Genomic DNA, 50,962 nt, shown 5'->3' on the forward strand with positions numbered 1-50,962 from the left:
CGTCATCCAACTCGTTCAAGCCCGCAATGGCGGCGAAGAATTGCCGGCCGAATTTGTGTTCACGCCGGACGAGATCGAAGCCCTCAAGGCCATCAACAAAACCCTGAAAGGCCGGACCGAGCTCCAGAAGAACCACCATCGCCCCAACACTGTCGCCTGGGCGGCTTGGATCATCGCAAAGCTCGGCGGATGGACCGGCTACGCCTCGCATCGCCCACCTGGACCAATCACCTTCCACATGGGAATGGCTCGCTTCCAAATCCTCGTATACGGCCCGGCAAACGTGTAGATGCCCTAGCGCGTTCGCGGGGACGACAGCGACGCCAGATTGCCTAATCGTAATGCAGGCTGCCGGACTGGCGCGATTGCGTGGGCTGCGTTTCCACGCCATATAGGATTGCACGTGGTTCAACCTATAGAGGCGTTGATGCTCGACGGACTTCGCCAGTTCATTGCCGATATTGTGTCGCCCGACGCGCAAGCGGGTCGTGCGTTCGATGACAATGATTATCGTCTTGCCGCCACTGCGCTGCTCGTCCACGTCGTCTCGATCGACGGCGAGCCGAGCGCGAACCAGAGGCGCAAACTGCACAGCCTGATCGAAACTCGCTTTGGGCTCGATCGCGGCACCGCGGACCAATTGATCGCTTCTGCGACACGGATCGAAGGCGAGGCGGTCGATCTCTATCATTTCACCAGCGTCATCATGCGGCAGGTCAATGAGGATGGGCGCCTGCGCATCGTCGAGATGATGTGGGAGCTGGTCTATGCCGACGGCCAGGTCAGTGAGTTCGAGGACAACGTGGTGTGGCGCGCGGCGGATCTCCTGGGTGTTTCCTCGCGCGACCGCATCGATCTCAAGCGCCGCGTGGCTGATAAGCAGGCGAGCCTGCCTAGAGGTCCTTGGGGCGTTGCAGACGCGGCAATCTGACACGGCGTTCGCGGGCTGTTCGCTCCGCCGTGTAGATGACGAAACTTTAATGTACATCGCGCAACCGGCCGGTTTGCGCGAGAGGTCCCAAAATAGGGCATTCCGATCGCGAACGCAGCCGAAGCGCATGCGGATATTCCCGCGGATGGCTTGCGCGGGACCACAAGCCTATGCTCTCGTCCGGCCGTTCGTAACAGGCCCTGTGATTTATTAAGAGCATTCGATCGTGACCGAGTGTGTGACGCTGATTACCGGTGCATCCGCGGGTATAGGCACCGAGCTGGCGCGTGTTTTCGCATCCAACGGTCATCGTGTGGCGTTGGTGGCGCGCCGCGCCGATCGCCTCACGGCGCTGGCCAATGAAATCGCCGCCAAGGGCGGCGCGGCGCCGATCGTGATTCCCTGCGACCTCGAGCAATCCGATGCCGGCGACAAGATCGCCGGCGCGCTGGCCGAGGCCGGCGTCGAGGTCAAATATGTCGTCAACAATGCCGGCTTCGGCGTGTTCGGCTATGCGAACAAGCGCGACCGGGTCGACCAGCTCAACATCATCAACGTCAACATCCGGGCGCTGACCGATCTGTCGCTGCGATTTACCGATTCGCTGATCCGCCATCGTGGCGGCATCCTCAATGTCGGCTCGATCGCCGGCTTCCTGCCGGGGCCGGGCATGGCGGTCTATTACGCGTCCAAGGCCTATGTGCTGTCGTTCACGGAGGCGCTGCGCAAGGAGCTTGAGCCGCATGGCGTCCGCGTCACCCTGGTCTGTCCGGGACCGGTGCCGACGGAATTCCAGGCCCGCGCCGGCTTCGCGCCGGGATTTGATTCGGCGATCCTCAACGTCTCGGCGGCGGAGGTCGCGCGGCAGGCCTATCGTGGTTTCATGGCGAACAAGCGCGCGGTGCTGCCCGGCTTGATCAAGGTGGTGCCGCTCCTGCTCCGATTCTTCCCACGCTCATTCATCCTGGCGGCGTCCGGCGGTTTCCAGCTGCGCCGGCGCTGACGCCGATCAAGGCCGCTAGAGCATTTTCGGTTCTGATTGAATCAGAACCAGAAGCTCTGGATTCTTGTTTTGACGCGTTTTCTTCACGCGAACCGGTATCCACTTCGCTCGAAAACGCTCCAATCTGGCCCGCGATTTGCTTTCGAAATTCTCGATGAGTTGGCGTGAACTCACCCGAAATTAAGAATCACTTAGGCATGCTGCAGCCCGCTGCGTGCCGCTTGAGGTCGATGTCGTCACGGTCTGAACAAGCCAATGTCGTGCTGCCCTTCTCCAGTGGAAGGCGCGCTGTCGTCACCCCGGCCGAACCTGCCTCGCTGCTGCCGGTCCTGATCGTCCTGCACCAGGAGACCTCCAAGCCCGGCCGCGTCGGCAACGCCTTGCGTGCGCTCGGCCATCTCCTGGATATCCGCCGCCTGCGGTTTGGCGATGCGCTTCCCGAAACACTGGACGAACATGCCGGCGCCATCATCTTCGGCGGCCCGATGAGTGCCAATGACAGCGATGATTTTGTGCGGCGGGAGATCGACTGGATCGAGATTCCCCTGCGCGAGCAGCGTCCGTTCCTCGGAATCTGCCTAGGGGCCCAGATGCTCGCCAAGCAGCTCGGCGCGACCGTTGCGCCGCATCCGCAGGGCCGCGCCGAGATCGGCTATTATCCGATCCGCCCAACCGAAGCAGGTTTCGCGCTCTGCCCCTTCTGGCCGGATCAGGTCTACCACTGGCATCGCGAGGGATTCGAACTGCCAGATGGCGCCGAGCTGCTCGCCGAGGGCGCCGATTTTCCGGTGCAGGCGTTCCAGTATGGACACGCCTTCGGCCTGCAGTTCCACCCCGACGTCACCTACGCGATGATGCATTGCTGGACCACGCGCGGCTGCGACCGGCTGGATTCGCCCGGCGCGCGCCCGCGCCACCAGCATTTTACCGACCGCGCCGTTTACGATGCGATCGAGCGGGCGTGGTTGAAGCATTTCATCGACGATTGGCTTGCGCGGACGCCGATGGCGACGATGACGGAGGCGGCGGAGTAGAGGGACACGCGGGTGATGGCGTGACTGTCAGAAGTGGGAGTTTGTGGCACTAGAGCCCGTCTTCGCCCGTTGGGCTTCGACGAGGCAGCCTTCGCCACGACAGGGCTTGCCTAGCCGAAGCTGGCGAAGCCAGCGAAGGCTGGTGGAGCCAGGCGGGATCGAACCGCCGACCTCATCATTGCGAACGATGCGCTCTCCCAGCTGAGCTATGGCCCCGTCCAGACCGGTCCGTGCTGAGCAGTTCGGCCGGCAATCGGCGCCATTTACCGTCCGGCCTGAGGTCAAGTCAAGAACAGTAAACGCCCGGTTTTTGGCGCGTCCGGGCGCAAGTTCCCTTGTTTGTGCAGGGGCGAACCGATATCTAGCTCATTGTCCCACCCGCGAGCTCCCTCCACATGCGCGCCGTCCTCGACATCCTCATCATTATCCTTGACCTCTATGTCTGGCTCCTGATCGCCGCCGCGATCCTGTCGTGGCTGGTCGCGTTCAACGTCGTGAACACGCGCAATCAGTTCGTTTCCGCGGTGGCCGAGTTCCTCTACCGGATCACAGAACCGGTGCTGGCGCCCATCCGGAACATCATGCCGAACCTGGGCGGGCTCGATATTTCGCCGATCATCGTGATCCTGCTCATCATGTTCATCGAGCGGGTGATCATGTACTACGTCTACCCCAACGTGATCTGAGCGCCGTTCAGCCGGTGACCGAATGGTGACCGAACCTTGGCGCTATTCCACCGATGGCGTCAGCGTCGCATTGCGCGTGACGCCCCGCGGCGGCCGCGACGATATCGACGGCATGGAGACGCTGTCCGACGGCCGTAGCGTGGTGAAGGTCCGGGTCCGGGCCATCGCCGATGGCGGCGAGGCCAATCGGGCGGTAATGGGCCTGCTTGCCAAGGCGCTTGGCGTGCCCAAGGGACGGGTGAAGATCCTCTCGGGCGCCACATCGCGGCTCAAGCAGGTGGCGATCGATGGCGATCCACAGCGGCTCGGCGAGACCTTGCGCCAGTTGACCGCGAGCAAAGCCAACCGATCTGAAGCGAAGGATTGAGATGACGGCTCACATCATCGACGGAAAAGCCATTGCAGCCGACCTCCGCGCCCGCGTTGCGGCGGAGGTTGCCCGCGTCAAGCGCGAGCACGGACTCGTGCCGGGGCTTGCGGTGGTCCTGGTCGGTAATGATCCCGCGAGCGAAGTCTATGTCCGCAGCAAGCACACGCAGACGCAGGCCGCCGGCATGGCTTCGTTCGAGCACAAGCTGCCGGCCGACGTCGCGCAGGCCGATCTGCTGGCGCTGATCGGCAAGCTCAACCGCGACCCGGCGGTGCACGGCATCCTGGTGCAATTGCCGCTGCCGAAATCCATTCACACCGAGACCGTTATCAATGCCATTGATCCGGCCAAGGATGTCGATGGCCTGCATCCGAACAATGCCGGGCGGCTCGCTGGCGGCTTCGCCGCGCTGTCGCCCTGCACGCCGCTCGGCTGCATCATCCTGACCAAGAGCGTGCATGCCTCGCTCGAAGGCATGAATGCGCTTGTGATCGGCCGCTCCAACCTGGTCGGCCGTCCGCTGGTGCAATTGCTCCTGAACGAGAACGCAACGGTGACGATCGCGCATTCGCGCTCGCGCGACCTGCCGAAGCTCGCCGCCGGCGCCGACCTGCTCTATGCCGCGGTCGGCAGGCCCGAGATGGTGCGCGGCGACTGGATCAAGCCGGGTGCGACTGTGATCGATGTCGGCATCAACCGCATTCCGGTGCCTGGCGGCAAGCCGCGCCTGGTCGGCGACGTCGCCTATCAGGAGGCGCTCAACGTCGCCGGCGCGATCACGCCGGTGCCTGGCGGCGTCGGGCAGATGACGGTGGCGTGCCTCCTGGTGAATACGCTCCGCGCCGCCTGCGCCATCGCGGGCCTGCCGGCGCCGGGGGTTTAGGGGAACCTTGTCATTCCGGGGCGATGCGAAGCATCGAGCCCGGAATCCATTTCTCCGCCGATGCGGCTCGATGGATTCCGGGCTCGCGCTGCGCGCGCCCCGGAATGACGACTGGGCATCACCCCGCGCTGTTCTCGATGAATCGCTGATAGAACCGGATCATGTCGGCATAGCCCTCGATGCTGAGGCGCTCGTTGGTGCCGTGGAAGCGCTTCAGGTCGTCGCTGTTGGCCCGCACCGGGGAGAAGCGGAAGATGTTGTCGGTGATATCGGCATAATGCCGCGAATCGGTGGCGGCGATCATCAGGCCGGGCGCGACGATGACGTCGGGATAGATCTCGCGGATGGTGCGGTTGAGCGTTTGGTAGGACGCGCTGGCTGTGCCGGTCACCGGTGGTGGATCGGTATTGCCTGGAAACGGCCTGATCGCGATGCGATCGTCGCCGACGGTCGAGCGGACATGATCGGTCACGCTGGCCTGGGTGTCACCGGGAAGCAGGCGGAAATTGACGATCGCCTCGGCATGGCCGGGCAGCACATTGTCCTTGTCGCCGGCATTGAAGATGGTGAGCGCGGTGGTGGTGCGGACCATCGCTTCCGTTGGCCCGCTCTTCTCGAACTCGCGCAAGAGCAGCGGCTTGAACAGCCAGAGGTTCGACAGCACCACGCGGTTGAAGCCGTTCATCTCGGGCGCCAGCGTGTCGAACATTTCTGACACCGTGCGGCGGATCTGCATCGGCACGCGGTGATCCTCGAGCCTTGCGAGCGCCGCGCTCATCATGCCGATCGCGGTTTCGCGCGGCGGCATCGAGGAGTGGCCGGGCGTTGCCTGCGCCGAGAGCACGAGCGTGGCATAGCCTTTTTCGGCGACGCCGATCAGCGCAGTCGGCTTGGCAAGCCCTTTCATGATGCCGTCGGTGATCAAGAGGCCTTCGTCGAGCACGAAGTCGAGCTTGATCCCGCGTGAGGTGAGTGTTGCGGCGATCGCCTTGGCGCCGCGCGTGCCCGCAACCTCCTCGTCATGGCCGAAGGCGAAATAGATCGTCCGCTTCGGGTGAAAACCCGCGTTCGCCAGCGCCTCCGCGGCCTCCAGCATCGAATAGAGGTTGCCCTTGTCGTCCCAGGAGCCGCGGCCCCAGACGAATCCGTCGGCGATCACGCCGTCATAGGGCGGCTGCTGCCAGTCCTTGTCGGTACCGGGCGCGACCGGCACCACGTCCTGATGCGCGAGCAGGGCGATCGACTGTGCCCTCGGATCGCTGCCTTCCCAGGTGTAGAGCAGGCTGAAGCCGCCGATGATCTCGCGCTTGGCCGCGGCATGAAATGCCGGGAAGCTTTTCTCGATATGCGCCTGCATGCCGCGCAGCGCCTGGGCATGCTGCTCGGGCTTTTCGAAGCTCGAGATCGTCTTGAAGCGGATCGCCTCGGCAAGCCGCCTGACGGCGGCTTCCGCATCAACGGCTGCGCGCGGGATCGCCGTAACCTGGAGCTGCCGCGAGCCGCGGCTGAAGACATTGAAGGCGACCGCGCCGGCAAGGACGAGAGCCGCTGCGAGCAGGAGCAGCAGGACCTTGCCGATGATCTTGATGAGCCGGCGCAATCGTTCCCCCTCGACACGCCCGCGCCCCGGAAGCGCCGTGCTGCGCGCTTGGGACGCGAATATCTATTTCTTCGCGCGTGCGATCGATTCGGTGATCAGCCTGCGCGCTTCGTCGGCATCGCCCCAGTGCAGCACCTTCACCCATTTGCCTTTCTCGAGATCCTTGTAGTGCTCGAAGAAGTGCTGGATCTGGTCCAGCGTGATCTGGGGAAGGTCGCTAAAGTTCTTCACCTTGTCGTAGCGCTGGGTGAGCTTGGACGAGGGCACCGCGAGAATCTTCTCGTCGCCGCCCGCTTCGTCCTCCATCAGCAGCACACCAACGGGGCGCACGCTCATCACCGCACCTGGCACGATGGCGCGGGTGTTGACGATCAGGACGTCGCAGGGGTCGCCGTCGTCCGAAAGCGTATGCGGGATGAAGCCGTAATTGCCAGGATAGCGCATCGGCGTATAGAGGAAGCGGTCGACCACCAGCGTGCCGGCTTCCTTGTCCATTTCGTATTTGATCGGCTCGCCGCCGACCGGCACTTCGATGATGACGTTGACGTCATGCGGCGGATTCACTCCGATCGATACCGCATCAATACGCATAGAGAACTCCGTTGTTGCCAGGGCAGGCGCGCCGGGGCAGGAACAGTGATTGCTACTGTCATACGCGGGCTGGGCCCGCCCATCCATCTAACTTTCGGAGAGAAATGATGGATTTTTGGGCTATTGGTTGACGCGCGCCCGTAGCGCCGTCCCGAGGACGCTCCCGGCCTCAGTTGGTCCAGGCAAAAGCGACCTTGTCGAGCGATTTCGGCCCGAACCTCTCCGACGAGCGCGCCACCATGCGGCCGCCAAGCGCGCGATAAAACTCCGTGGCCGGATCGTTATCGGACAGCGCCCAGACCACCATGCTCTTCAGCCCGCTCTGCGCGAGGTCGCGGCGGGCGGCGTTGAACAGGCGGCGGCCGAAGCCGAGGCCCTGGAATTCCGGCCGGAGATAGAGCTCGTAGATCTCGCCTTCGAAGTGCAGGCTGCGGGCGCGGTTGCGGCCGTAATTGGCGTAGCCTGCGATCCTGTCGCCGAACACCAGCACGCTGACGCGGCTGCCCTTGCGGATCGCACTGTCCCACCAGTACGGACCCCGCCGGTTGATCAGCTTTTCCAATTCGGCGCCGGGGATGATGCCCTGATAGGCTGAACGCCAGGCTTCGTCATGCGTAGCCGCCACCGCGGCTGCATCAGCAACTTTGGCCGGCCGGACCTCTATCAGGGTTGTGCTCATGATCCAATCAAAGCAAGTCGGCGCGCCGCCTTCAAGCTCTATCGTTAATTATCGGTTAACCTGTGGATTTTTTGCATCAGTTTTCGAACGACCTGTACCGAAAGAGGACAGCGCGATGCTTCAATCGGCCGGTTCGTGATGCTGGAGGCGGCTGGCGTCACGCTGCTGACATATGGTCAGTAGGCGTGCCGTGAAAAACTGCGCCGAGCGTTGATTCGCGAGATAGTCTTTCGGCGACTCCTGTTTGCCCAGCATGGTCGCGTCAGGCTAAGGATGCATTCACCTAAAGTGATTTTCGCACTGCTGGTTGCCGCGCTCGGCTCCGAGGCAGCTCTGGCGCAACCCGTCTTGGGGGCGCGGGGCGACGAGGGCGAGCCGAACCGGCGGCAGCAGTGGTTGGTGCCGTCGCCCGATCCCACGCGACCTGCGCACGCTTTGCTGTTTCGCCCGGGCGCGGGGCCCTTTCCGCTAGCCTTGATCGCGCACGCCACGACTCAGAATGTGCTGCGTCGGGCGCAGATACCGCAGCCCGAATACCGCGCGCTGGCCGGATTTATGGTTGCACGCGGCTTTGCCGTGGTGCCGGAACGGCTGGGCCACGGCGCGACAGGCGGAACATACCTGGAGCATCAGGGCGGCTGCGACGAGGCGGATTATTCACGCTCGGCGCGTGCCACTGCCGGGCAGATCAGGCTCGCGCTCGATTATCTTCGCGACCAGCCCTTCATCCTCAGGGATCACGCCGTCGTCATCGGCCATTCCGCTGGCGGCTGGGGTGCGCTGGCGCTCGCTGCCGAGAAGCCCAACGGCGTTCTGGCGATCATCGCCTTTGCGCCGGGGCGCGGCGGCCGCGCCAATGATTTTCCGAACCAGGTCTGCGCGCCGCATACCTTGATGGCGGCCGAGTTCGGCCGAAGCGCGAAGGTGGCGGCGACATGGCTCGTTGCCGCCAATGACAGTTATTTTCCGCCCGCGCTGTCGCGGCAGCTTGCCGATGCCTTTCGCCAGCCCGGTGGGCGGGTGGATTTTCATGTCCTGCTGGCCTATGGCGGCGAGGGCCACTGGCTGCCCGAAAGCGCGAATGGCGTTAAGCTCGCCACGGCAGAAATCGATCGCGCGCTGAGAGCCCCGCGTGCCGCTGCGGCCAAAAAGCCATGACGCTCTATTTCCTCGTCAAATATCTACATGTGCTTGGCGCCATCGTCATCCTCGGCACCGGCACGGGCATCGCCTTCTTCATGCTGATGGCTCATCGCAGCGGTCATCCCGATTTCATCGCGCGCACGGGGTCAACCGTGGTGATCGCCGATGCGGCATTCACGCTGACGGCGGTGCTGTTGCAGCCGGTGACCGGCGGGCTGTTGATGCAGATGTCGTCGACCTCGCCTACCGAGGGCTGGCTGCTCGCCTCGCTCGCGCTCTATGCAATCGCTGGAGCATTCTGGGTGCCCGTGGTCTTCATGCAGATCGAAATGCGCGACCTTGCGAACGTTGCGGCCGAGAAAGGCGAAAGCCTGCCGCCGCGCTATTTCGCGCTGTTCCGCCGCTGGTTTCTGTTCGGTATTCCTGGCTTCGGCTTAGTGATATCGATCCTCTGGCTGATGATCGCAAAACCGTTTTAGGGTCAGGATGAGTGACTGCAAGATTCTCGTGCTCGGCGCGTCCGGACTGATCGGACGCGTCGTCACCGATGATTTGCGCGCACGAGGTTTTCCGACGATCGGGATCGCCCGTCGTTTCACACACTCGCAGAAGGCCAACGCGCTCGACCTGGAATTACCGATCATGGCGCTGGATGTGGCGGCGCTGGCGCGACTGCTGCGGGATCGCGAGGTCGACATTGTCGTCAATTGCCTCGGCGTGCTGCAGGACGGCCCGGGCAGCGATACCGGCGCGGTGCACCGTGATTTCGTCGCACGGCTATTGGCCGGGATCCGCGACAGCGGCCGCGCGATGCGGCTGGTCCATATCTCGATTCCCGGCGTTGCCGAAGATGACCACACGTCGTTCAGCGTGACGAAGCGCGAGGCCGAGCGGTTGATCGCAGCCTCCGGCATTCCCCATGCGATCCTACGGCCGGGCTTCGTGGTGGCGCCGGCGGCCTATGGCGGCAGCGCGATGCTGCGCGCGCTGGCGGCGCTGCCGGTCGATGTGCCGGAGGAGGCTGCGACACTGTTTCAGCCGATAGCGGTGGAGGATATCGCCACGACCATCGCCTGGCTCGCCGAGCGCGCTATCGCCGATCCCGCGGCGAACGCCGTCAGCTGGGACCTGATGCAGCCGCAGCCGATCACACTCGGCGGCGTGATCAAGCAATTCCGCTTCTCCTTCGGCACCGCCGATACGCTGCGCCTGAGGCCGCCCGCATTCATGATCGATCTCGGTGCGAAGCTCGGCGATCTCGTGAGCCAGCTCGGCTGGGTGCCACCCTTGCGCTCCACGGCCATCGCCGAATTGCGTCGCGGCGTCACCGGTGATCCCAGAGGTTGGATGGCGGCAACGGGTATCGTGCCGAAGATGCTGGCGGAAGCAGTCGGCGGACGCTCCTCCACCATCCAGGACAAATGGTTCGCGCGGCTGTTCCTGATCAAAGCGCTGGTAATCGCAAGCCTGGCGTTGTTCTGGGTCGCGTCGGGCTTCATTGCGCTGTTCGTGTCCTACGATGCCGCGGCCGGCATCCTGAGCGCTCGCAATTTTCCGCCGGCGCTGGTCGGGCCATTTACGGTGCTGACCAGCCTGATGGATATGAGCATCGGCGTGCTGATTGCTTTCCGCCGCACTGCCGCCTTCGGTCTGATTGCAGGCATCCTGGCCTCGCTCGGCTATATGATCGGTACTGCGATCCTGATGCCCGATCTCTGGATCGAGCCGCTCGGTGCGCTGGTGAAGACGGGGCCTGCGATCGTGCTGATGCTGGTCGCCCTGTTGACCCTGGATAACCGATGACCCACTGGCCCGACGATGACGTGATCCTCTATGACGGCGTCTGCGTCTTTTGCTCGCGCTGGGTCCGCTTCGTCGTCGCACGCGACACGGATCACCGCTTCCGCTTCACCCCGGTCCAATCGGACTACGGCACACGGCTGGCCCAGGCATTCGGCATCGATCCCGCCGACCCCGACACCAACGCCGTCGTGCACGGCGACGTCGCGTATTTCAAATCCGATGCCGCGCTGACGGTGCTGAGCCACCTGCCGGGCTGGCGCTGGACGCGAGCGCTGTTCGCGGTGCCAAAGCCGCTGCGCGATGCCGTCTACAATCTCGTCGCCCGCAACCGCTACCGCATCTTCGGCAAATACGAGACCTGCTTTGTGCCGGATGCGGCGACGCGAGCGCGGGTGTTGGAGTGACGGGGAGCGACTACCGCGTCGCCAGCGACGCCAGCACTTCCTTCGCCGCGCGCTCGCCTGAGTCCCGCGCCCCATGCGCGGTGGAGAAGAAGTTCGGCGAGGTCGCTTCACCGGCGAAGAACAGCCGTCCATCGACGGGCGCGGCCAGCGCGGCGCGTTTCCCGGCATGGCCGGGGAGTGCGTGCGAATAGGCGCCGCGGGCGAACGGATCGTGCGCCCAGCGGGATTCCCTGAGCGGCTTCAGTTTGCGGCGGATGTCGTTGCCGAGGAAGCCTGCGATCTCGTCGATGCTATGCGCGGCAAAGGCGCCGTCGCCGGCATCTTCCAGCTCTTTTGCAAACCGGCCGCCGAAAAACCCTTCGATGCAGGGCTGGCCGAACGGGCGGATGTGATAGGTGCCCATCTCGGTGCGCATGGTGGCGCCGCGCAGGTTGCCTTCCTTCGGAAAAGCTTCCGCATCTGCAAGCGCGAGCGTCACCTTGTCGTCGACGCCAAGCGGCAGTCCCCGCGCGGCGTCGATCTTTGCCGGCAAGGCCGGCGAAAAGCGGATCGCTTCGTCCGCGATCAAATTGGTCGGCACGGTCACGATCACGCGGTCGGCCGCAAGCGTGCCCAGCGACGTTTCAAGACGCAGGCGCTTGCCGGAATGGTCGATCAGCGTGACATTGCAATTGAGAACGACGGGACATGAGGCGCCATAAGCGGCGATCAGCGCGCCATAGCCGCGCCGCACACGCCAATTGATGTCGGTGTCCTCGTAAGCCTCCATGTCCAGGATCGAAACCTGGTCGAGCTCGCAGCCGTTCACGTAGGTCGAGATCGCATCGATCATCGGGTTCCAGCGATTGCCCGGCTCGAGATAACGGTTGGCAGGCGCATCCTCGCCGTTCTGTGCGGCCTCCCAGGTACGCTCGTAGAATTCATCGAGCGAACGGATGAAGTCGTCGCGATCGGCTTGCGGGAATGCCTTGCCATAGGCGCGCTCGCGCCAGGGCGGCAAAGTCTTGTCGATCTCGAAATTCAGTTGTCCGGCGATGGCGACGAAACTGTTCTCATCCGCCGAATGCAGCCAGCCGCAGCCGACGTCGAACAGAACATCGGGCGCCGCCTGCACCGTATGCGCCCTCCCGCCGAGGCGATCGCGCACTTCCAGCACGATCGTGGAAAGGCCGGAATCTTTCAGCGCGTTGGCCGCGCCAAGACCGGCTGCACCTGCGCCGATGATGGCGACGTCAACTGAGGAGGGGAGGGACATTAGCTAGCGAATAGTGAGTGGTGAATGGCGAATAGCGTATAGGAAACACAGCTGGAGGCCAAACATCCCTATTCGCTACTCCCCATTCGCTATTCGCACGTTTACGCTACCGCTTCCTTGGCCTTTTCGGCGCGCTTGCGGTCGTTTGGATCGAGGTGCTTCTTGCGCAGCCGGATCGATTTCGGCGTTACTTCAACCAGTTCGTCGTCCTCGATATAGGCCAGCGCTTTTTCCAGGGTCATCCGGATCGGCGGGGTCAGGCGTACCGCTTCATCCTTCGAGGTGGTGCGGATGTTGGTGAGCTGCTTGCCCTTGAGCACATTGATCTCGAGGTCGTTGTCGCGGGTGTGCTCTCCGACGATCATGCCCTTGTAGACCTTCCAGCCCGGCTCGATCATCATCGGGCCGCGGTCTTCGAGTTTGAACATGGCATAGGCGACGGCCTCGCCCTGGTCGTTGGAGATCAAGACGCCGTTGCGGCGGCCCTGGATCTCGCCCTTGTAGGGCGCATAGCCGTGGAACAGACGGTTCATGATCGCGGTGCCGCGGGTGTCGGTCAGCAATTCGCCCTGATAGCCGATCAGGCCACGGGTCGGCGCGTAGAACACGAGCCGCAACCGGTTGCCGCCGGAAGGGCGCATCTCGATCATCTCGGCCTTGCGCTCGCTCATCTTCTGCACGACGACGCCGGAATGCTCCTCGTCGACGTCGATCACGACTTCCTCGATCGGCTCCAGCGGCTGGCCCGTGGCCTCGTCCTTCTTGAACACGACACGCGGACGCGACACCGACAGCTCAAAGCCTTCGCGGCGCATGGTCTCGATCAGGATCGCGAGCTGCAATTCGCCGCGGCCGGAGACTTCCATCGAGTCCTTGTCAGCCGCTTCGGTGACGCGCAGCGCGACATTGCCTTCGGCCTCGCGCATCAGGCGATCGCGGATCATGCGGCTCGTCACCTTGTCGCCCTCGGTGCCTGCGAGCGGCGAGTTGTTGACGATGAAGGACATCGACACCGTTGGCGGATCGATCGGCTGAGCCGCCAGCGGCGTCTCGACCGTTGGGTCGCAGAAGGTATCGGCGACGGTACCCTTGGTCAGGCCGGCAATGGCGACGATGTCGCCGGCTTCGGCCTCATCGAGCGGCGTGCGCTCGAGCCCGCGGAACGCCAGGATTTTGGTCACCCGTCCCTGCTCGACCAGCTTGCCTTCCGCATTCAGCACCTTCACGGCCTGGTTCGGCTTGAGGATGCCGGAGGAGATGCGGCCGGTGATGATGCGGCCGAGATAGGGGTTGGCTTCGAGGATGGTACCGATCATCCGGAACGGGCCTTCCTCGACCTTGGGCGCAGCGACATGGCGCACGATCAGGTCGAACAGCGGCTGCATGCCCTGATCCTTCGGACCTTCCGGGCTCTCCGCCATCCACCCCTGCTTGGCCGAGCCGTACAGGATCGGGAAATCGAGCTGCTCCTCGCTGGCATCGAGCGCCGCGAACAGGTCGAACACCTCGTTGATGACTTCGGTCGGCCGTGCGTCGGGACGGTCAACCTTGTTGATGACGACGATCGGCTTCAAGCCGACCTTGAGCGCCTTGGAGACCACGAACTTGGTCTGCGGCAGCGGGCCTTCGGCGGCGTCCACCAGCACCAGCGCACCGTCGACCATGTTGAGGATGCGCTCGACCTCGCCGCCGAAATCGGCGTGGCCGGGTGTATCGACGATGTTGATGCGGATATCCTTCCACTGCACCGAGGCGGCCTTGGCCAGGATGGTGATCCCACGCTCGCGTTCGAGGTCGTTGGAGTCCATGGCGCGTTCGGCGACCTTCTGGTTCTCGCGGAACGTGCCGGATTGCTGCAGCAGGCGGTCCACCAGCGTGGTCTTGCCGTGGTCGACGTGGGCGATGATGGCGACGTTACGAAGATTCATGGCTCTGCTTTTCGGTCATGCACGGGTCTTGAGCGATCTCGCCGGAAAGCCGGGATCGATCTTTGGCAACTGCGACCCCTCCGGGTCCGGATCACACTCAAGCCTTTTGAAATCTCGCGGGGCGCGGTTCGCCTCAAAAAGCAAGCCCGGCCAAAGAGGACCGGGCAAAGCTTACGCGTTTGCGCCGCAATATAGTCAGAAATGGCCAAAAAACAATGCGTTGTTTGCCGGGTGCGGGCCGTTTTTCGGCCCGGCGGGACATTCTGGCGACCGCTAATTCCACCCGGAAATGACGGCTTTAGCCGACTTCCTTTTCCTCGCTCGGATAGACCCCGCGCAGCACCTCCTCAAAGTGGTCCTTGACTGCCTCGTTGCACAGGCAAGAGCGCAGGCGTAGCCCATCGAGGTTGCGCACCAGGATCGAGCCGCGGCGCGTCTCCAGCACGTGCTCCGCCTTAAAGGATTGGATCACGCGGCTGGCATAGCTGCGGCCGACTCCAAGCAGGGTGGCGAGCTGCTCATGCGTGAGCGGCACGGCGCCGTCGCCATTGGTGCGCTCCATGGCCGAGATGATCCATTTGGCGGTGCGCTGCTCGATCGAGTGGATCGCGTTACAGGCGGTCGACTGGAAGATCTGCGCCAGCATGCAGTCGGCATAACGCGCGAAGATGTTGCGGATCGAGGGCGACTTCAACTTGGCCGCTTCCAGCCTGCCGACCTGCAGCCGCACGAATGGGCCGCCGAACTTGACGACGATGCGGGTGTAGGCGGGAAGATATCCCTGGCTGACGATGCCGCCGACGGCGCCTTCGCGGCCGACCAGGATGGTCTCGACATCGCGGCCGTCCTCGTTGGTCACGAGGTAGGAGACCAGGCTGGGTCCACAGGGAAAATAGACGGTCTCGACACTGTCGCCCGGACTGTAAAGCAGATCATTGGCGTTGGCTTCGGCGCGCGCCAGGTGCGGTGCGATCAACACATAGTCGGCGTCGCTCAGCCGGCGCAACAGGTTGTTGAGAGGCCGCTCAATCCCGCCCGGCTGGCCGCGTCGTTGAAGCATCAGGCCTCCCCCTGTCCAACCGCGACGATAGTGGACCTGTTCCCGCCTTTATGTCCACAAGTGAACAGACGCCCGAACTGCGGTGTGGTGGTTTTGATGCAGGAACCGCCGGTGTGCTCGGACGAGGCGCCGGCAGCGTGCCGATGGCCGGCTCGTCGCCGGCGACCAGATCAAATCCTCCAAGACAGGACGCGGCGCGCACATGAAATCCGCCTTCTTCGACGGCATGCCCTCCGACGTGTTGATCGTCGAGGATGACCCGATCATCGCGATCGACTTCGAGGACACGATCTTCGGCTTCGGGGTGAAGACGGTGCGGACAGCGACCAGCGTGGCGGGAGCACTTCAGATCATCGCCCATCGCCGGCCCGACTTCGCGCTGTTGGATGTGGTGCTGGCGCGCGAGAACACCTTTGCGTTGGCCGAAAAGCTCGACGCGCTGCAAATCCCCTACGTTTTCGTCACCGGCTATGGCGCCGATGTGCAGCTTCCCGCCACGCTCGCCGACAAGCCGCGCCTGGTCAAGCCATGCTCGAGCGAGGAGCTGGAGGCGGCGCTGCGAAGGCGAGTTTAGATCCGCAGTCCGGGTGGAACGCAGCGCAATCCGGGCCCTGGATTCGTGGAGTGACCGTCCCGGATTCCGCTTTTGCTCCATCCGGGCTACGGGCAATCTTCCTACACCGGCTTCGGGTCGAGCGTGGTCGACCACAGCTCAGTGTCGGCGCGGTCGCGCAAGGTCACCGTCATCTGCCCGGTCGCGCCATCGATCTTGACGTGGCCGAAGAACTGCATGCCGGCCGACGGCGGCAGGTTCTGCTTGTCGGCGCCAGGCGCCTTGATGAACTTCACCTCGGGGCCAAACGTGTTGTCGAGTTCGTTAGGGCCGAATGTGCCGGCATGCAGCGGACCGGAGACGAACTCCCAGAACGGGTCGAAGTCCTGGAACTGCGCCTTGTTCGGATTGTAGTAGTGCGCGGCGGCGTAGTGCACGTCCGCCGTCAGCCACACGGTGTTGACGATCCCGGCGGTCTTGATGAAGCGCAGGATCTCGGCGATCTCGAGCTCGCGGCCGCGCGGCGAGCCGTCACCCTGCGCGAACGCTTCGGAGCCCTTCTTGTTGGTCGCATCGTCATAAACGATGATGCTGAGCGGCATGTCGGAGGCGATCACCTTCCAGGTGGCGCGCGAATTGAGCAGGGCGCGCTTCAGCCAGGCGAGCTGATCCGGGCCGAGGAAATAGGCATCGGGGCCGTAGCTGGTCTGCTGGTTCGCTCCGTTGGGTCCGCGATAGCTGCGCTCATCCAGCATGAACACATCGAGATGCGGTCCGTAGCTGAGCGTGCGATAGACACGGCCCGGCTCTACGATGCTTTCCCGCATCGGATATATCTCGTGGAAAGCGCGCGCCGCGCGCGCCGCCAGCACGTTGACGTCGCGCTCCTTGTAGGCGGCAGGAAGTTGTTTCGACAGCGACCAGTTGTTGGTGACCTCATGGTCGTCCCACTGCACGAAGATCGGCACCTCCGCATTGAAGGCGCGCACGTGCTCGTCGAGCAGGTTGTACTTGTGCGCTGCGCGGTACTCGTCGAGCGTCTCCGCGACCTTGGCCTTCTCGGGAATGGTGACGTTCTTCCAGAGCTTGCCGTCGGCGAGCTTCACCTCGGACGGAATGACGCCGTCGGCATAGATGGTGTCGCCTGAGTGCAGGAAGAAATCCGGCTTGTACTTGCGCATGGTGGCGAAGGTGAACATGCCGCCATCATCGGGATTGATGCCCCAGCCCTGGCCGGCGACGTCGCCACCCCAGACGAAGCTGATATCGCGTCGGTCGGCCGGCGCGGTGCGGAAACGGCCGACCGCGGGTTCGCCGATGACGTTGACATGGGCGAGGTCGCGGAAGCGGACGCGGTAGAAGATGTCCTGGCCCGAGGGCAGGTTTTCCAGCAGCATCTTGGCGGTGAAATCGCTTTCGGGCAGGGCCGCGATTGGCGGCAGCGCGCGCGCGTCCTTGAAGGATTCGGTGGTGGCGACCTCGACTAGCATCTGCGACGGCCGGTCGGCGCGCGCCCAGACCACGCCGCTGTCAAGGCCGACATCGCCGGACTGCACGCCATGGCTGACCGCCGGTCGGTCGGCGGCGCGGGAAAGATGGGGCATCGCGATGACGCCGGCGCCAGCTGCGGCTGAAGAGAGGAATTTTCGGCGGGAAATCCTGAACGTCATTGCGAGCCTCCGTCGGTCCGGCGCGGCGATGCGCCGAAATGTCGCAACAGACCTAGAAGGATTCTATGACGAAGCGATTACGGCCTTAGCCGTCATTCCGGGGCACGCCAACGGGTCCGCGCAAGGCGCGGCCCGATGACAGGCTCCGCGTGAACCCGGAATCCATTCATCCACGTCGTTTGCGGCCCGATGGATTCCGGGCCTGCGCCTTCGGCGCATCCCGGAATGACGGAAGAGATGCAGCGTGCCCCGCAATCGGGGGAGGTGAAGCGAACCCGATCGCACCGCGCCGCAGCTACGCGGTACCGGCGGCGCGGAATTGCGCACTCGCGCGCTGCAGGTTTTGCGGCATGCTGATCAACAGCAGCTTGCGGTCGGTGACCGCATTGTGGAATTGCTCGAGCGCGATGCTGAAGGCGGTCAGCGTGCCTTGCTCGATGGTGCCGTGCTCGAAACAGGTCAGCGCATCGCGCAGGATGTTGTCGGCTTCCGCCTGCATCTGGTCGAGCTCTTCCATCGAATCGCTATGGCGCGCGGCGGCGAGCATGTCGAGCAGCCGGTCGCGTTGCGACGTGTTGATGCCGCGTTCGTCCTTTTTCAGGTAACCGGCAAACCAGGCGCCGGCTGAACCCATCGCCGACGCCAGCATCAGCCCCCACCAGATGTAATCGCTGTAGCGGTCGAGGAAGGTCTTCTCGTCGCCATCGACGAACGCCGCGGCGCCCGGATGCACGGGAATCGTGGCGTCCTTGTCGGTGTCCGGAGTCTCGATCCTGCCGGCCGGCGGGAAATCGTTCTTCAGCGACTGCCGGACCGAGAACAGCTGCCGGGTGAACATGGCGATAGTGGATTCGGAAATGCCCCTGCGCGCCACGATGTGGTGCGAGAAGCTGATGGTCTTGACCTCTTCCCCAGGGCGGTCGGCGCCGCCGAGCGAGCCAGCAGGGATTTCTGCGGCCTCATAGGCGGGGTGGTTTTGCGCGATCGCTTCCGCAGCGTCGATGGCGAGGAAAGTCGGCGTGCCGCCATCGCGGCTCGAGGCCGCAATCGCCTCGGTGGTGATCTTGCTGTTGACGGGACCGGCGGCGAGATAGGCATCGGCCCTTTGGTTCTTGATCGCCTCGACCGCTTCATTGGCGGGAAACTGTATGATCTCCACCTTGGCGGGGTCGATGCCATATTGCTGCAGGATCACCTTCAAGAGGTTGACGTTGGCCGGCGTGCGGCCGACGACGCCGACGCGGTGGTCGGCGAGCTGCGCGATCTTCGTGATCTTTGGCGCGGCCTTCTTGCCTCTGGCTTTGCCCTGCGGCGGCACCCAGATCGTCACGACATTCTTGCGCAGCGTCGCCACGGCCTGCGCATTCTTCGGCACGTCAAGATCGCCGCGGATGATGGCGAGGTCGGTCTTGCCATCGGCCAATGCCTCGGCGCTGGCGACCGCGCCGTCGGTCTGCATCAGGCGCAGCCGGATTTGGCCGTTGCCCTGGCTGAAGGCCTGGGTCAGCGCCTGAACGACCTTGAGGTCGTCGCTGTTGGCCGGGCCGACTGCGATCCTGAGATTCACCGGCCGCATGGCGAAATAGTAGCCGGCAGCCAGTGTGCCAACGATGGCGAGCACGCCGGCAATCATCACGAAACTCAGCCGTCGCCGCGCCGAACGCGGCGCGGGCGAAGTTGGAGCAGCGACGAAGTCGGGCTCGGTCATCGATCGCGCAAACAGCCTTTCGGAGTTCTGGTTCATCCTGCCGACGCGTTTACAGTTCCCATTGTAACAAAATTTCGGCAGCGGCGAGGTTACAATCCCGTCATGGTTAGCAGCGGCGATAGGACGCGCGGGCCGGCCTCATTGCCAGCCTGGATCCCGCTGGTGGCCGCCCGTGTTAGGGTGTGGGCGAGTGAGATGGAGATCTATCATGGCGGAGCGGTTGTCGGCGGATGCACGGAAATCGGCGCTGAAGGAACTGTCCGGCTGGTCCGAGGTGCCGGGACGCGAGGCGATCGCCAAGACCTTCGCGTTCAGGGATTTCAACCAGGCCTTCGGCTTTATGACGCGCGTCGCGCTGGTCGCGGAGAAGCGCGACCATCACCCGGAATGGAAGAACGTCTACAAGACGGTCGAGGTGGTGCTTGCAACCCATGACGCCGGAGGCGTCACGGCGCGCGACATCGAACTGGCCAAGGCGATGGAGGCGATCGCCAAGCAGGCTGGCTAAGCTGGAGCGTTTTCGAGCGAAGCATGCCCTCGGACTTGATCCGAGGGTGGACACCGGTTCGCGTGAAGAAAACGCCTCAAAACAAGAATCTAGAGCGCGCCTTGTACGATCTTGCAGGCCGGGATTTGGGTGCCCAACTCTTGTGCGAGGGATCGCGGGGCCGCTCGGCCACGGCGATCTGAGGGAGCTTCTTCCGATGGCATCATCCGAACACACTGTCGGTTTCGAGCCGGCCGATCGGCTGGCGCAGGACCGCGAGAGCGTGCGACGGCGTTTCTGGATCAAGCTGAAGCGCGTGGTGGCGAAGCTGCCGTTCGCCGAGGACCTGCTGGCAGCCTATTATTGCGCGTTCGACAAGGAGACGCCGCGCCACGTGCAGGCGTCGCTGCTTGGCGCCATCGCCTATTTCATCCTGCCGTTCGATTTCATGGCGGACGTGATGCCGATTCTCGGCTTCACCGATGATGCCGCGATCCTGGCGGCCGCGATCCGCATGGTAGCAAGCCACATCACGCCAGAGCACCGCGAAGCCGCGCGCGCCGCGCTGAAGCGCGGCATCGAGGCGGCCGATGAGGTGCAGAGCTAGCGCTTCTCGCCCGTGCGAATCTGCGCTCGGGCGCTGTTCTCCGCTTCCCATGCCTGGAACTGCTTGAACAACGCTTCCTTCTCGGCGTCCGTGTGCAGCTTGGCTGCGGCCGGCGATTGCTTCAGGAACTCATCGAATCGGCTGCGCGTCACCGCTTCCACGCTGTGCTTCTCGAGCCATTGCTTGGCCGCCGGCAGCCGGTTCCAGTCAGGCAGCGGCGCGGCCAGCGAGACTTCCTTCCACTTCGGATGGAACGGCGGCTTCTGGAAGGTCGGGAATTTCGAGAAGAAGGCATCCACGAACAGCGTCAGCTTGCGCGAGCGGTCCGTGTTCGGCGCCCAATTATAGGCCGCGAGCACGGCCGGAACGGCGATGGTGTCGACGCGCTCCTGATCCGAAATCAGGTTCGGGTAATCCTTTGAGGTGAGCGTCGCCGGCAGATAGTCGTTCTGCAGCGGCCTGGCGTAGTCTACGGTGACGAGGTGGAAGCGGCCGTCGTTGTTGAATGTGCTGACCGATTTGTACGGCTTGCCCCCGGTCACGATCACGGCGTCGATCTCACCGGCTTTCAATTTCTCCATCGCGATGCGCTGCTCGATATAGACGAACTTCGCCTTCATCCCGAGCCGCTCGAACACCGTCAGTGCGGTTACGAAGGTGCCGCCATTGGGCAGGTCGACGCTGACGATCCTGCCGTCGAGATCCTTCAAGCTCTTGATCGTCTTCGGCGCGACGACATGCATCTCCTCGTTATAGAGCTTGGTCACGTAGGTGAACTGCCTCTTGATGTCCTTCGCGAAACCCTTCCTTTCGAGATAATCCAGCGTGTCGGCGCGGACGATGCCGAGATCGACGCCCTGCAGGAACAGGATGTCGGCGACGCTCTGCACCGAACCGCGCCCGACGATCGGCAGTACGCGCAACTTGTTGCCGTCGTCGAGCACGGAAGCGAGATCTGCGCCGAACTGGACATAGGTGCCGCCGATGGTGCCGGTGATCAGCGTCACCGTGTTGGCGTTCAGGCTCTGCTTGGTGGCGACCGAGCCGAACTGGAAGATGGCCTTCAGGCTGTCACTGACCTTGGCCGGGTCATATTCGGTTTCCTCGGCCCGTGCTGTCGGGCCGCAAATCATCATGAGGGCGAATAACGCCACTCCAAACAAGCGTCGCATGTGTTTCCCTCAAAAAATGGCTCAGTCGTGAAAATGGCTCAGTCTTGTATTTGCGTGAGACGCTGCTGGGCGTGCTGCGAGCCAAGCTCGGCCGCGCGGCGGTACCAGATCCGCGCCTGGGCCGGATCGGGCGTGATCGCGCGCGCATCCTTCGTTCCCAGCACCAGTGGATCGTAAGTCCGCGCGAGCAGTAGCGCAGCGTCGGCTTCCTGCGCATCGGCGGCGCGTTCGAGCAGCAGCCGTGCTGCAGCGATGTCGCCGATCTCAAGCAGGCCGTTGGCCCGCTTCATGAGGGCGCCGAGTTCGTCGGAATTGAGCCGTCTCGCCGGCGGCGCAGCGGGAGCGGAGACTGACGCTTGCGGTGCGGCGGACGGTGCGGGTGGAGCGGCAGTTGGCGCTGGCGGAGCGGTAGATGGTGCTGCTGCTAACCGGGCTACAGCCTGGCCGCCCTTGATCGCTTCCTGATAGGCGGCCGCGATTTGCTCGCGCGACGGCGGACCCGATTTGGCGGCTGGCGGCGCAGGCTCGCTGCCGGATTGGGGGAGGGCCGCCATGACGGTGCGGGCCTGCACTTGCGAAGTGCCGAGCAGCCAGGTCTTGGCGGTGATGATGATGTCGTGCGTGACATCGAGGGAAAGCAACGAGACGGCGACCGCTGCAGCGGCAGCGATCAGAAGGCCGCTTGTGAGCAGGGAGCGGCCGAGGGAATGTTCAAGGGAACCTCGCCGGAATTTCGCTCCGCCGTCCTCGTCGAGAGGGTATGAGAGGAACAGTGGCGCAGGTTCCTCTGTCTCGGCGCCTGCATCTGCGCGATGCGACTGCAGGTAGCGATACTCTGCTAATTCAGGATCGTCGAAATCCCCGCCATGCGCCTGTCTCGGCGTGACGCGCGCTGAAATATCCACCATGTTGACGCTTCCCGTTACACAATACGCAACGAATGGGCATCCTGGCTGTTTGTTGGCTTGCTGTTCCCCGAGTGCCCGCTGGCGGAACTTACGCACTGCGATTGAGCCTAAAAAACGGCCTCGAGCGGCACGAATTGGGACTTTTTTTGGTTCGATTGTGGCAAAAATGCCCAATTCACCGAATTAAAGTAGGCGATTTTGGGAATAAGTTCCGCGTCCCGAACTGAGACGCCCAGTTGATTCACATAGGTGGGTGAATCCGAGTCACTTAAGTAAGTGCGTGTGACTCGTGAGCCAAACGTGGCACCCGCGCGGTGCCACAATTCAGGCGCCACAACCCAGCCACAACTAAAACGTGTGCGGTCTTTCTCAAGGATGCAGGATCACCTTGCCCATCGCTTTGCGGCCGGCAAGCACCTTCAGTGCCTCCGCCGTTTGCGACAGCGGGAAGGTGCGGTCGACATGCGAGGAGATCTTCCCTTCCGCGGTCCACTGCACGAGCTTCTGAAGGTTCCTGCGGTTCTTGTCAGGATTGAGCCGCGTCCATGCGCCCCAGAACACCCCGCGGATATCACAGCCTTTGAGCAGCGCGAGGTTGAGCGGCATCTTCGGAATATCGCCGGCGGCAAAGCCGATCACCAGAAAACGCCCTTCCCACGCGATGGCGCGGAGCGCGGCTTCGGCATAAGTGCCGCCGACGGGATCGAAGATGATGTCGACACCCTTGCCATCAGTCAGCGCCTTCAGGCCTTCTTTCAGGTCTTCCTTGGCGTAGTTGAGCGTCAGCTCGGCGCCGTGCTGCCTGGCGAATGCAAGCTTCTCGTCCGACGAAGCGCAGGCGATCACCTTCAGCCCCATCAGCTTGCCGAGCTCGCAGGCCGCAAGCCCGGTGCCGCCGGCGGCGCCCAGCACGGCCAGCGTCTCGCCCGGCTTCGGGCTTGCGCGATCTTCCAGCGCGTGCAGCGCGGTGCCGTAGATGATGATGATGCCGGCAGCGCGATCGAAATCGAGATTATCGGGAATCTTCACGATCGAATTCGCCGGCAGCGTGATCTTCTCGCGCGCGCCGTTGTGGCCGCAGGACGCCACCACGCGATCGCCGACCTTGAGGTCGGTCACGCCTGCGCCGACGCTCTCGATCACACCGGCGACTTCCGCCGCGGGCGAGAACGGGAACGGCGGCTTGATCTGGTACTTGCCCTGGATCATCAGGATGTCGAAGAAATTCAAGGCAGCCGCCTTGATCGCGATCACCGCTTCGCCCGGTCCGGCTACGGGATCGGGCACATCCGCGAGCACGAGATCGTCGGGTTGGCAGTATTCCCTGCAGAGAATGGCTTTCATGGACACACCTGATTTTCGGACGCAGAAAGGCTCCTCGCTTCATGCCGGATTTGAAGCCGGGCGACAATACAATGCGGAGGGATCAAACAATGTTTGAAAAGAGCCTGCTGGCACACAAGCGCATTCTCGTCACCGGCGGCGGCTCTGGACTCGGCGCGGCGATGGGGCGACGTTTCGCCGAGCTTGGCGCCGAATTGATCGTCTGTGGCCGCAGGACGGAATTACTGCAGCAGACGGCGGCGAGCTTGCGCAACGAACTCGGCGCCAAGGTTACGACAATCACATGCGACATCCGTGACGGTGCGGCGGTGGATGCGATGATGGACACGATCTGGCGCGAGGCGCCGCTCGATGTGCTCGTCAACAACGCAGCGGCGACCTTCATCGCGCAGACCGAGCATCTCTCATTCCGTGCCGCAGACGCGATCCTGGCGCCGACACTGCATGGCGCAATGTATTGCACCCTCGCGGCGGGCAGGCGCTGGATCGAGAGTGCGCATAAAGGCGTCATCCTCTCGATCCTCTCGACCTCGACGATCACCGGGCGCGCCTTCACCGTGCCGTCTGCGATGGCGAAGTCGGCGGTGCTCGCGATGACGAAGAGCCTTGCGGTGGAATGGGGGCCCAAGGGCATCCGCGCCGTCGCGATCGCACCGGGCGCATTCCCAACGCCGGGCGCGACCGGCCAGATCCGCCCCGAGGGCCGTGAGGAGAGCTGGTCGCAGCGCAACCCGCTGGGCCGTCCGGGCGAGCACGACGAACTCGCCAACCTCGCGAGTTTCCTGATCTCGGACCCGGCCGGCTACATCAATGGCGAGATGGTGGTGCAGGATGGCGGCGCGCATTTGCGCAGCTCCGGGGCGGAGGACCTCCTGCAATGGACCGACGCGCAGTGGGAACGACAGCGCGCCTCCCGCGCCAAAGGTTGATGCGGCGGAACCGCGCGCTATTCCTCTAACTACCTTCCCAAAAAGGCCTTTTCCGGCTATTGCATTGCGCCGGGGACGACGCCGGTTGGGCCATCTTCCAGTCACAATGATAGGGGAACCAGTTGTCCGTGCGGCAAATACTGACATCTCTGGTTGCGAGCGCTCTGCTTTGCGGGATGACGCCTCTTGCCTTGGCGCAGAGCGGTTCCCCCAAGGCGGCCACGAAAGGCGCGGCAAAGCCTGCGGCCAAGTCGGAGGCCGCTGCGGCCGCTGCCGGCGGCGCCGAACCGACGCTGATGGGCCAGTACGGCACCTGGGGCGCCTATACGGCGAGCCCGAATGGCAAGAAGGTCTGTTTTGTGTTGGCAAAGCCGTCGTCGTCGAAGACCAATCCGCCGAATCGCCCGCGCGATCCGGCCTATGCCTTCGTCTCGACCCGTCCGGCGGAAAAGGTCGTCAACGAAGTCTCGATCATGATCGGCTACACGCTGAAGCCGGGCTCGGAATCGACGGTCGAGGTCGGCGGCGGGTCGTATGCGATGTACACCCAGGGCGACGGGCTCTGGATCAAGAACGCCGCGGAGGAAGAGCGCATGGTCGAGGCCATGCGCAAGGCCGCGGACCTGACCGTGAAGGGCGTCTCCGCCAAGGGCACCGAGACCACGGACACATTCTCGCTCAAAGGCCTGTCGCAGGCGCTGGACCGGCTGGCGCAGGACTGCAAGCGCTAACTCGGCTCGAAACACCGGCATTTCCTGCCTTTCCAGCGGGTGCTGGAAGGCCTATTTGATGCTCCATGACCGATACCCTCATCAGCCAGAGCGATCGCGCAAGCACCGCGCTCGTGGAGAAAGTTCCGCTCGAGACCTATGTGCCGCCGGCCAAGCCGTCGCTGATCGGGCTGTCGCGCGCGGAGATCGCCGAGCGGCTCGGCGAGATCGGCGTCCCGGCCTCGCAACGCAAGATGCGCACCCAGCAGCTCTGGCACTGGATCTATTTCCGCGGCGCCAAGAGCTTTGCCGAGATGACCAACGTCTCGAAGGAGATGCGCAGCGAACTGGAGAAATATTTCACCGTCGACCGGCCCGAAGTGGTCGCCGAACAAATCTCCAACGACGGCACCCGCAAATGGCTGCTGCGGCTGCCGAGCGGCAACCATCTCGAGAAGCCGCATGAGATCGAGTGCGTCTATATCCCCGAGACTGACCGCGGCACGCTCTGCGTCTCCTCGCAGGTCGGCTGTACGCTGAATTGCGCCTTCTGCCACACCGGCACGCAGCGACTGGTTCGCAATCTTACCGCCGGCGAGATCGTCGGCCAGGTGATGGTGGCCCGAGATCGCCTGAACGACTGGGCCGACCGCGAGAACGGCAGTCGCCTCGTCACCAACGTCGTGATGATGGGTATGGGCGAGCCGCTCTACAATTTCGATGCTGTGCGCGATGCGCTGCTCATTGTTGCAGACAATGAAGGCATCGGTATCTCCCGCCGCCGCATCACGCTGTCGACCTCGGGCGTGGTGCCGAACATCATCCGCACCGGCGAGGAGATCGGCGTCATGCTCGCGATCTCGCTGCATGCGGTGCGCGACGAACTGCGCAATGAGCTGGTGCCGCTCAACCGCAAATATCCGATTGAGCAATTGCTGCAGGCCTGCCGTGACTATCCCGGCGCTTCCAACGCGCGGCGCATCACCTTCGAATATGTGATGCTGAAGGGCGTCAACGATTCGCTCGACGACGCCAAGCTGCTTGTGAAGCTGCTCAAGGGCATTCCGGCGAAGATCAACCTGATCCCGTTCAATCCGTGGCCGGGCACGCGCTACGAATGCTCTGATTGGGAGCAGATCGAGAAATTCTCCGAATACATCTTCAATGCCGGTTATTCCTCGCCGGTGCGCACCCCGCGCGGCCGTGACATCCTCGCTGCCTGCGGCCAGTTGAAATCGGAGACGGAAAAACTCTCCGCCCGCGAGCGCCAGGCGCTGCGCGCCATGGCGATGACAGATTGAGATGATCGATATATCGATACACCGAATCTCGTCATGCCCGGGTCAAGCCCGGGCATGACGGCGGAGATTCGTGCCGCGGGCGCGCGGTCTGACGGTGGAATGAAGCCATGGCACTGATCGGCCGCGTCTTCCTGATCCTGTTCGCCTTCCTTGCCTCCTGCCTGGTGGCGGGAATCATCATCGTCGTGGCGGTGCTCTATCCCGAGCTCAGTGATATCGGCACCGGTCAGATCGATCAGAACGCCATCAACATCGTGCTTGGCTTCGGCTTCATCTTCATTTCCGGGTTCGCGCTGTTGCCGGCATTGATCGTGGTGCTGATCACGGAGGCCTTCAATGTCCGGGGCGCGCTCACCTATGCGATCGGCGGGGCGATCGTCGGGGCCGCCTGCTATCTCGGCCTGGTGCCGTTCGACCCTGATACGTTCCAGTTTCAGGGCATCGTGCATCGGCATCTCGAGATCATGACCGGCGCGGGCATCGTCGCGGGTCTCGTCTATTGGCTGATCGCGGGCCGCACCGCCGGCGCCTGGCGCGAGCCGTCGCGCAAATTGCCGCCGCCCCCGCCATTGCCGTCACAGTCCCGGCCGCAGCCGTGAGAACTTCCAATGCTCCCCTGCCTCGGCTAAACCGCGCGCCATGAACCGGACCGGACTTTTCATCGCGCTGGGGCTTGCGGTCGTGATCGGGCTGTTGTTCGGGCTCTTTCCCGAGCTCGACCTGAAGCTCGCCGCGCTGTTCTACGACGCCGCGCAAAAAACCTTTCCGCTGAAGCTGAACGCGATCGCATCGTTCGCGCGCGATGCGGCGATGTGGATCGCGTGGGGCTTCGCGCTGCCCGCGATCGCAGCGTTCGTCGTCAAACTGATCCGGCCCGACCGGCCGATGCTGATCTCCGGCCGCGCCGCGACGTTCCTGCTGGTGACGATGCTGCTCGCCGCCGGCATCCTCACCAATCTGACCTTCAAGACCTATTGGGGCCGGCCGCGGCCGGTGGTTGTGGCCGAGTTCGCCGGCGACAAGGGCTTCGTACCGTGGTGGGATCCACGGGGCACCTGCGTGCGCAACTGCTCGTTCTTCTCCGGCGAAGGTGCGACCGCATTCTGGACCTATGCGCCGGCAGCACTGGCGCCACCGCAATGGCGCGCTTTGGCGTTCGGGGCGGCGACCGTGTTCGGCATCGCCACCAGCGGCTTACGGATGGCCTTTGGCGGGCACTTCTTCACGGACGTGGCGATTGCGGGCATCGTGACCTACCTCGTGATCTGGCTCGCCTATGCCCTGATCTATCGCTGGCCGTCGACACGGCTGACGGATGCCCAGGTGGATGCCGCGCTGACCCGCTTCGCTCGGCGGTGGCGCCGGCGCGAGACGGACCCCAGGCCGTCGGTATGAGCGACTTCATAAAGGTCGGTCGCCATTAATCGCGTGCCCATCGGGGCGAAATTTGATATTCGCGCAACTTGACAGCAAACGACGTTACGATCGATTGGACGCGCCATGAGTACGATCTTGAAAAGCCTGCCCCGGGGAGAAAAAGTCGGTATCGCTTTCTCGGGCGGTCTCGACACCAGCGCAGCGCTGCTGTGGATGAAGCAGAAAGGCGCCCGCGTCTTTGCCTACACCGCCAATCTCGGCCAACCTGACGAGGCGGACTATGACGCGATTCCACGGAAAGCCATGGAGTTCGGCGCCGACAAAGCCCGGCTCGTGGATTGCCGCACGCAATTGGTCCACGAAGGGATCGCCGCCATTCAGTCGGGTGCTTTCCACATCTCCACCGGCGGCCTCACCTACTTCAACACCACGCCGCTCGGTCGCGCCGTGACCGGCACCATGCTGGTCTCGGCCATGAAGGAGGACGGCGTCAATATCTGGGGGGATGGCTCCACCTTCAAAGGCAACGATATCGAGCGGTTCTATCGCTACGGCCTGCTGACCAATCCGAACCTGAAGATCTACAAGCCCTGGCTCGACCAGCAGTTCATCGACGAGCTGGGCGGCCGCGCGGAAATGTCGGCGTTCATGACCGCACAGGGGTTCGCCTACAAGATGAGCGCCGAAAAGGCGTATTCGACCGACAGCAATCTGCTCGGCGCAACCCACGAGGCCAAGGATCTCGAGAGCCTGCAAAGCGGCATCAAGATCGTCAATCCGATCATGGGCGTGCCGTTCTGGCGCGACGACTGCATCGTCAAGTCCGAACAGGTCACCGTGCGTTTCGAGGAAGGCCATCCCGTCGCGCTGAACGGTCAGACCTTCCCCGATCCCGTCGCGCTGTTCCTCGAGGCCAACGCCATCGGCGGCCGACATGGTCTTGGCATGAGCGACCAGATCGAGAATCGAATCATCGAGGCAAAGAGCCGCGGCATCTACGAGGCTCCCGGCATGGCGCTGCTGCACATCGCCTTTGAGCGCCTGGTCACCGGCATCCACAACGAAGACACCATCGAGCAATATCGGATCAACGGCCTGCGCCTTGGCCGGCTGCTCTACCAGGGGCGGTGGTTCGATTCGCAGGCCCTGATGCTGCGCGAAACCGCCCAGCGTTGGGTCGCCCGCGCCATCACCGGTGAGGTGATGCTCGAGCTGCGCCGCGGCAACGACTACTCGATCTTGAACACCGACAGTCCCAACCTGACCTATCAGCCGGAGCGGCTGAGCATGGAGAAGGTCGACGATGCCGCGTTCACGCCAGCGGACCGTATCGGCCAGCTGACGATGCGCAACCTCGACATCACCGATACCCGCACCAAGCTGGATATCTACGCCGAGACAGGCTTGCTGTCGCTCGGGGAAGGCTCCGACATCCTCAGACTCGATAGCGACAAGAGCTGAAGCACGCGGGCAGCGCCCTTAACCTCTCGGTTCAGGCGCTCAGGCTCGACCTGTAACGGAGGCGTCATTCTGCGCGGCTAGACTTGCCAGCCGCGCGCCCGCGGTCTTCGCTATTGCAGCCGTCCGGCGCGGTTCGAACAATTGTGGGCACAGATCATGATCAGGCCATTCGCCGGTGCCGCTCTTCTCGTCCTGTTGTCCGGGGCGCCAACTCTCGCGCAAGTGATCTATCCGATTGACCGCGCGGACATCCTCGTCGGCGCCCATTTTGACTTCAAGGTCGAGTTTCCCGATCGCGTTGATCCGGCGAACGTGAAAGTCACGGTGAACGGTGCGGATTATTCCGCGGCGTTCGGTCAGTCCGGAACCTTCGTGGATCGCGAGGACGGCAAGGAGCAGTCGGCACTGATCGTTCGCGACGTCGCATTGACCAGGCCTGGAAGCGTGAAGGTGGAAGTCAGCGACGGCGCGCGCAGCCGCAGCGTCATGTGGTCGGTTCACGATACGGGACCGCGCAAGGCCAGGAACGTGATCCTGTTCATCGGCGACGGACTGTCGCCCGCCCATCGGGTTGCGGCGCGCATCCTCTCCAAGGGAATTGCGGAAGGCAAAAGCCTCGGCAAGCTTTCCATCGACGACATGCCGCATATGGCGCTGGTTGCGACCGCGGGCTCCGATTCGATCATCACCGATTCGGCGAATGCGGCCAGCGCCTACACGACGGGCCACAAGGCCGCCGTCAACGCGATGGGCGTCTACGCCGATCGCACGACAAGCCCGTTCGATGACCCGAAGGTCGAAACCATCACCAGCCTTGCGAAGCGGCGGCTTGGCTTGGGCATCGGGATCGTCACCAACACTGAAGTCGAGGATGCCACACCGGCGGCGATGGTCGCGCATACCCGCCGCCGCGCGGCCTATGATGAGATCGTCGCGCTGCTCTTCGCCGCCAAGCCTGACATCCTGATGGGCGGTGGCAGCGCGAATTTTCTGCCGCAAGCAGCAGGCGGGAAGCGCAAGGACGACGTCGATTACATCGCCCGCTTTCGCGATGCCGGCTATCAGGTGGTCACGACAAGGTCCGAGCTTGACGCGGCGGCTGCGAAATCTGACACGGGCAAACTGCTGGGACTGTTTGCGTCGGGCAATATGGATGGCGTGTTGGATCGCAAGTTCCTCAAGGGTGGCAGCGTCGGCAAGTTTCCGGAACAGCCCGACCTGACCGAGCAGGTCCAGGCTGCGCTGAAAGTGCTCTCGAAGAACGAGGCCGGCTTCTTCCTGATGGTGGAATCGGGGATGATCGACAAATACGCTCACCTCTTGGACATGGAGCGTGCGGTCTACGACACGATCATGCTCGACAACGCCGTCCGCCTGACGCGCGACTGGGCCCAGGCCCGCGGCGACGACACTTTGATCCTGGTGCTGGCGGACCACAATCATCCCAACAGCCTTGTCGGCACCATCAATGACGACGTGACCAAGACGCCCAACGTCCCGTTCCGCGAGCGCGTCGGCGTTTACGACAAGGCCGGATTCCCCAACTATCCGGCGGCCGATGCCGAAGGCTATCCTTCGCGGGTGGATGTCAGCCGGCGGCTCGCGATTTTCTCGGCCAGCCTGCCGGACCATTACGAAACCTTCCGCCCGAAGCTCGATAACCCGAACAATCCGACGATGAAGGACGATGAGCCGGGGACCTTCAAAGCCAACGACAAATACAAGGACGTTCCAGGCGCGGTGTTGCGCCCCGGGAATCTGCCGGCGATGATCGGCGCCAGCGTGCATTCGGGAGAGGACGTCATCCTGACCGCAATCGGTCCGGGCAGCGAACGGGTTCACGGGTCGATGGACAACACGGAAGTCTTCCGTGTCATCGCCGATGCGCTGGGACTTGCGGCAGCGGGACAGTAGCTTCGCTTTGGTCGCGTAGGGTGGGCAAAGGCGCGACAGCGCCGTGCCCACCATCCGTACTCCGCAAGAAGTGGTGGGCACGCTGCGCTTTGCCCACCCTACGATTCTCAATCTTTTTTCACGCGCAACGCGTCCAACAGCGAGCGGAAGGCGCGCGCGTATTCCGCGCCGGTCTTGGCGATGTCATCGCCGCTAGAGCTGGCAACCGCGGCTTCCGTCACCGCACCGAGCAATAGCCGCGCCAAGGGTTCGACCGGCTGCCGCGCGATCAGGCCGGCGTCCATCGCCGCCGCCAGGCTGCGCGGAAACTTGCCGCCGAAATGTTTGGCGTCGATCTCGCGCCAATGCTCCCAGCCGAGCACGGCCGGGCCGTCGCGCAGGATGATCTGTCCGGTCGCGCCTTTCGAGCAGGCTGCGAAATAGCCTTGTGTGCCGGCCGCCATTGCGGCGAGCGGATCATTCTCGGCGCGCGAGATCCGGTCGAGGTCGGCCACGAGCTCGATCGACACCTGCTCGAACACCGCCTCGAACAGCGTCTCCTTGGTCGGGAAGTGATGATAGATCGCGCCCTTCGCGACCCGGGCAGCGCCGGCGATGTCGTCCATTGTCGTCGCCGCAAAACCGCGCTCGCCGAAAATCCGTTTTGCGGCCTTGACGATCGCCGCCTTGGTCTTCTCGCGCCGTTCCACCTGTGTTGCCATGGTGAGTGTCTAGCGCAGTTCCACGGTCGCGCCAATTGACTTGCCGACCCATAGTCGGTAAATACCGACTGTCAGTCCGTATTTAAGGGAGAAGCGAAAAATGCCCTCGCTCGCCACGCTGCAAGCCTTTGCGGCCACCGTCGAATCCAACGACCATGTCGGTGCCATCCTGCGATTCTATGCGCCGGATGCGCGGACGCAGGAGAACGACGGTCCGCCGCGCGTCGGCCGCGACGCGCTGGCCGATCGGGAGCGTGCGGTGCTTGCTTCCGTCGCCGCCGTCAAGACCACGAGGCTCGGGCCGTTATTGCTCGGCGGCGACCATTCGGCGATCTGCTGGCGCTTCGAATTCACCGGCAAGGACGGCGGCGTCCGCACCATGGAGGAAGTCGCCTGGCAAACCTGGCGCGGCGAGCAGCTGATCGAGGAGCGCTTCTTTTTCGATCCGCAGCAGATGAAAAAATAAAGCGGCGCAAGCTTGGACGCTGCGCTCACGCTTCCGTGCACGCGACGCGTCCTGGCAGTCGCGACAATATGAGGCGCCAATACCGTCCGACCAAAGCTAACCTTGGCAGACCTACTGATGACAGCCTTTTCATCACGGAGGCACAATGGCCAAGTATCGTCACGACCTGCCGCAGCGGCACGGCGGCATCTTCCTGACCGACGGCGGCATGGAAACGACGCTGATCTTCCACCACGGCGTCGAACTGCCGCACTTCGCAGCTTTCGTTCTGCTCGACAGCGAAGAAGGCCATCAGCATCTCAAGCGCTATTACGAATCCTATCTCGCGATCGCGCGCGAGAAGGGCACCGGCTTCGTGCTCGACAGCCCGACCTGGCGCGCCAATCCGGATTGGGGCGCCAAGCTCGGTTACGGCGCGAACGCGCTGAAATCGATCAACGTCCGTTCGATCGAGTTTCTGAACGAGCTGAGGAACACCTGGGAGCAGTCGAACATGCCCTGCATCATTTCTGGCGCGATCGGTCCGCGCGGCGACGGCTACAAGGCCGGCAACATGGATGCATCAGAAGCGCAAGCCTATCACGCGCCACAGATTGCCGCATTCGCCGAAGCCGGCGCCGACATGGTCACGGCGTTCACGCTGACCGGGATCGATGAAGCGATCGGCATCGTCCGCGCCGCCAAGGCGCAGCGTATTCCTGTGGCGATCTCCTTCACCGTCGAAACCGATGGTCGTCTGGTGAAAGGCGAAACCTTGCGCGAGGCGATCGAGACCGTCGATTGCGCGACGCAGAATGAGCCGGAATATTTTCTGATCAACTGCGCCCATCCGACCCATTTCGAGGGCGCTTTGAACGCAGACGAAACGTGGGTCGGGCGCATTCATGGCGTCAGGGCCAATGCATCTGCCAAGAGTCATCAGGAACTCGACGAATCCGAGACGCTCGACAGCGGCGACCCCACCGATCTCGGTCGCCGCTACGTCGATCTCCGGCGGTCGTTTCCCGGCATACGGATTCTCGGAGGCTGCTGCGGCACCGACCATCGTCATGTCGCCGCGATCTGCGAGGCCTGCATATAGCTGAGGGTAGGAGACGCCCGATGAAACAAAAATGGCCGGGATCGCTCCCGGCCATTTGTTTGAAGCCGCTCGCCTCAGCGCGGTGCGTCGGGTGGCGGCAGTGAGGCTGTGCCGCCATTGAGCAGCGGGGTGATGCGGCGGATGGTGACGCGCCGGTTGAGGCGGCTCGGCCCGTCCGTCTGCTCCTTCGGGTTCTGCTCGCCGTAACCCTGGGAGGTCAGGTTTTCCGCAGGGACCTGGAACTGTTGGGTCAAGAGCTCCGCCGTCGATTCGGCGCGGCGGTCCGAGAGCGAGAGATTATCCACCTCGTTGCCGACAGCGTCGGTGTGGCCCTCGATCAGGAACACCTCCTGCGGATTGCGCTGGAGTGCCCGGTTCAGGCCATCGGCGATCACCTGCAGCTTCGCCGCTTGATCTGGAGAGATTTCCCACGATCCGGTGTCGAAGTTGATGGTGTTGACGTCGATGCTCGGCATCAGCATGCGCACGTTCGGGCTGTAGCGGATCTCGTCGAGCGAATAGCGCCGTTCGATCCGGTCGACCGGCGGCGCCACCATGGTCTCGTAGATCACATCCGGCGACGCCTCTTCAGCATCGACGATGTAGCGGTTGTAGGGGATGCGGACCGCCGGCGGTGGCATGTCGACATAGAAGCCGCCAACCGCGCGCGGGTCGCGATAGCTGTTGTCGATGATCACCATCTCGCGACCGCGCGGGTCACGCCTGATCCGGCGCAGCAACTGGCCGTCGCGACCCATCACCGTGACGACCTGCGAGCCGTCCGGACGCATCACGACCGTGCGGGTCTCGGCGCCGACCGTCTGGGTCTGGACGTCGCGTGCGCCGTAGCGGAAGCGATCGATCTCGCTGTGACGGACATAGGCCTGGCCGCTCGGGTCGCGGATGATCATACGGCCTGGCTCGGAGATAACGGTGCGGCCGCCCTCCTGGACCTCGCGCCGTTGGGTGCGGAAGTCCTCGATACGGCGCGGCCCAATCGCCACACCCTCGCGTGAAAACTTGGTGCCGAAGTCGGCCGGGGGCGGCGGCAATGGCGCGGTGACCGTCGGCGCACGGCGGAACGCAGGCGCAACGGTCGGCGCCGCATTCTGCGCGCGGCCGGGCGGTGGCGCGGCATTCGGCGCGCCTGGCACGGCAGTGGGAGCCGCGGGCGCGGCATTCGGCGCCACGGCGCCGGGCGTGCCGGGCGCAACGCCGGGGCGCGCCTGCGGTGCTGCGGGAGCCGCAGGCGGCGTACCTGCAGCGGGCGGCGGGGCGGCAGGAGGCGTCGTCGTCGCACCAGGCCGTGCCGGCGCAGGGGTCGGAGACGGACTTCCCGCAGCCGGCGGCGTTGCGGGTGTCGGCGTTGCCGCAGGCGCACGCTGAGTCTGCGTCGGCGCGGCGGTTGGTGCAGTCGCAGGCTGCCTGGCGCCGGCGGGCGGCACTTCCTTTCGCGCGCCGGGCGGCGGCGTCGGAGTGGCTGGCGCCGTGGGCGCAGCGGGTGGCGTTGCCGCGGATGGAGCCGCGGGCGACTGCGTGCGGGCCGGCGGTGCTGCGCTTGGTGGCGCGGTGCGTGCTGGCGGGGCAGCGGTGGGTGGCGCGGGCTGCTGCGTACGCGCAGGCGGGGCCGCGGTTGGCGGCGTCGGTGCATGCGGCGCGGCTGCCGGAGGCGGCGTTGGACGCGCGGGCGGTGCAGCCGCTGGAGGCGGCGGTGTCGGCCGTGACGGAGCGCCAGCCGGAGGTGTCGGCCGCTGTGGCGCAGCAGCGGGAGGCTGCGGTGTTGGCCGTGCCGGTGCAGCAGCAGGAGGCTGTGGTGTCGGTCGCGCTGGAGCGGCGGCCGGCGGCGCGGAGGGATGTGGAGCGGCGCCCGGGGCCGGCGCACCAGGGTGCTGCGGCGGTCCGGGCTGTTTCGGCGCACCGGCCGGCGGCACGGGCTTCTGTGGCTGCCTCGGCCGTCCCGCTGGGCCGCCTTCCTCCTTCTCCGCTTGTGCCACGACGAGCGGCGCGGTTTGCGCATGCGATGCGGAGCTGATCAGCTGCGTCACCGTCAATGCGGTCGTGGCAAGCAGCACGAGGCGAAGGTTTGTCATGATGGCAGGTCCCGGGAAAGTTCTTGGCAATTGGGGGGATGGGCGGGGGCCGAATAGCTCGACGGTGGAATCAACAGCTATTCGTTAGGCCGCAATGTGGCGGGCGGCAAAGGGGAGGGGCTTTTTATTTCAGTGTTGCAATGACTTGCAGGGAGGCTTGTTCATTGCTCATTCAGATGAGAGTTGCAAATCGTGGATCTCACCGTTGTTCCCTAAGGCGGTTCCTCGGGATCGGTCGGATTCGGCGGACGCGGCCCGTCCGGCCCGCGGGTCGGCACTTCGTCCGGCAGCCGGCCGGGCAATTCGTCAGGCAGCGGCGGTTCGCCGGGCTCACGCGCTGGCGGCGGCACCTCGGGGCGCGGATTTCCCGGAGGGATGCCGGGCGGTGGTTCGTTCGGCGTGCCGGGTGTCGTCGGCGGAATCTCGGGCGGTTCGATCGGCATCTAGCGTGTAACCGTGCCGTTGGTTCCGATCGCAGCGCGCGGATCATCATGGATCATGGCTCGCTCCGTTCCGGTTTCGGGAAGTACGATAACGGGACGCGCGGCGCGATGTTCCGGTCTCTCAAGGTCGGAATCATTTCGGCGCGTGGCAGACCGCTTCGATGTTGTGGCCATCGGGATCCAACACGAACGCGCCGTAGTAGTTGGGATGGTAGTGCGCGCGGATACCAGGCGCGCCATTGTCGCGTCCGCCGGCTGCGATCGCAGCCTTGTAGAAGGCATCCACGGTCGCGCGGTCCTTTGCCACGATTGCGACATGCAGCGGCTTCTCAAGCCCGCCTTCGCCGCCGATCCAGAAATCCGGCTTACCGCCGGCACCGAAGCCGGCTGCCCGATAGGCGCGGTTCTCCTGAGTGACTTCCATGATCAGCGTGTAGTCGAGCGGCGCCAGCGCCTGCTGATAGAACGCCAGGGAACGCTGATAGTCGGAAACCGGAAAACCGATGTGATCGATCATCAAGACTCTCCTTCGGCCTGTCTGTCGTGATCAAACACCAGGAAGCCGGCCCGCGGGAAGTGCACCACCACTTCGCCGGCGCGGGGGTCGTGCCTGCGGATCGCGATATGCTGTGAGGACAGCGAGACGATCTCACCGCTCACTTTGATCTTGCCGTAGTCATCGGGCATCACCTCGACCAGATCGCCCGGCTTGCGGCCGTTGGGGTCGTACGGATCGGGCAAGGCGGTGCTCCGCGGCGTGGCGCCAGCGGCGATTTCGAGTGCGGCGGCAGGCGAAATCTCCTTGCATGGCTTGTGCTCGATGGCGCGAATGCGTGCTTCCCATGATCGCGTGGCGGGGAATTCGGAGAGCATCTTGTCGAGGTAGGGAAGATTGGTGCGCACGTACCAGATATTCATGTAGGCGTTGACGTCGCACAGGCTGGCGCGGTCGCCGCACATCCAGCTGTGGCCGTTGCGAAGCTGGGCCTCGATCCATTGCAGGTGGGCGCGAAACTGGTCGCGCATCTGCGGGATCAACTCCCGCATGGCGGCAACGTCGAACTTGGCGCCGCGCAGCTTCTCACGGTCGTCGATGAACTCCTTTGGCACGTTGTCGGCCACCGAACCGAAAATCAGATTGACGGTGTTCTGGAAGAACGGCCGGTCGGTCCACATCGCCGTCGCGGCGGCAAGCCCGTAGTAGCCGCTCGGGAACAGCGTCGGTTGCGGATAGCGCCGCTCCAGTTCGCGGGCGATGCATTGGGTATCGCAGTAGATGTCGGCGCCGATCTGCATCACCGGGGTCCGCCGGTAGCCTCCCGTCATCGGCATCAGATCCGGTCGGGGCATGATCCGGGAAATCAGCACCGAGGTCCATGTGACGTTCTTCAGCGCCAGGATCAGCCGTATCTTCTCCGAGAACGGCGATTGGGGAAAATGATGGAGGATGACGGGATACTCGGGACTCATCGTTCCCCTCCCAGGTTGACGTTTGGATCATGACCCGATTGGAAGGAATCGGATCATGATCTCATCTCTTTGTCGGAGCAGGATCCTTTCGGAGAACCGGCTGTCCCTTTGCGCCAACATGGCTCTTCGGGTCCGGATCATGCTCCTGGGAAAGGCTAACCCCGGCCCGGGCCGGTTACAATGGATCGGCGCGCGTCAGGACGACGCCGCCTTCGGCGTTCGTGCTGCTTTCGGCCGGGAGACCTTGTGCAGCACGTGCGAGAGCTGCTCGATTGAATAGGGCTTTTGCAGGAAGTCGAACCCATAGCTGCCCCGCTGCGCCAGCACCTGGCTGTAGCCGCTGGTCAGCACGATCGGCAGATCGGGGTTGCGGCGGCGGACTTCCTCGGCGAGCTCGATGCCGCTCATGCCAGGCATCGCGACGTCGGTGAACACCACGTCGAAGCGGGCGGCGTCGCCAGCCAAGGCTTCCAGCGCTTGCGTGGCGTTCTCGACCAGGGTCGCGGCGTAGCCGAGTTCGGTAAGCGCGTCGGCCGCGAACCTGCCGACCTCGATATTGTCCTCGACCACCAGCACCGACATGCCGCTGCCGTCGACCGGCGGCGCATCCGCGGCCGCGAATTGCTGCAGCGTTGGACCGATCGCCGCGGCGCGGGGCAGATAGAGGGTGAAGGTGGAGCCTTTGCCGACCTCGCTGACGACGACAATCTCGCCGCCGGACTGCTTGGCGAATCCGAACACTTGCGACAGCCCGAGCCCGGTGCCGTGACCGACCTGCTTGGTGGTGAAGAAGGGTTCGAAGATGCGCCCGAGCTGATCCTGCGGAATGCCGATGCCGGTGTCTCCGACCGCCACCGCGACATAGCCCTGCGGCGCCGGCGGATGGCCGTCGCGAACGGGCAATTCAGCGGCACAACGCACCGCGATCGTCAGGCGGCCCGCGCCATCCATGGCGTCGCGCGCATTGACGGCCATGTTGATGATCGCGGTCTCGAGCTGGCCGGCATCGGCGTTGATGAAGCAGGGTTCGTCGGGGAGCCTGGTGATGATCTCGATTCGCGGCCCCACCAACGTTCCGATCATTTCGCCCAGCACCTGAACGCTCTGGCCGACGTCGAACAGTTCGGGCTTGAGCGTCTGCCGTCGCGCGAAGGCAAGCAGTTGGCCGGTCAGTTTCGAGGCCCGGTTGACCGTCTCCGAAATCGCATCGATGTAACGCAGCCGCCGCTGCTCCGGCAGGTTCGGTCGCCGCAGCATATCGATGGAGGCGCGGATCACGGTCAGCAGATTGTTGAAGTCGTGGGCGACGCCGCCGGTCAGCTGGCCCAGCGCCTCCAGCCGCTGCCCATGCTTCAGTGCTTCCTCGGCCTCAAGGCGTCTTTGGGCCTCCTCATGCAGGCGTCGCGTGCGCCGCAGCGCCAAGGCGAGCAGGAGGAACAACAGCGCGGTGGCCGGCACGCCGAAGATCAGGTGCTGGCTGATGGTCGCGAGCCAGCGCGCGCGGATCGCCGAGGTCTCGAGCCCCGCGCTGACATAGATCGGATATTCGGCGAGCCGCCGATAACCGAGGCGGCGTTCAATGCCGTCGACCGGCGATGTGACGGTGACCAGACTGCCGTCGGGGATCGCCGCAAGTTTCTGCCCGACCGGTCCGTCAGGATCGAGGCGAAACTCGCGGTCGGCCCTGGGATAGCCAGCCAGCATCGCGCCGTCGGTGCGTCCGAGCGCGAAGAAGCTGCCGGGCTCGCGGCCGATCCGCGCGTAGAAATTCTCGAAATACTCGGGCAGAACCGATGCCTGGATCACGCCGGCAAAGTCGCCTTGCGCGCTCAGTCGCCGGCGGCTGACGCCGAAGAATGGTGCGCCCCGATAGGGCGGCCGCGGCGTCAGCACTTCACCGATATAGGTGCCGATGTCGCCTGGGGCATGTACCCTGAAATACGCCCGGTCCGAGAAATCGATGTCGGGCGCCGGGGCAACCAGGCTGTTGACCAAGGCGTGGCCCCTGGCGTCGAAGACCCAGGCCGATTTCACCTGGGGCAGCGATGCCGTGAGCTGTTGCAGCCGCTGATGCAGGCTCTCTTCGCGCGAACGGATGCCGGCATCGGGAAGGCTGCGGATGATTTCCGCGATCTCCGACAGCGCACGGTCGATGGTCTCGAACACTTTCAACGCATGCTCATGCGCGACATCGAGCGTGCGCTCAATCTCCCGGTCGGCGGCCTGGTTGATTGAATTCCAGGAGATCACTGAGGCAAAAACGAACAGCGCCAGCGGAAGGGCCAGGGAAGCGGCCATCATCCATTGCAACAGTTTCAGCGAATGGCGTTGTGCGGTCTGCACGGGCTCTCCGGTTCGGCTGCAACCTTAACGCAAAATTCGGCTGGGGAGAAAGGGGAGCGGGTGCGCCTTCCTGGCCGCCATCGCCGGCCAGTTCCGTCCAGGCATCCCAACTTGTCGTGCGTTATGGAAAGCCGGCGCATGCTTTCAGAAAGATAAGACTGAGCCGTCCGGGGCACACTTGAGGGCCAAGCGCCAGATGCCTGCCCGAGCCAGAAATGGAGATCATACATGGCCGAGAGCCGTCCCCCCTTTCCACCTTTCAGTCACGAGACTGCCGTACAGAAAGCGCGCGGCGCGGAAGACGCCTGGAATTCCTGCAATCCGGAACGCGTCTCACTCGCCTACACGCCGGACAGCAACTGGCGAAACCGGTCGGAATTCATCAACGGTCGCGCCGAGATTGTCGCCTTTCTCACGCGGAAATGGATAAAGGAGCTGGACTACCGCCTGATCAAGGAGCTTTGGGCGTTCACCGACAACCGCATCGCGGTGCGCTTCAGCTATGAATGGCACGACGATTCCGGAAACTGGTTTCGTTCCTACGGAAACGAGAACTGGGAATTTGCCGCGAACGGGCTGATGCAAAAGCGGTTCGCCTGCATCAACGATCTCCCCATCAAGGAATCCGAACGGAAATTCCACTGGGATCGTTCGGGACCTCGTCCCGCCGATCACCCAGGGCTTTCCGATCTCGGGCTTTGAACGTCTCTGTTCGGATGGACGCCGCAGCCATGCGCTTCATCGCGGCTATTTGGCGGGTCTTACAACCGCAACTGTTCTCCCGAATTATTGAAATCACGCTGTAGCAAGCCGCGCCGATTCTGGCCGCTCCATATCGGAAGGAGGTCAGCCGATGACACCAACGGCAATGAAGCTTGGGAGAGCAATCGTGCGTGAGATGATTGGAGCAGCGATCCTGGCAGCTTTACTCTCTGGTCGTACAGCCACGGCCGAGACAGTGGGGCTGGCGAAGCCATCGCCCTCGGCTGTCTCGTCAGGCATGTCCGATGCCTCATCGCAGACGCTAGGCCAGCCGTGGCCCGCTCCGGTCGGCCATCGTCAGCCCCAGGCGAAGGACCTGCCGTCGCAGAGTCCGAACGAGCTCGATCGCATCAGCGAAGAGGATCGTGCTGTCGACCGCAAGCTCACGATCTGCCACGGTTGTTGAGCTTCGTGGGGACGCGTCTATCGTCCCGTGCGTCCTGGCCGGTGTGGACGCACGGGACAACATTTCGAATGTAACTCGTCGCCGATTCATTGAAACGATCCTGTAGCTCTGCAACGTTATTGAAGCCGGCAACCACATCAATCCTCTCCGCCATGACGTGCTTCATCCGTTTGCCTGTAGATTGCAGATAAATCATATGACATGCGTGATTCCGGCCTGGCCGGAGCGACGAGATCCGAATTTGGCGTGACAAGAGGAACGCCGAATGGACCTCAACTCTCTTCAAACCTTCGTCGCAGTGGTGCGGGCCGGCGGATTCGCGGCAGCCGCACGTCAGACCGATACGCCGCGCTCGTCCGTCAGTTTGCGCATCCGAACGTTGGAAAGGACGCTCGGCGTGCGCCTCTTCAAGCGTTCGACTCGCGCTTTTTCGCTCACCACGGACGGGGCCGAACTGTATCGGCGCTCTGCGGAGCCTTTGGCCTCCCTTGCCGGCGCGCTCGCCGGCGTAGGCAAAGCAGGCACCACCTATGTCGGTGGAATCCGTCTGACGGCGCCGGCGGATTTTCCGCCCGAAATCATCGCAGGCGCCGTATCCGAATTTCGTGAAGCGCATCCCGCCGTGCGGTTTGAGGTCCTGCTCACGAACGATGTGCTCGACCTCATCTCCGAAAACATCGATATCGCCCTTCGCATTGGCGCTTCCAACCCGCAGGAAGCGCTCGTCAGGGGCGTTCTCGACATGGAGTTTGGCCTCTATGCCAGCGCCGAATATCTGGGCAGACACGGCGTGCCAACCAGCATACACGCGGTGAGCACCCTGATTGGACCCGAGCGGCCCGAGCTGCGCCGCCTTCTGTCCCGCGCTCTCAAGAACGGGGTTGAGTTTCCGCAGTTTCAAGTCGCGGTGGACAATTTCGCCCTGGTGCGTGAATTCGTCTTGCTGCATCAAGGCGTCGGGTTGCTGCCGCAATCGTTATGCCGCGCCGAACTTGCATCCAAAGCCATCGTGCCCGTGCTGCCGAACCTGTTCTCGGGATCGACCCGGCTCCATCTCACCTTTCCATCGCGCGCCGACCTCAATCCCAAGGTCAATGCATTTGCGCAAGTCCTGGCGCGCCATCTGGAGGCTGCAGCGGCCGGACGATGATGCGCTCGATTGGCCAGTATCCTGGTCGTTCTGTCCGGATCGGCGAGGCTACTGAGGATACGCGCGATTGCCATATGCAGTTTCTCAGACAGCAACCTTGCTCTGGAGCGAACATGCAAGCCGACATCACCACGGCATTCGAAACGACAGAATTCGCCGGAATCACCACAGGGATCATCAACCCCTATCCAAGTCCCTTCACGATCCTCGACATGACGATCAAGCCCGGCGCCGGCGCACCTGCGCACATCTCCGCCACCGAAGACAAGCTCTTCATGGTGATTGAAGGCCAACTGAAGTACCTCGTCGGCGATCGCACCGCCGTGGTGGCACCGGGCGCGCGGGTCCTGGTCCCGAGGGGTACGGTCCACGGCTTTACCAATGTCGGGGACGCCGACGCGCGGCATATTCTGGTGTCGACGCCGCGCCGCCATGAAGAGTTCTTCCGCGACCTGCACGACATTCCCGACCCCCGGGAGGAGCATATGGACCTCTTGCCCGGCATCGCCGCGCGCCACGATCAGGCGATCGTCGGGCCTCTGCCTTGAGCTATGGTTGCGTGGCGCGGGCTGACGGTGGCGATACAGCTTCGCGGCGCGGAAGCCCTGGCAAATCCTAAGCCGTGACGGCCCGCCGAGCGGCTATATCTGCCGCTCCACGAGCTTCATTTTGAGCTCGGCGATGGCTTCCGAGGGATTGAGGCCCTTGGGGCAGGCCTTGGCGCAGTTCATGATGGTGTGGCAGCGATAGAGCCGGAACGGGTCCTCGAGATTGTCGAGCCGCTCGCCGGTGGCTTCATCGCGGCTGTCGGTGACCCAGCGATTTGCCTGCAGCAGTGCGGCAGGGCCGAGGAAGCGCTCGCTGTTCCACCAGTAGCTCGGGCACGAGGTCGAGCAGCAGGCGCAAAGGATGCATTCATAGAGACCGTCGAGCTTCTCGCGGTCCTCGTGGCTCTGCTTCCATTCCTTCTGCGGCGTCGGGGTCGTTGTCTTCAGCCACGGCTCGATCGACGCATATTGCGCATAGAAATTGGTGAGGTCGGGAACGAGGTCCTTCACCACCGGCTGGTGCGGCAGCGGGTTGACCTTCACCGCGTCGTCTTTGACGTCATGCATCGACTTGGTGCAGGCGAGCGTGTTCTGGCCGTCGATGTTCATGGCGCAGGAGCCGCAGACGCCCTCGCGGCAGGAGCGGCGGAAGGTCAGCGTCGGGTCGATGTGGTTCTTGATCCAGATCAGACCGTCCAAAACCATCGGCCCGCAATCGTTGGTGTCGACATAGTAGGTGTCGACACTCGGATTCTTGCCGTCGTCCGGATTCCAGCGATAGATCTTGAACTCGCGCGTCTCGGTGGCGCCGGCCGGCTTCGGCCAGGTCTTGCCGCCCGTGATCTTGGAGTTCTTCGGAAGCGCGAAGTCAGCCATGCTTGCAAGCCTTTGTCGTCATCAATCCACGCGCGATCAATACACCCGAGCCTTCGGCGGGATGTACTGCACGTCGTTGGTCATCGTGTAATCGTGCACCGGGCGGAAGTCGATCGTGGTATTGCCGTTCGGATCGAGCCAGGCCAGCGTATGCTTCATCCAGTTCTTGTCGTCGCGATCGGGGAAATCCTCGCGCGCATGGGCGCCGCGGCTTTCGGTGCGGTTCGCCGCCGAATCCATGGTGACGACGGCCTGCACGATCAGATTGTCAAATTCCAGCGTCTCGATCAGATCGGAATTCCACACCAGCGAGCGGTCGGAGACGGCGATGTCACCGATGCCGCCATGCACCTTGTGGATCAGGTTCTTGCCTTCCTGCAGCACCTCGCCGGTGCGGAACACCGCACAATTGTTCTGCATCACATGCTGCATGCTGTCGCGCAGCTTCGCGGTCGGCGTGCCGCCTGACGCATGACGGAAATGGTCGAGCCGGCCGAGCGCCCTGTCGGCGGAATCCTTCGGCAGTTCCGGCTGCTTGCCGTTGGCGGTCAGTTTCTCGGCGCAGCGCAGCGCGGCGGCGCGGCCGAACACCACGAGGTCGATCAGCGAGTTGGAGCCGAGCCGGTTGGCGCCGTGCACGGAGACGCAGGCCGCTTCCCCGATCGCCATCAGGCCGGGCACCACGGCATTGTCGTCGCCGTCCCTCTTCGTCAGCACTTCGGCATGGAAGTTCGTGGGGATGCCGCCCATGTTGTAGTGCACGGTCGGCACGATCGGGATCGGCTCGCGGGTGACGTCGACATTGGCGAAGATGCGTGCCGACTCGGAGATGCCGGGCAGCCGCTCCTGCAGCACCTTCGGATCGAGATGGTCGAGGTGCAGGAAGATGTGGTCCTTCTTCTTGCCGACGCCGCGGCCTTCGCGGATCTCGATGGTCATCGCGCGCGAGACCACGTCGCGCGAGGCGAGGTCCTTGGCGGAGGGCGCATAGCGCTCCATGAAGCGCTCGCCTTCGGAATTGACGAGATAGCCGCCTTCGCCGCGCGCGCCCTCGGTAACGAGGCAGCCGGCGCCATAGATGCCGGTCGGGTGGAACTGCACGAACTCCATGTCCTGCAGCGGCAGGCCGGCGCGCAGCACCATGCCGCCGCCGTCGCCAGTGCAGGTATGCGCCGAGGTGCAGGAGGCATAGGCGCGGCCGTAGCCGCCCGTGGCCAGGATCGTGGTCTGGGCGCGGAAGCGGTGCAGCGTGCCGTCGTCGAGATTGATCGCGATCACGCCGCGGCAGACGCCCTGGTCGTCCATGATCAGGTCGATGGCGAAGAACTCGATGAAGAACTCCGCCGCGTGCCGCAGCGACTGGCCGTACATCGTGTGCAGCATGGCGTGGCCGGTGCGGTCGGCGGCGGCGCAGGTGCGCTGCGCCTGGCCCTTGCCGTAGTCGATCGTCATGCCGCCGAACGGCCGCTGGTAGATCTTGCCGTCCTCGGTGCGCGAGAACGGCACGCCCCAATGTTCGAGCTCGTAGACCGCCTCCGACGCATTGCGCACCATATATTCGATCGCGTCCTGGTCCCCTAGCCAGTCCGACCCTTTGACAGTGTCGTACATGTGCCAGCGCCAGTCGTCCCGGTGCATGTTGCCGAGCGAGGCCGAGATGCCGCCCTGCGCCGCCACCGTGTGCGAGCGGGTCGGGAAAACCTTGGTGATGCAGGCGGTGCGCAGGCCCGCTTCCGAGCAGCCGACCACGGCACGCAGGCCCGCGCCGCCGGCGCCGACCACGACGACGTCATAGGTATGGTCTTCGATCGGATAGGCTTTGCCGTTCGTGGCCGGGCTACTGCCATTGGTGGCCTTGCCGTTATCTTCAGCGGCCATAAGTCATACTCCCGAAGACAGTTTGAGCAGCGCGTAGATCGAGGCCAGCGCCACCACGAAGCAGAAGAAATTGTTGGCCATGATGCTCACGAGCTTCAGCGTCTCGTTATGCACATAGTCCTCGATCACGACCTGCATGCCGATCTTCATGTGCCAGGTGCTGGCGATGATGAAGAGCAGAAGGATGATCGCGATCGGCAGCGAGCCGAGGATTTGCGCCGCAGCAGCATGGTTGCGGCCGACCAGCGTCAGGATCACCACCAGTACCGGCACGATCAGGAGCGTCATGGCGACGCCAGTGAGGCGCTGGCGCCAGAAATCGGTGGTGCCGGAATGCGAGGCGCCGAGATTGCGGACGCGGCCGAGCGGCGTACGCATCGAAGAAGGAGAGCCGCTCATCGTCCGCCTCCGATCGCATAAGCGATGATCCAGATCAGCACGGTCAGCACGATGCCGCCGATCAGCGCGGCCCAGGTCAGGGCTTCCCGTTCATTGGCCTTGAAGCCGTAGCCGAGGTCCCAGACGAAGTGTCTGATGCCGCTGAGCAGATGATGCATCAGCGCCCATGTGTAGCCGAACACGATCAGCTTGCCGATGAAACTGCCGGTGAAAGCCTGCAGATTGGCATAGGCTGAGGGGCCGGAGGCCGCTGCGATCAGCCACCAGGCGAGCAGCAGCGTACCGACATAAAGTGCCATTCCCGTGGCGCGATGGACGATGGAAAGCGCCATCGTCAGGGTCCAGCGATAGGTCTGTAAATGGGGCGAAAGCGGTCGTTCGATCCTGGCGGTCATCAGCGGCTTTGAGGTTGGTGGGACCGCGGCCGGCCCATCGGGGAACGCGGTAGATAAATTCTATTTACGGAGTCGAGTCTAACAGCGCAACGGCCAAATGCCTGCAAAACGAACAGGTATTCATTGCTACATCATTGATGACACAAGCCGATCAGAGCCTTGGTATACCAGGGCGTCCAATCCGGACCAAGAATCGAATTGCGATTCGACTATGATGCCGCGCCTGGATGCGCGCCGAACGGATCGATCGCTCGCCATCGTTCAACCAGATAATCGACAAATACGCGCGTCTTTGCCGAAGCAAGCCTCGATGGCTGAAACACCAGATGCAGCGGCGTGGGTGGCGGCTCGTAGTCGGCAAGGATGCGCCGCAAGCCGCCAGCCCCGATATCGGCTTCGACCTGCCACGACGACACGCGCACGATGCCCGCGCCTTCCTTCGCCGCCACAGCGAGCGCGTCGAGGCTATTCATCCAGAGCCGACCGGATATGCGGATTTTGCGGCCTGCCTTCGCGCTCTCGGCGAAGCGCCATTCGGCAGTGCCGGCGATACTCCCGCCTTCGACAAGGTTCTAGCCTTCCAGAGCGGCAGGGATTAAACGCCGCTTCGCAGGGACATCATGGCTGGCCTCGATCTCACCGAACTCGTTGAACTCGCATTGTTGCTGATCGCGGTTGGCGCCTTATCCGGTTTTCTCGCCGGCCTGTTCGGCATCGGGGGCGGCGCGATCCTGGTGCCGGTGTTCTACGAATGCTTCCGCCTCGCCGGCGTGCCGCTCGAGGTGCGGATGCCGCTGTGCATCGGCACCTCGCTCGCCATCATCATCCCGACCTCGCTCAGCTCGTTTCGCGCTCATTACCTCAGAGGCGCGGTCGATATGGAGGTGCTCAAGCGCTGGTGGCTTCCCATCGTGCTCGGCGTCGTCGCGGGCAGTCTCACCGCGCGGTTTGCCCCGGAGCGGCTGTTCAAGATCGTGTTCGTGATGGTGGCCTGGTCTGCGGCGGCGCGGCTGCTGTTTTCGCGTGAGAGCTGGAAGTTCGGCGACGAGCTGCCGAAAGGCTTCCTGATGCGCGTCTACGGCTTCTTCGTCGGCCTGCTCTCGACCTTGATGGGCATCGGCGGCGGCCTGTTCGCCAATCTCCTGATGACCTTCTATGGCCGTCCGATCCATCAGGCGGTCGCCACTTCCTCGGCGCTGGCGGTGCTGATCTCGATCCCCGGCGCTGTCGGTTATGTCTATGCCGGCTGGCCGGCTGCGGCGCGCTTTCCCGACATCCTCGCGCTGCAGGTGCCGTTCGCGCTTGGCTATGTCTCGCTGATCGGCGCGATCCTGGTGATGCCGACCACGCTGGTCACGGCACCGCTCGGCGTGAAGGTCGCGCATGCGCTCTCGAAGCGGGCGTTAGGGATGGCGTTCGGCGCCTATCTCTTCATCGTCGGCGGGCGGTTTGTGATCAGTCTCGTTAGCGGGCAATAGCGCGCTGGGCGAGATCACGTCGACTTGCATCCGCTATGGCCGAAGCTTCGTTTCGGCGTGTCTTAAGAACGGCCGCCGAAGGCGGCCTATGCTCCCCCCGCAAGCAATCGGGAGAGGTGAAGCGATCGCGGCCTCTAGTCCTTCAATCGCACCTCGCTGTGACGCCATCTGCGCAGATCGCCCTGGCCTTCCAGGCGATCGGCTTTCACCAAAGTCTGAATGCGGGCAGCGAACATCTCCTCGGTGATTCCGAGAGCGAGCTCATCGCTTCGCTTGACCGCCTGCCAGACCATCGCGGCCATCTTGCGCCATCGCGGGTTCACAACAGAGTAAATGATCTCATCGACTTGGGATTCGGATGCGGATGGCGGAAGTCGAACCTGATCCCATCGCAGCGCGCTGCTGATTGCGGGAAACTCCTCAAACGTGATCAAGTCAGGAAATCGATCAAAAATCGCCTGCAGCAGCTCGGAATTGAGCTTTGTGACGAGTGCGCTGACAGAGGCGGCATTCTCATCCTGATCCTCAAGAACGGCAGCTGCTGCTCTTGCCTCGTCGAGCTCGTAGGCGGCCGCAAGCAAGTAATCAAGAATCTCTTCCGCCTGCTCTCGGTTCATGACCTCTGTCCCTCGGGAGCGGCTGCGCGCTCCTACTTCTTCGTATAAATATCCTTATACGTATCCCGTAAAATATTCTTCTGCACCTTGCCCATGGTGTTGCGCGGCAATTCGTCGACAACGAACACGCGCTTCGGCATTTTGAATTTCGCCAGTCGTCCCTCAAGCCCGTTCAGCACCGTCGCTTCGTCGATCGTGCTCCCGGGCTGCCGCACCACCACTGCGGTGACGCCTTCACCGAAATCGGCATGCGGCACGCCGATCACGGCGGATTCGACCACGCCCGGCATGCCGTCGATCTCGGTCTCGATCTCCTTGGGATAGACGTTGAAGCCGCCCGAGATCACCAGGTCCTTGCCGCGGCCGAGGATGTGCACATAGCCCTTGGCGTCGATCTTGCCGAGATCGCCGGTGATGAAGAAGCCGTCGTCGCGGAATTCGGCCTTGGTCTTCTCCGGCATCCGCCAATAGCCCTTGAACACGTTCGGGCCCTTGACCTCGATCACGCCGATGGTCTCGGGCGGCAGCACCTTGCCGGTTTCAGGATCGGTGACGCGCGCGGAGATGCCGGGCAACGGAAAGCCGACCGCGCCGGGCACCCGCTCCCCGTCATAGGGGTTGGAAGTGTTCATGTTGGTCTCGGTCATGCCGTAGCGCTCGAGCACAGCATGGCCGGTGCGGGCGGACCATTCGCGGTGGGTGTCCGCCAGAAGCGGCGCCGAGCCCGAGACGAACAGCCGCATGTGCCTGGTCGTCTCTTTGTTCAGCGCGGGGTTCTGCAAAAGGCGCGTATAGAAGGTCGGCACGCCCATCAGCACGGTGGCGCGCGCCATCAGCTTGATGATCAGATCCGGATCGAACTTCGGCAGGAAGATCATCGAGGCGCGGGCGAACAGCGTGACGTTGCTCGCCACGAACAGGCCGTGGGTGTGATAGATCGGCAGCGCGTGGATCAGCACGTCATTCCCAGTGAAGCGCCAGTAGTCGACCAGCGACAGCGAGTTCGAGGCCAGATTGTCGTGGCTCAGCATCGCGCCCTTGGAGCGGCCGGTGGTGCCCGAGGTGTAGAGGATCGCGGCGAGATCATCATTGCCGCGCGCCACCGTCTTGAATTCAGGACTTGCCTTGTTGGTCGCATCCGTCAGTGAACCCTTGCCGTCGGAGCCCAGCGTCTCGACCTTGGCGCCGACTTTCGCGGCGATTGCAGCAATCCCATCGGCCTTGGAGGGATCGCACACTACCAGCGACGGCTCGGCGTCGGTGATGAAGTAGTCGAGCTCGTTCAGCGTATACGCGGTGTTGAGCGGCAAATAGATCGCGCCGGCTCGCACGGTTGCGAGATACAGCACGAGGCCCTGCACCGATTTCTCGGTCTGTGCTGCAATGCGGTCGCCGACCTTTACGCCACGCGAAACCAGCACGTTCGCCATCTGACCGGTGCGCGCAATCAGGTCGGCATAGCTGATCTTGGTGCCGTCAAGCTGTTCGATCGCAAGCCTGCTCGGATCGTCGAGACCGTCGAACAGGCGGGAAAACAGGTTGGCGTTGGCGGCGGTGTTCATGCAACATCCCCTGAAGGGCAAGAAGGCCGGGCTGGCTTAGCAAAAACGCCCTTTGGAAAGCAACGGAGACAGTTTGCATGACAAACAATGGGAAACGCGTGGCCTGGGTGACGGGCGGCGGCACCGGCATCGGCGAGTCCGGGGCGGAATTCCTGGCGGCCGACGGCTGGACCGTGGTGGTCTCGGGCCGCCGCAAGGAGGAGCTGGACCGGGTGGTCGCCAACATCGCCAGGAAGGGCGGCAGGGCCGAGGCTGTCACGCTCGACGTCAGCAAGAAGGAGGACGTCAACAAGGCCGCCGAGCAGATCCTCAGCCGTCACGGGCGCATCGATCTCCTGGTCAACAGCGCCGGCATCAACGTGCCGAAGCGGAGCTGGGCCGACATGGAGCTGGAAGGCTGGGACAAGCTCGTCGAAATCAACCTCAACGGCGTGCTCTATTGCATGCATGCGGTCTTGCCGGCGATGCGCAAGCAGAAGGACGGCTGCGTCATCAACGTCGCCTCCTGGGCCGGACGCCACGTCTCGAAGATGCCGGGGCCGGCCTACACCACGACCAAGCATGCGGTGCTGGCGCTAACCCATTCGTTCAACATGGATGAATGCGTCAACGGCCTGCGCGCCTGCTGCCTGTCGCCAGGCGAAGTCGCAACCCCGATCCTGAAGTTGCGGCCGGTGGTGCCGAGCGAGGCCGAGCAGGCCAAGATGCTGCAGCCGGAAGATCTCGGCCGCACCATCGCCTTCGTCGCCAGCCTGCCGCCGCGGGTCTGCGTCAACGAGATCCTGA

At 63.6% G+C, this 50,962-nt stretch carries 54 protein-coding genes, 1 tRNA gene and 1 pseudogene; 31 read left to right on the plus strand and 25 right to left on the minus strand.

The features are described 5' to 3' along the window. The 4 genes and pseudogenes from J6497_RS32185 to J6497_RS32200 all read left to right on the plus strand — a co-directional run. Nucleotides 1–289 (plus strand): annotated as a pseudogene (locus tag J6497_RS32185) (IS4 family transposase); the annotation flags it as partial. Between the two features lie 138 nt (nucleotides 290–427). Further along, complete coding sequence (locus J6497_RS32190; protein ID WP_225708245.1) at nucleotides 428–931, plus strand: tellurite resistance TerB family protein; 504 nt, start codon at nucleotides 428–430, stop codon at nucleotides 929–931. Nucleotides 932–1,157: 226 nt separating this feature from the next. Continuing rightward, nucleotides 1,158–1,934: an SDR family NAD(P)-dependent oxidoreductase gene (locus J6497_RS32195; RefSeq protein ID WP_225708246.1), complete on the plus strand. Its 777-nt coding sequence runs from the start codon at nucleotides 1,158–1,160 to the stop codon at nucleotides 1,932–1,934. A 230-nt stretch (nucleotides 1,935–2,164) separates the two neighbouring features. Further along, on the plus strand, nucleotides 2,165–2,968 hold the full coding sequence (locus tag J6497_RS32200; RefSeq protein WP_225708247.1) for a glutamine amidotransferase: 804 nt from the start codon (nucleotides 2,165–2,167) through the stop codon (nucleotides 2,966–2,968). A 140-nt stretch (nucleotides 2,969–3,108) separates the two neighbouring features. Here the strand turns inward: J6497_RS32200 and J6497_RS32205 are convergent. Next, nucleotides 3,109–3,184 (minus strand) — tRNA-Ala (locus tag J6497_RS32205). Nucleotides 3,185–3,363: 179 nt separating this feature from the next. On the opposite strand from J6497_RS32205, the gene J6497_RS32210 reads away from it, so the two are divergent. The 3 genes from J6497_RS32210 to J6497_RS32220 are packed head-to-tail and all read left to right on the plus strand — an operon-like array spanning nucleotide 3,364 to nucleotide 4,907. Continuing rightward, nucleotides 3,364–3,654 (plus strand): YggT family protein, encoded by a 291-nt coding sequence (locus J6497_RS32210; protein WP_225708248.1) that lies wholly within the window; start codon nucleotides 3,364–3,366, stop codon nucleotides 3,652–3,654. A gap of 22 nt (nucleotides 3,655–3,676) precedes the next feature. After that, entirely contained in the window at nucleotides 3,677–4,021 is a 345-nt protein-coding gene (locus tag J6497_RS32215; RefSeq protein WP_225708249.1) for a DUF167 domain-containing protein, read from the plus strand. Between the two features lies 1 nt (nucleotide 4,022). Further along, nucleotides 4,023–4,907, plus strand: a complete 885-nt coding sequence (locus tag J6497_RS32220) for a bifunctional methylenetetrahydrofolate dehydrogenase/methenyltetrahydrofolate cyclohydrolase (RefSeq protein WP_225708250.1) — start codon at nucleotides 4,023–4,025, stop codon at nucleotides 4,905–4,907. Nucleotides 4,908–5,025: 118 nt separating this feature from the next. Here J6497_RS32220 and J6497_RS32225 read toward each other — a convergent pair whose 3' ends face one another. The 3 genes from J6497_RS32225 to J6497_RS32235 form a co-directional block, all read right to left on the minus strand. Further along, a complete protein-coding gene (locus J6497_RS32225; protein WP_225708251.1) occupies nucleotides 5,026–6,507 on the minus strand; it encodes a M20 family peptidase in 1,482 nt (493 codons plus the stop codon). Between the two features lie 63 nt (nucleotides 6,508–6,570). After that, entirely contained in the window at nucleotides 6,571–7,098 is a 528-nt protein-coding gene (ppa, locus tag J6497_RS32230; RefSeq protein WP_225708252.1) for an inorganic diphosphatase, read from the minus strand. Nucleotides 7,099–7,267: 169 nt separating this feature from the next. After that, a complete protein-coding gene (locus J6497_RS32235; protein WP_225708253.1) occupies nucleotides 7,268–7,777 on the minus strand; it encodes a GNAT family N-acetyltransferase in 510 nt (169 codons plus the stop codon). A 273-nt stretch (nucleotides 7,778–8,050) separates the two neighbouring features. Here J6497_RS32235 and J6497_RS32240 point away from each other — a divergent pair, with 273 nt between their 5' ends. Genes J6497_RS32240 through J6497_RS32255 form a run of 4 tightly spaced genes read left to right on the plus strand, consistent with a single transcriptional unit; the run spans nucleotide 8,051 to nucleotide 11,127 of the window. Further along, on the plus strand, nucleotides 8,051–8,935 hold the full coding sequence (locus tag J6497_RS32240; protein ID WP_225708254.1) for an alpha/beta hydrolase family protein: 885 nt from the start codon (nucleotides 8,051–8,053) through the stop codon (nucleotides 8,933–8,935). After that, entirely contained in the window at nucleotides 8,932–9,399 is a 468-nt protein-coding gene (locus J6497_RS32245; RefSeq protein WP_225708255.1) for a DUF2269 family protein, read from the plus strand. Before J6497_RS32240 ends, J6497_RS32245 begins: the two co-directional genes overlap by 4 nt. Nucleotides 9,400–9,406: 7 nt before the next feature. After that, nucleotides 9,407–10,723 carry an SDR family oxidoreductase gene (locus J6497_RS32250; protein WP_225708256.1) on the plus strand — a complete coding sequence of 439 codons (1,317 nt, stop codon included), beginning with the start codon at nucleotides 9,407–9,409 and terminating at the stop codon, nucleotides 10,721–10,723. Continuing rightward, entirely contained in the window at nucleotides 10,720–11,127 is a 408-nt protein-coding gene (locus J6497_RS32255; RefSeq protein ID WP_225708257.1) for a thiol-disulfide oxidoreductase DCC family protein, read from the plus strand. The genes J6497_RS32250 and J6497_RS32255 overlap by 4 nt, the downstream gene beginning before the upstream one ends. A gap of 10 nt (nucleotides 11,128–11,137) precedes the next feature. Here the strand turns inward: J6497_RS32255 and J6497_RS32260 are convergent, their stop codons facing one another. The 3 genes from J6497_RS32260 to J6497_RS32270 all read right to left on the minus strand — a co-directional run bounded on the left by J6497_RS32260 (nucleotide 11,138) and on the right by J6497_RS32270 (nucleotide 15,370). Further along, entirely contained in the window at nucleotides 11,138–12,382 is a 1,245-nt protein-coding gene (locus J6497_RS32260) for a flavin monoamine oxidase family protein (RefSeq protein ID WP_225708258.1), read from the minus strand. Between the two features lie 101 nt (nucleotides 12,383–12,483). Then, on the minus strand, nucleotides 12,484–14,310 hold the full coding sequence (gene typA, locus J6497_RS32265; RefSeq protein WP_225708259.1) for a translational GTPase TypA: 1,827 nt from the start codon (nucleotides 14,308–14,310) through the stop codon (nucleotides 12,484–12,486). A 298-nt stretch (nucleotides 14,311–14,608) separates the two neighbouring features. Further along, nucleotides 14,609–15,370, minus strand: a complete 762-nt coding sequence (locus J6497_RS32270; RefSeq protein WP_225708260.1) for a Crp/Fnr family transcriptional regulator — start codon at nucleotides 15,368–15,370, stop codon at nucleotides 14,609–14,611. A 202-nt stretch (nucleotides 15,371–15,572) separates the two neighbouring features. Here J6497_RS32270 and J6497_RS32275 point away from each other — a divergent pair, with 202 nt between their 5' ends. Next, a complete protein-coding gene (locus J6497_RS32275; protein WP_225708261.1) occupies nucleotides 15,573–15,944 on the plus strand; it encodes a response regulator in 372 nt (123 codons plus the stop codon). Between the two features lie 101 nt (nucleotides 15,945–16,045). Here J6497_RS32275 and J6497_RS32280 read toward each other — a convergent pair whose 3' ends face one another. Together J6497_RS32280 and J6497_RS32285 are read right to left on the minus strand one after the other, a co-directional pair. After that, complete coding sequence (locus J6497_RS32280; RefSeq protein ID WP_225708262.1) at nucleotides 16,046–17,593, minus strand: alkaline phosphatase D family protein; 1,548 nt, start codon at nucleotides 17,591–17,593, stop codon at nucleotides 16,046–16,048. A gap of 295 nt (nucleotides 17,594–17,888) precedes the next feature. Then, nucleotides 17,889–19,301 (minus strand): TAXI family TRAP transporter solute-binding subunit, encoded by a 1,413-nt coding sequence (locus J6497_RS32285; protein ID WP_376708304.1) that lies wholly within the window; start codon nucleotides 19,299–19,301, stop codon nucleotides 17,889–17,891. Nucleotides 19,302–19,509: 208 nt separating this feature from the next. Here J6497_RS32285 and J6497_RS32290 point away from each other — a divergent pair, with 208 nt between their 5' ends. Together J6497_RS32290 and J6497_RS32295 are read left to right on the plus strand one after the other, a co-directional pair. After that, nucleotides 19,510–19,809, plus strand: a complete 300-nt coding sequence (locus tag J6497_RS32290; protein ID WP_225708264.1) for a 4a-hydroxytetrahydrobiopterin dehydratase — start codon at nucleotides 19,510–19,512, stop codon at nucleotides 19,807–19,809. 196 nt (nucleotides 19,810–20,005) lie between these two features. Next, nucleotides 20,006–20,395 (plus strand): YkvA family protein, encoded by a 390-nt coding sequence (locus J6497_RS32295; protein WP_225708265.1) that lies wholly within the window; start codon nucleotides 20,006–20,008, stop codon nucleotides 20,393–20,395. On the opposite strand, the gene J6497_RS32300 is transcribed toward J6497_RS32295, so the two are convergent. From J6497_RS32300 to J6497_RS32310, 3 genes are all read right to left on the minus strand, one after another. After that, nucleotides 20,392–21,567 (minus strand): TAXI family TRAP transporter solute-binding subunit, encoded by a 1,176-nt coding sequence (locus J6497_RS32300; protein WP_225708266.1) that lies wholly within the window; start codon nucleotides 21,565–21,567, stop codon nucleotides 20,392–20,394. The genes J6497_RS32295 and J6497_RS32300 overlap by 4 nt on opposite strands. Nucleotides 21,568–21,605: 38 nt before the next feature. After that, nucleotides 21,606–22,475 carry a hypothetical protein gene (locus tag J6497_RS32305; protein ID WP_225708267.1) on the minus strand — a complete coding sequence of 290 codons (870 nt, stop codon included), beginning with the start codon at nucleotides 22,473–22,475 and terminating at the stop codon, nucleotides 21,606–21,608. 369 nt (nucleotides 22,476–22,844) lie between these two features. Continuing rightward, complete coding sequence (locus J6497_RS32310) at nucleotides 22,845–23,819, minus strand: NADPH:quinone oxidoreductase family protein (RefSeq protein WP_225708268.1); 975 nt, start codon at nucleotides 23,817–23,819, stop codon at nucleotides 22,845–22,847. An 89-nt stretch (nucleotides 23,820–23,908) separates the two neighbouring features. On the opposite strand from J6497_RS32310, the gene J6497_RS32315 reads away from it, so the two are divergent. From J6497_RS32315 to J6497_RS32345, 7 genes are all read left to right on the plus strand, one after another. Next, nucleotides 23,909–24,748: an SDR family oxidoreductase gene (locus J6497_RS32315; protein ID WP_225708269.1), complete on the plus strand. Its 840-nt coding sequence runs from the start codon at nucleotides 23,909–23,911 to the stop codon at nucleotides 24,746–24,748. Nucleotides 24,749–24,924: 176 nt separating this feature from the next. Further along, nucleotides 24,925–25,479 (plus strand): invasion associated locus B family protein, encoded by a 555-nt coding sequence (locus J6497_RS32320; protein WP_225708270.1) that lies wholly within the window; start codon nucleotides 24,925–24,927, stop codon nucleotides 25,477–25,479. Between the two features lie 65 nt (nucleotides 25,480–25,544). Next, on the plus strand, nucleotides 25,545–26,759 hold the full coding sequence (gene rlmN / locus J6497_RS32325) for a dual-specificity RNA methyltransferase RlmN (protein WP_225708271.1): 1,215 nt from the start codon (nucleotides 25,545–25,547) through the stop codon (nucleotides 26,757–26,759). 107 nt (nucleotides 26,760–26,866) lie between these two features. Further along, a complete protein-coding gene (locus tag J6497_RS32330) occupies nucleotides 26,867–27,358 on the plus strand; it encodes a hypothetical protein (protein ID WP_225708272.1) in 492 nt (163 codons plus the stop codon). A gap of 40 nt (nucleotides 27,359–27,398) precedes the next feature. After that, nucleotides 27,399–28,154 carry a phosphatase PAP2 family protein gene (locus tag J6497_RS32335; RefSeq protein ID WP_225708273.1) on the plus strand — a complete coding sequence of 252 codons (756 nt, stop codon included), beginning with the start codon at nucleotides 27,399–27,401 and terminating at the stop codon, nucleotides 28,152–28,154. Between the two features lie 105 nt (nucleotides 28,155–28,259). Further along, the gene (argG, locus tag J6497_RS32340) at nucleotides 28,260–29,597 is read left to right on the plus strand and encodes an argininosuccinate synthase (protein ID WP_225708274.1); all 1,338 of its coding nucleotides are present in this window, start codon (nucleotides 28,260–28,262) and stop codon (nucleotides 29,595–29,597) included. A gap of 156 nt (nucleotides 29,598–29,753) precedes the next feature. Beyond that, complete coding sequence (locus tag J6497_RS32345) at nucleotides 29,754–31,511, plus strand: alkaline phosphatase (RefSeq protein WP_225708275.1); 1,758 nt, start codon at nucleotides 29,754–29,756, stop codon at nucleotides 31,509–31,511. Nucleotides 31,512–31,618: 107 nt separating this feature from the next. On the opposite strand, the gene J6497_RS32350 is transcribed toward J6497_RS32345, so the two are convergent. Continuing rightward, nucleotides 31,619–32,212 (minus strand): TetR/AcrR family transcriptional regulator, encoded by a 594-nt coding sequence (locus J6497_RS32350; RefSeq protein WP_225708276.1) that lies wholly within the window; start codon nucleotides 32,210–32,212, stop codon nucleotides 31,619–31,621. Nucleotides 32,213–32,312: 100 nt separating this feature from the next. On the opposite strand from J6497_RS32350, the gene J6497_RS32355 reads away from it, so the two are divergent. Both J6497_RS32355 and J6497_RS32360 read left to right on the plus strand, forming a co-directional pair. Continuing rightward, nucleotides 32,313–32,678: a YybH family protein gene (locus J6497_RS32355; protein WP_225708277.1), complete on the plus strand. Its 366-nt coding sequence runs from the start codon at nucleotides 32,313–32,315 to the stop codon at nucleotides 32,676–32,678. 145 nt (nucleotides 32,679–32,823) lie between these two features. Then, the gene (locus J6497_RS32360; RefSeq protein WP_225708278.1) at nucleotides 32,824–33,759 is read left to right on the plus strand and encodes a homocysteine S-methyltransferase family protein; all 936 of its coding nucleotides are present in this window, start codon (nucleotides 32,824–32,826) and stop codon (nucleotides 33,757–33,759) included. A gap of 74 nt (nucleotides 33,760–33,833) precedes the next feature. Here J6497_RS32360 and J6497_RS41700 read toward each other — a convergent pair whose 3' ends face one another. Continuing rightward, a complete protein-coding gene (locus J6497_RS41700) occupies nucleotides 33,834–34,763 on the minus strand; it encodes an OmpA family protein (RefSeq protein WP_312010400.1) in 930 nt (309 codons plus the stop codon). Between the two features lie 19 nt (nucleotides 34,764–34,782). Here J6497_RS41700 and J6497_RS41705 point away from each other — a divergent pair, with 19 nt between their 5' ends. Together J6497_RS41705 and J6497_RS41710 are read left to right on the plus strand one after the other, a co-directional pair. Continuing rightward, entirely contained in the window at nucleotides 34,783–35,145 is a 363-nt protein-coding gene (locus J6497_RS41705; protein ID WP_312010401.1) for a hypothetical protein, read from the plus strand. 19 nt (nucleotides 35,146–35,164) lie between these two features. Next, nucleotides 35,165–35,791: a hypothetical protein gene (locus J6497_RS41710; protein ID WP_312010402.1), complete on the plus strand. Its 627-nt coding sequence runs from the start codon at nucleotides 35,165–35,167 to the stop codon at nucleotides 35,789–35,791. A 270-nt stretch (nucleotides 35,792–36,061) separates the two neighbouring features. On the opposite strand, the gene J6497_RS32370 is transcribed toward J6497_RS41710, so the two are convergent. The 4 genes from J6497_RS32370 to J6497_RS32385 form a co-directional block, all read right to left on the minus strand. Continuing rightward, nucleotides 36,062–36,292 (minus strand): hypothetical protein, encoded by a 231-nt coding sequence (locus J6497_RS32370; protein ID WP_225708280.1) that lies wholly within the window; start codon nucleotides 36,290–36,292, stop codon nucleotides 36,062–36,064. Between the two features lie 133 nt (nucleotides 36,293–36,425). Continuing rightward, nucleotides 36,426–36,809 carry a VOC family protein gene (locus J6497_RS32375; RefSeq protein ID WP_225708281.1) on the minus strand — a complete coding sequence of 128 codons (384 nt, stop codon included), beginning with the start codon at nucleotides 36,807–36,809 and terminating at the stop codon, nucleotides 36,426–36,428. Beyond that, nucleotides 36,809–37,762: a glutathione S-transferase family protein gene (locus J6497_RS32380; RefSeq protein ID WP_225708282.1), complete on the minus strand. Its 954-nt coding sequence runs from the start codon at nucleotides 37,760–37,762 to the stop codon at nucleotides 36,809–36,811. Before J6497_RS32380 ends, J6497_RS32375 begins: the two co-directional genes overlap by 1 nt. Nucleotides 37,763–37,957: 195 nt before the next feature. After that, complete coding sequence (locus J6497_RS32385) at nucleotides 37,958–40,105, minus strand: hybrid sensor histidine kinase/response regulator family protein (protein WP_225708283.1); 2,148 nt, start codon at nucleotides 40,103–40,105, stop codon at nucleotides 37,958–37,960. Between the two features lie 228 nt (nucleotides 40,106–40,333). Between J6497_RS32385 and J6497_RS32390 the strand changes: the two genes are divergently transcribed. From J6497_RS32390 to J6497_RS32405, 4 genes are all read left to right on the plus strand, one after another. Then, complete coding sequence (locus tag J6497_RS32390) at nucleotides 40,334–40,807, plus strand: nuclear transport factor 2 family protein (RefSeq protein ID WP_225708284.1); 474 nt, start codon at nucleotides 40,334–40,336, stop codon at nucleotides 40,805–40,807. Between the two features lie 196 nt (nucleotides 40,808–41,003). Continuing rightward, nucleotides 41,004–41,273 carry a hypothetical protein gene (locus tag J6497_RS32395; RefSeq protein WP_225708294.1) on the plus strand — a complete coding sequence of 90 codons (270 nt, stop codon included), beginning with the start codon at nucleotides 41,004–41,006 and terminating at the stop codon, nucleotides 41,271–41,273. A 265-nt stretch (nucleotides 41,274–41,538) separates the two neighbouring features. Continuing rightward, nucleotides 41,539–42,423, plus strand: a complete 885-nt coding sequence (locus J6497_RS32400; RefSeq protein ID WP_225708285.1) for a LysR family transcriptional regulator — start codon at nucleotides 41,539–41,541, stop codon at nucleotides 42,421–42,423. Between the two features lie 113 nt (nucleotides 42,424–42,536). Then, nucleotides 42,537–42,971, plus strand: a complete 435-nt coding sequence (locus tag J6497_RS32405; RefSeq protein ID WP_225708286.1) for a cupin domain-containing protein — start codon at nucleotides 42,537–42,539, stop codon at nucleotides 42,969–42,971. 93 nt (nucleotides 42,972–43,064) lie between these two features. Here the strand turns inward: J6497_RS32405 and J6497_RS32410 are convergent, their stop codons facing one another. The 5 genes from J6497_RS32410 to J6497_RS32430 form a co-directional block, all read right to left on the minus strand. After that, nucleotides 43,065–43,847: a succinate dehydrogenase iron-sulfur subunit gene (locus J6497_RS32410; protein ID WP_225708287.1), complete on the minus strand. Its 783-nt coding sequence runs from the start codon at nucleotides 43,845–43,847 to the stop codon at nucleotides 43,065–43,067. Between the two features lie 36 nt (nucleotides 43,848–43,883). Then, on the minus strand, nucleotides 43,884–45,725 hold the full coding sequence (gene sdhA / locus J6497_RS32415; protein WP_225708288.1) for a succinate dehydrogenase flavoprotein subunit: 1,842 nt from the start codon (nucleotides 45,723–45,725) through the stop codon (nucleotides 43,884–43,886). Nucleotides 45,726–45,728: 3 nt separating this feature from the next. After that, entirely contained in the window at nucleotides 45,729–46,103 is a 375-nt protein-coding gene (gene sdhD / locus J6497_RS32420) for a succinate dehydrogenase, hydrophobic membrane anchor protein (protein ID WP_376708305.1), read from the minus strand. Nucleotides 46,104–46,120: 17 nt separating this feature from the next. Next, nucleotides 46,121–46,519 (minus strand): succinate dehydrogenase, cytochrome b556 subunit, encoded by a 399-nt coding sequence (gene sdhC, locus J6497_RS32425; RefSeq protein ID WP_225708290.1) that lies wholly within the window; start codon nucleotides 46,517–46,519, stop codon nucleotides 46,121–46,123. Between the two features lie 209 nt (nucleotides 46,520–46,728). After that, nucleotides 46,729–47,070 carry a LysR substrate-binding domain-containing protein gene (locus tag J6497_RS32430; RefSeq protein ID WP_225708295.1) on the minus strand — a complete coding sequence of 114 codons (342 nt, stop codon included), beginning with the start codon at nucleotides 47,068–47,070 and terminating at the stop codon, nucleotides 46,729–46,731. 66 nt (nucleotides 47,071–47,136) lie between these two features. Between J6497_RS32430 and J6497_RS32435 the strand changes: the two genes are divergently transcribed. Continuing rightward, complete coding sequence (locus J6497_RS32435; protein ID WP_225708296.1) at nucleotides 47,137–47,997, plus strand: sulfite exporter TauE/SafE family protein; 861 nt, start codon at nucleotides 47,137–47,139, stop codon at nucleotides 47,995–47,997. Between the two features lie 134 nt (nucleotides 47,998–48,131). Here the strand turns inward: J6497_RS32435 and J6497_RS32440 are convergent, their stop codons facing one another. Both J6497_RS32440 and J6497_RS32445 read right to left on the minus strand, forming a co-directional pair. Further along, a complete protein-coding gene (locus J6497_RS32440) occupies nucleotides 48,132–48,614 on the minus strand; it encodes a DUF3658 domain-containing protein (RefSeq protein ID WP_225708291.1) in 483 nt (160 codons plus the stop codon). Between the two features lie 32 nt (nucleotides 48,615–48,646). Continuing rightward, nucleotides 48,647–50,176 (minus strand): malonate--CoA ligase, encoded by a 1,530-nt coding sequence (locus J6497_RS32445; RefSeq protein ID WP_225708292.1) that lies wholly within the window; start codon nucleotides 50,174–50,176, stop codon nucleotides 48,647–48,649. 77 nt (nucleotides 50,177–50,253) lie between these two features. Here J6497_RS32445 and J6497_RS32450 point away from each other — a divergent pair. After that, nucleotides 50,254–50,962, plus strand: a 709-nt coding sequence (locus J6497_RS32450; RefSeq protein WP_225708293.1) for an SDR family oxidoreductase, incomplete at its 3' end; no start/stop codon positions are given.

The organism is Bradyrhizobium cenepequi, assembly GCF_020329485.1.
Taxonomy (GTDB): Bacteria; Pseudomonadota; Alphaproteobacteria; order Rhizobiales; family Xanthobacteraceae; genus Bradyrhizobium; species Bradyrhizobium cenepequi.

Excerpts from the sequence above, each read along its gene's own strand:
- J6497_RS32190 (WP_225708245.1), top strand. The coding sequence starts at position 428 with ATGCTCGACGGACTTCGCCAGTTCATTGCCGATATTGTGTCGCCCGAC.
- J6497_RS32200 (WP_225708247.1), top strand. The coding sequence starts at position 2,165 with ATGTCGTCACGGTCTGAACAAGCCAATGTCGTGCTGCCCTTCTCCAGT.
- J6497_RS32210 (WP_225708248.1), top strand. The coding sequence starts at position 3,364 with ATGCGCGCCGTCCTCGACATCCTCATCATTATCCTTGACCTCTATGTC.
- J6497_RS32215 (WP_225708249.1), top strand. The coding sequence starts at position 3,677 with ATGGTGACCGAACCTTGGCGCTATTCCACCGATGGCGTCAGCGTCGCA.
- J6497_RS32220 (WP_225708250.1), top strand. The coding sequence starts at position 4,023 with ATGACGGCTCACATCATCGACGGAAAAGCCATTGCAGCCGACCTCCGC.
- ppa (WP_225708252.1), bottom strand. The coding sequence starts at position 7,098 with ATGCGTATTGATGCGGTATCGATCGGAGTGAATCCGCCGCATGACGTC.
- J6497_RS32235 (WP_225708253.1), bottom strand. The coding sequence starts at position 7,777 with ATGAGCACAACCCTGATAGAGGTCCGGCCGGCCAAAGTTGCTGATGCA.
- J6497_RS32240 (WP_225708254.1), top strand. The coding sequence starts at position 8,051 with ATGCATTCACCTAAAGTGATTTTCGCACTGCTGGTTGCCGCGCTCGGC.
- J6497_RS32245 (WP_225708255.1), top strand. The coding sequence starts at position 8,932 with ATGACGCTCTATTTCCTCGTCAAATATCTACATGTGCTTGGCGCCATC.
- J6497_RS32250 (WP_225708256.1), top strand. The coding sequence starts at position 9,407 with ATGAGTGACTGCAAGATTCTCGTGCTCGGCGCGTCCGGACTGATCGGA.
- J6497_RS32255 (WP_225708257.1), top strand. The coding sequence starts at position 10,720 with ATGACCCACTGGCCCGACGATGACGTGATCCTCTATGACGGCGTCTGC.
- J6497_RS32260 (WP_225708258.1), bottom strand. The coding sequence starts at position 12,382 with ATGTCCCTCCCCTCCTCAGTTGACGTCGCCATCATCGGCGCAGGTGCA.
- typA (WP_225708259.1), bottom strand. The coding sequence starts at position 14,310 with ATGAATCTTCGTAACGTCGCCATCATCGCCCACGTCGACCACGGCAAG.
- J6497_RS32270 (WP_225708260.1), bottom strand. The coding sequence starts at position 15,370 with ATGCTTCAACGACGCGGCCAGCCGGGCGGGATTGAGCGGCCTCTCAAC.
- J6497_RS32275 (WP_225708261.1), top strand. The coding sequence starts at position 15,573 with ATGAAATCCGCCTTCTTCGACGGCATGCCCTCCGACGTGTTGATCGTC.
- J6497_RS32280 (WP_225708262.1), bottom strand. The coding sequence starts at position 17,593 with ATGACGTTCAGGATTTCCCGCCGAAAATTCCTCTCTTCAGCCGCAGCT.
- J6497_RS32285 (WP_376708304.1), bottom strand. The coding sequence starts at position 19,301 with ATGACCGAGCCCGACTTCGTCGCTGCTCCAACTTCGCCCGCGCCGCGT.
- J6497_RS32290 (WP_225708264.1), top strand. The coding sequence starts at position 19,510 with ATGGCGGAGCGGTTGTCGGCGGATGCACGGAAATCGGCGCTGAAGGAA.
- J6497_RS32295 (WP_225708265.1), top strand. The coding sequence starts at position 20,006 with ATGGCATCATCCGAACACACTGTCGGTTTCGAGCCGGCCGATCGGCTG.
- J6497_RS32300 (WP_225708266.1), bottom strand. The coding sequence starts at position 21,567 with ATGCGACGCTTGTTTGGAGTGGCGTTATTCGCCCTCATGATGATTTGC.
- J6497_RS32305 (WP_225708267.1), bottom strand. The coding sequence starts at position 22,475 with ATGGTGGATATTTCAGCGCGCGTCACGCCGAGACAGGCGCATGGCGGG.
- J6497_RS32310 (WP_225708268.1), bottom strand. The coding sequence starts at position 23,819 with ATGAAAGCCATTCTCTGCAGGGAATACTGCCAACCCGACGATCTCGTG.
- J6497_RS32315 (WP_225708269.1), top strand. The coding sequence starts at position 23,909 with ATGTTTGAAAAGAGCCTGCTGGCACACAAGCGCATTCTCGTCACCGGC.
- J6497_RS32320 (WP_225708270.1), top strand. The coding sequence starts at position 24,925 with ATGACGCCTCTTGCCTTGGCGCAGAGCGGTTCCCCCAAGGCGGCCACG.
- rlmN (WP_225708271.1), top strand. The coding sequence starts at position 25,545 with ATGACCGATACCCTCATCAGCCAGAGCGATCGCGCAAGCACCGCGCTC.
- J6497_RS32330 (WP_225708272.1), top strand. The coding sequence starts at position 26,867 with ATGGCACTGATCGGCCGCGTCTTCCTGATCCTGTTCGCCTTCCTTGCC.
- J6497_RS32335 (WP_225708273.1), top strand. The coding sequence starts at position 27,399 with ATGAACCGGACCGGACTTTTCATCGCGCTGGGGCTTGCGGTCGTGATC.
- argG (WP_225708274.1), top strand. The coding sequence starts at position 28,260 with ATGAGTACGATCTTGAAAAGCCTGCCCCGGGGAGAAAAAGTCGGTATC.
- J6497_RS32345 (WP_225708275.1), top strand. The coding sequence starts at position 29,754 with ATGATCAGGCCATTCGCCGGTGCCGCTCTTCTCGTCCTGTTGTCCGGG.
- J6497_RS32350 (WP_225708276.1), bottom strand. The coding sequence starts at position 32,212 with ATGGCAACACAGGTGGAACGGCGCGAGAAGACCAAGGCGGCGATCGTC.
- J6497_RS32355 (WP_225708277.1), top strand. The coding sequence starts at position 32,313 with ATGCCCTCGCTCGCCACGCTGCAAGCCTTTGCGGCCACCGTCGAATCC.
- J6497_RS32360 (WP_225708278.1), top strand. The coding sequence starts at position 32,824 with ATGGCCAAGTATCGTCACGACCTGCCGCAGCGGCACGGCGGCATCTTC.
- J6497_RS32370 (WP_225708280.1), bottom strand. The coding sequence starts at position 36,292 with ATGCCGATCGAACCGCCCGAGATTCCGCCGACGACACCCGGCACGCCG.
- J6497_RS32375 (WP_225708281.1), bottom strand. The coding sequence starts at position 36,809 with ATGATCGATCACATCGGTTTTCCGGTTTCCGACTATCAGCGTTCCCTG.
- J6497_RS32380 (WP_225708282.1), bottom strand. The coding sequence starts at position 37,762 with ATGAGTCCCGAGTATCCCGTCATCCTCCATCATTTTCCCCAATCGCCG.
- J6497_RS32390 (WP_225708284.1), top strand. The coding sequence starts at position 40,334 with ATGGCCGAGAGCCGTCCCCCCTTTCCACCTTTCAGTCACGAGACTGCC.
- J6497_RS32395 (WP_225708294.1), top strand. The coding sequence starts at position 41,004 with ATGATTGGAGCAGCGATCCTGGCAGCTTTACTCTCTGGTCGTACAGCC.
- J6497_RS32400 (WP_225708285.1), top strand. The coding sequence starts at position 41,539 with ATGGACCTCAACTCTCTTCAAACCTTCGTCGCAGTGGTGCGGGCCGGC.
- J6497_RS32405 (WP_225708286.1), top strand. The coding sequence starts at position 42,537 with ATGCAAGCCGACATCACCACGGCATTCGAAACGACAGAATTCGCCGGA.
- J6497_RS32410 (WP_225708287.1), bottom strand. The coding sequence starts at position 43,847 with ATGGCTGACTTCGCGCTTCCGAAGAACTCCAAGATCACGGGCGGCAAG.
- sdhA (WP_225708288.1), bottom strand. The coding sequence starts at position 45,725 with ATGGCCGCTGAAGATAACGGCAAGGCCACCAATGGCAGTAGCCCGGCC.
- sdhD (WP_376708305.1), bottom strand. The coding sequence starts at position 46,103 with ATGCGTACGCCGCTCGGCCGCGTCCGCAATCTCGGCGCCTCGCATTCC.
- sdhC (WP_225708290.1), bottom strand. The coding sequence starts at position 46,519 with ATGACCGCCAGGATCGAACGACCGCTTTCGCCCCATTTACAGACCTAT.
- J6497_RS32440 (WP_225708291.1), bottom strand. The coding sequence starts at position 48,614 with ATGAACCGAGAGCAGGCGGAAGAGATTCTTGATTACTTGCTTGCGGCC.
- J6497_RS32445 (WP_225708292.1), bottom strand. The coding sequence starts at position 50,176 with ATGAACACCGCCGCCAACGCCAACCTGTTTTCCCGCCTGTTCGACGGT.